Source organism: Corynebacterium nasorum (assembly GCF_022347325.1).
Classification (GTDB): domain Bacteria; phylum Actinomycetota; class Actinomycetes; order Mycobacteriales; family Mycobacteriaceae; genus Corynebacterium; species Corynebacterium kefirresidentii.
Genome location: NZ_JAKRDU010000002.1, coordinates 1 through 56,001, shown reverse-complemented (window position 1 = coordinate 56,001; position 56,001 = coordinate 1). Strand labels below are relative to the sequence as shown.

60 protein-coding genes and 2 pseudogenes are annotated in these 56,001 nt (G+C 52.6%); 47 read left to right on the top strand and 15 right to left on the bottom strand.

Features of this window, described 5'->3' with window-relative positions:
• Positions 1-194 precede the first annotated feature (194 nt).
• Positions 195-1,112: a hypothetical protein gene (locus MHK05_RS02560; protein ID WP_023020564.1), complete on the bottom strand. Its 918-nt coding sequence runs from the start codon at positions 1,110-1,112 to the stop codon at positions 195-197.
• Positions 1,113-1,641: 529 nt separating this feature from the next.
• Here MHK05_RS02560 and rplN point away from each other — a divergent pair.
• Genes rplN through rplE form a run of 3 tightly spaced genes read left to right on the top strand, consistent with a single transcriptional unit; the run spans position 1,642 to position 2,883 of the window.
• Complete coding sequence (gene rplN, locus MHK05_RS02555; RefSeq protein WP_005322812.1) at positions 1,642-2,010, top strand: 50S ribosomal protein L14; 369 nt, start codon at positions 1,642-1,644, stop codon at positions 2,008-2,010.
• A 4-nt stretch (positions 2,011-2,014) separates the two neighbouring features.
• Positions 2,015-2,329 (top strand): 50S ribosomal protein L24, encoded by a 315-nt coding sequence (rplX, locus tag MHK05_RS02550; RefSeq protein WP_023027809.1) that lies wholly within the window; start codon positions 2,015-2,017, stop codon positions 2,327-2,329.
• 2 nt (positions 2,330-2,331) lie between these two features.
• Positions 2,332-2,883 carry a 50S ribosomal protein L5 gene (gene rplE, locus MHK05_RS02545; RefSeq protein WP_023020566.1) on the top strand — a complete coding sequence of 184 codons (552 nt, stop codon included), beginning with the start codon at positions 2,332-2,334 and terminating at the stop codon, positions 2,881-2,883.
• Between the two features lie 393 nt (positions 2,884-3,276).
• Here the strand turns inward: rplE and MHK05_RS02540 are convergent, their stop codons facing one another.
• The gene (locus MHK05_RS02540; RefSeq protein ID WP_239204639.1) at positions 3,277-3,600 is read right to left on the bottom strand and encodes a hypothetical protein; all 324 of its coding nucleotides are present in this window, start codon (positions 3,598-3,600) and stop codon (positions 3,277-3,279) included.
• Positions 3,601-4,014: 414 nt separating this feature from the next.
• On the opposite strand from MHK05_RS02540, the gene MHK05_RS02535 reads away from it, so the two are divergent.
• A complete protein-coding gene (locus MHK05_RS02535) occupies positions 4,015-4,800 on the top strand; it encodes a formate/nitrite transporter family protein (protein ID WP_239204637.1) in 786 nt (261 codons plus the stop codon).
• Here the strand turns inward: MHK05_RS02535 and fdhD are convergent.
• The gene (fdhD, locus tag MHK05_RS02530) at positions 4,797-5,615 is read right to left on the bottom strand and encodes a formate dehydrogenase accessory sulfurtransferase FdhD (protein ID WP_239204635.1); all 819 of its coding nucleotides are present in this window, start codon (positions 5,613-5,615) and stop codon (positions 4,797-4,799) included. The genes MHK05_RS02535 and fdhD overlap by 4 nt on opposite strands.
• Positions 5,615-5,863, bottom strand: a complete 249-nt coding sequence (locus MHK05_RS02525) for a DUF6457 domain-containing protein (RefSeq protein ID WP_049358612.1) — start codon at positions 5,861-5,863, stop codon at positions 5,615-5,617. Before MHK05_RS02525 ends, fdhD begins: the two co-directional genes overlap by 1 nt.
• Positions 5,864-6,218: 355 nt before the next feature.
• Here MHK05_RS02525 and rpsH point away from each other — a divergent pair, with 355 nt between their 5' ends.
• The 7 genes from rpsH to MHK05_RS02490 all read left to right on the top strand — a co-directional run bounded on the left by rpsH (position 6,219) and on the right by MHK05_RS02490 (position 9,590).
• Positions 6,219-6,602 (top strand): 30S ribosomal protein S8, encoded by a 384-nt coding sequence (gene rpsH / locus MHK05_RS02520; RefSeq protein ID WP_005322799.1) that lies wholly within the window; start codon positions 6,219-6,221, stop codon positions 6,600-6,602.
• Positions 6,603-6,617: 15 nt separating this feature from the next.
• Positions 6,618-7,154, top strand: a complete 537-nt coding sequence (gene rplF / locus MHK05_RS02515) for a 50S ribosomal protein L6 (RefSeq protein ID WP_239204633.1) — start codon at positions 6,618-6,620, stop codon at positions 7,152-7,154.
• Positions 7,155-7,157: 3 nt separating this feature from the next.
• Complete coding sequence (rplR, locus tag MHK05_RS02510) at positions 7,158-7,559, top strand: 50S ribosomal protein L18 (RefSeq protein WP_005322788.1); 402 nt, start codon at positions 7,158-7,160, stop codon at positions 7,557-7,559.
• Positions 7,560-7,599: 40 nt separating this feature from the next.
• Positions 7,600-8,223, top strand: coding sequence for a 30S ribosomal protein S5 (gene rpsE / locus MHK05_RS02505; protein ID WP_023020586.1), 624 nt, complete (start codon positions 7,600-7,602; stop codon positions 8,221-8,223).
• Positions 8,224-8,226: 3 nt separating this feature from the next.
• Positions 8,227-8,412, top strand: a complete 186-nt coding sequence (gene rpmD, locus MHK05_RS02500; RefSeq protein WP_023020587.1) for a 50S ribosomal protein L30 — start codon at positions 8,227-8,229, stop codon at positions 8,410-8,412.
• Between the two features lie 3 nt (positions 8,413-8,415).
• On the top strand, positions 8,416-8,862 hold the full coding sequence (rplO, locus tag MHK05_RS02495) for a 50S ribosomal protein L15 (RefSeq protein WP_005322777.1): 447 nt from the start codon (positions 8,416-8,418) through the stop codon (positions 8,860-8,862).
• 239 nt (positions 8,863-9,101) lie between these two features.
• Entirely contained in the window at positions 9,102-9,590 is a 489-nt protein-coding gene (locus MHK05_RS02490) for a hypothetical protein (RefSeq protein ID WP_023020588.1), read from the top strand.
• 110 nt (positions 9,591-9,700) lie between these two features.
• Here MHK05_RS02490 and MHK05_RS02485 read toward each other — a convergent pair whose 3' ends face one another.
• Complete coding sequence (locus tag MHK05_RS02485; RefSeq protein ID WP_239204631.1) at positions 9,701-11,203, bottom strand: FAD-binding oxidoreductase; 1,503 nt, start codon at positions 11,201-11,203, stop codon at positions 9,701-9,703.
• Between the two features lie 11 nt (positions 11,204-11,214).
• Positions 11,215-12,522, bottom strand: a complete 1,308-nt coding sequence (locus MHK05_RS02480) for a class I SAM-dependent methyltransferase (RefSeq protein WP_239204629.1) — start codon at positions 12,520-12,522, stop codon at positions 11,215-11,217.
• Positions 12,523-12,897: 375 nt separating this feature from the next.
• Here MHK05_RS02480 and secY point away from each other — a divergent pair, with 375 nt between their 5' ends.
• The 12 genes from secY (at position 12,898) to eccB (ending at position 22,674) form a co-directional block, all read left to right on the top strand.
• Complete coding sequence (gene secY / locus MHK05_RS02475) at positions 12,898-14,223, top strand: preprotein translocase subunit SecY (protein WP_023020591.1); 1,326 nt, start codon at positions 12,898-12,900, stop codon at positions 14,221-14,223.
• Positions 14,223-14,768, top strand: a complete 546-nt coding sequence (locus tag MHK05_RS02470; protein WP_023020592.1) for an adenylate kinase — start codon at positions 14,223-14,225, stop codon at positions 14,766-14,768. Before secY ends, MHK05_RS02470 begins: the two co-directional genes overlap by 1 nt.
• 2 nt (positions 14,769-14,770) lie before the next feature.
• Entirely contained in the window at positions 14,771-15,565 is a 795-nt protein-coding gene (gene map / locus MHK05_RS02465) for a type I methionyl aminopeptidase (RefSeq protein ID WP_023020593.1), read from the top strand.
• Positions 15,566-15,630: 65 nt separating this feature from the next.
• Positions 15,631-16,482, top strand: coding sequence for a L,D-transpeptidase (locus MHK05_RS02460; protein ID WP_238800316.1), 852 nt, complete (start codon positions 15,631-15,633; stop codon positions 16,480-16,482).
• A gap of 300 nt (positions 16,483-16,782) precedes the next feature.
• Positions 16,783-17,001 (top strand): translation initiation factor IF-1, encoded by a 219-nt coding sequence (gene infA, locus MHK05_RS02455; protein ID WP_004566852.1) that lies wholly within the window; start codon positions 16,783-16,785, stop codon positions 16,999-17,001.
• Between the two features lie 183 nt (positions 17,002-17,184).
• A complete protein-coding gene (gene rpsM, locus MHK05_RS02450) occupies positions 17,185-17,553 on the top strand; it encodes a 30S ribosomal protein S13 (protein ID WP_005322765.1) in 369 nt (122 codons plus the stop codon).
• A gap of 3 nt (positions 17,554-17,556) precedes the next feature.
• Positions 17,557-17,961, top strand: coding sequence for a 30S ribosomal protein S11 (rpsK, locus tag MHK05_RS02445; RefSeq protein ID WP_005322764.1), 405 nt, complete (start codon positions 17,557-17,559; stop codon positions 17,959-17,961).
• Positions 17,962-17,982: 21 nt separating this feature from the next.
• The gene (gene rpsD, locus MHK05_RS02440; RefSeq protein WP_005322762.1) at positions 17,983-18,588 is read left to right on the top strand and encodes a 30S ribosomal protein S4; all 606 of its coding nucleotides are present in this window, start codon (positions 17,983-17,985) and stop codon (positions 18,586-18,588) included.
• A gap of 114 nt (positions 18,589-18,702) precedes the next feature.
• Positions 18,703-19,713 (top strand): DNA-directed RNA polymerase subunit alpha, encoded by a 1,011-nt coding sequence (locus MHK05_RS02435; protein ID WP_239204627.1) that lies wholly within the window; start codon positions 18,703-18,705, stop codon positions 19,711-19,713.
• 72 nt (positions 19,714-19,785) lie between these two features.
• Positions 19,786-20,283 (top strand): 50S ribosomal protein L17, encoded by a 498-nt coding sequence (gene rplQ, locus MHK05_RS02430; protein WP_023020595.1) that lies wholly within the window; start codon positions 19,786-19,788, stop codon positions 20,281-20,283.
• A gap of 147 nt (positions 20,284-20,430) precedes the next feature.
• Complete coding sequence (gene truA / locus MHK05_RS02425) at positions 20,431-21,312, top strand: tRNA pseudouridine(38-40) synthase TruA (protein ID WP_411338812.1); 882 nt, start codon at positions 20,431-20,433, stop codon at positions 21,310-21,312.
• Positions 21,313-21,387: 75 nt separating this feature from the next.
• Positions 21,388-22,674 carry a type VII secretion protein EccB gene (gene eccB / locus MHK05_RS02420; RefSeq protein WP_239204623.1) on the top strand — a complete coding sequence of 429 codons (1,287 nt, stop codon included), beginning with the start codon at positions 21,388-21,390 and terminating at the stop codon, positions 22,672-22,674.
• Here eccB and MHK05_RS02415 read toward each other — a convergent pair.
• Positions 22,664-23,803 carry a S8 family serine peptidase gene (locus MHK05_RS02415; protein WP_239204621.1) on the bottom strand — a complete coding sequence of 380 codons (1,140 nt, stop codon included), beginning with the start codon at positions 23,801-23,803 and terminating at the stop codon, positions 22,664-22,666. The two genes, eccB and MHK05_RS02415, sit on opposite strands and share 11 nt — an antisense overlap.
• Positions 23,804-23,859: 56 nt before the next feature.
• Complete coding sequence (gene eccD / locus MHK05_RS02410) at positions 23,860-25,287, bottom strand: type VII secretion integral membrane protein EccD (RefSeq protein WP_239204619.1); 1,428 nt, start codon at positions 25,285-25,287, stop codon at positions 23,860-23,862.
• Positions 25,288-25,438: 151 nt separating this feature from the next.
• On the opposite strand from eccD, the gene MHK05_RS02405 reads away from it, so the two are divergent.
• From MHK05_RS02405 to MHK05_RS02395, 3 genes are all read left to right on the top strand, one after another.
• Positions 25,439-26,812: a cell division protein FtsK gene (locus MHK05_RS02405; protein ID WP_239204617.1), complete on the top strand. Its 1,374-nt coding sequence runs from the start codon at positions 25,439-25,441 to the stop codon at positions 26,810-26,812.
• A complete protein-coding gene (locus tag MHK05_RS02400; RefSeq protein WP_411338809.1) occupies positions 26,791-28,293 on the top strand; it encodes a recombinase family protein in 1,503 nt (500 codons plus the stop codon). The genes MHK05_RS02405 and MHK05_RS02400 overlap by 22 nt, the downstream gene beginning before the upstream one ends.
• A gap of 271 nt (positions 28,294-28,564) precedes the next feature.
• Complete coding sequence (locus MHK05_RS02395; protein WP_239204613.1) at positions 28,565-29,266, top strand: CPBP family intramembrane glutamic endopeptidase; 702 nt, start codon at positions 28,565-28,567, stop codon at positions 29,264-29,266.
• Between the two features lie 951 nt (positions 29,267-30,217).
• Here MHK05_RS02395 and MHK05_RS02390 read toward each other — a convergent pair.
• The 3 genes from MHK05_RS02390 to MHK05_RS02380 form a co-directional block, all read right to left on the bottom strand.
• The gene (locus MHK05_RS02390; RefSeq protein ID WP_239204611.1) at positions 30,218-30,406 is read right to left on the bottom strand and encodes a hypothetical protein; all 189 of its coding nucleotides are present in this window, start codon (positions 30,404-30,406) and stop codon (positions 30,218-30,220) included.
• Positions 30,407-30,631: 225 nt separating this feature from the next.
• Positions 30,632-31,342, bottom strand: a complete 711-nt coding sequence (locus MHK05_RS02385; RefSeq protein WP_239204609.1) for an ASCH domain-containing protein — start codon at positions 31,340-31,342, stop codon at positions 30,632-30,634.
• A 1,137-nt stretch (positions 31,343-32,479) separates the two neighbouring features.
• Positions 32,480-33,232 (bottom strand): hypothetical protein, encoded by a 753-nt coding sequence (locus MHK05_RS02380; protein ID WP_239204607.1) that lies wholly within the window; start codon positions 33,230-33,232, stop codon positions 32,480-32,482.
• Positions 33,233-34,206: 974 nt separating this feature from the next.
• Between MHK05_RS02380 and MHK05_RS02375 the strand changes: the two genes are divergently transcribed.
• The 15 genes from MHK05_RS02375 to MHK05_RS02305 all read left to right on the top strand — a co-directional run bounded on the left by MHK05_RS02375 (position 34,207) and on the right by MHK05_RS02305 (position 47,164).
• Positions 34,207-34,884: a class I SAM-dependent methyltransferase gene (locus MHK05_RS02375; RefSeq protein ID WP_239204605.1), complete on the top strand. Its 678-nt coding sequence runs from the start codon at positions 34,207-34,209 to the stop codon at positions 34,882-34,884.
• Positions 34,885-34,980: 96 nt separating this feature from the next.
• Positions 34,981-35,799 carry an SDR family NAD(P)-dependent oxidoreductase gene (locus MHK05_RS02370; protein WP_239204603.1) on the top strand — a complete coding sequence of 273 codons (819 nt, stop codon included), beginning with the start codon at positions 34,981-34,983 and terminating at the stop codon, positions 35,797-35,799.
• Positions 35,800-35,801: 2 nt separating this feature from the next.
• A complete protein-coding gene (locus MHK05_RS02365) occupies positions 35,802-36,938 on the top strand; it encodes an acyl-CoA dehydrogenase family protein (RefSeq protein WP_239204601.1) in 1,137 nt (378 codons plus the stop codon).
• 11 nt (positions 36,939-36,949) lie between these two features.
• Positions 36,950-37,390: a PhzA/PhzB family protein gene (locus MHK05_RS02360; protein ID WP_239204599.1), complete on the top strand. Its 441-nt coding sequence runs from the start codon at positions 36,950-36,952 to the stop codon at positions 37,388-37,390.
• 4 nt (positions 37,391-37,394) lie between these two features.
• On the top strand, positions 37,395-38,027 hold the full coding sequence (locus MHK05_RS02355; RefSeq protein WP_239204597.1) for an isochorismatase family protein: 633 nt from the start codon (positions 37,395-37,397) through the stop codon (positions 38,025-38,027).
• 1 nt (position 38,028) lies between these two features.
• Entirely contained in the window at positions 38,029-39,489 is a 1,461-nt protein-coding gene (locus MHK05_RS02350; RefSeq protein WP_239204595.1) for a chorismate-binding protein, read from the top strand.
• Positions 39,438-40,244, top strand: coding sequence for a glutamine amidotransferase-related protein (locus MHK05_RS02345; RefSeq protein ID WP_239204593.1), 807 nt, complete (start codon positions 39,438-39,440; stop codon positions 40,242-40,244). Before MHK05_RS02350 ends, MHK05_RS02345 begins: the two co-directional genes overlap by 52 nt.
• On the top strand, positions 40,234-41,067 hold the full coding sequence (locus tag MHK05_RS02340; RefSeq protein ID WP_239204591.1) for a PhzF family phenazine biosynthesis protein: 834 nt from the start codon (positions 40,234-40,236) through the stop codon (positions 41,065-41,067). The genes MHK05_RS02345 and MHK05_RS02340 overlap by 11 nt, the downstream gene beginning before the upstream one ends.
• Before the next feature lie 2 nt (positions 41,068-41,069).
• Positions 41,070-41,726, top strand: a complete 657-nt coding sequence (locus tag MHK05_RS02335; RefSeq protein ID WP_239204589.1) for a pyridoxine 5'-phosphate oxidase C-terminal domain-containing protein — start codon at positions 41,070-41,072, stop codon at positions 41,724-41,726.
• Entirely contained in the window at positions 41,723-43,156 is a 1,434-nt protein-coding gene (locus MHK05_RS02330) for an AMP-binding protein (protein WP_239204587.1), read from the top strand. The genes MHK05_RS02335 and MHK05_RS02330 overlap by 4 nt, the downstream gene beginning before the upstream one ends.
• Entirely contained in the window at positions 43,143-43,355 is a 213-nt protein-coding gene (locus MHK05_RS02325) for a phosphopantetheine-binding protein (RefSeq protein ID WP_239204585.1), read from the top strand. The genes MHK05_RS02330 and MHK05_RS02325 overlap by 14 nt, the downstream gene beginning before the upstream one ends.
• On the top strand, positions 43,352-44,380 hold the full coding sequence (locus MHK05_RS02320; RefSeq protein WP_239204583.1) for a 3-oxoacyl-[acyl-carrier-protein] synthase III C-terminal domain-containing protein: 1,029 nt from the start codon (positions 43,352-43,354) through the stop codon (positions 44,378-44,380). Before MHK05_RS02325 ends, MHK05_RS02320 begins: the two co-directional genes overlap by 4 nt.
• The gene (locus MHK05_RS02315) at positions 44,373-45,398 is read left to right on the top strand and encodes a hypothetical protein (RefSeq protein WP_239204581.1); all 1,026 of its coding nucleotides are present in this window, start codon (positions 44,373-44,375) and stop codon (positions 45,396-45,398) included. The genes MHK05_RS02320 and MHK05_RS02315 overlap by 8 nt, the downstream gene beginning before the upstream one ends.
• A gap of 97 nt (positions 45,399-45,495) precedes the next feature.
• The gene (locus tag MHK05_RS02310; protein WP_239204579.1) at positions 45,496-46,758 is read left to right on the top strand and encodes an aldehyde dehydrogenase family protein; all 1,263 of its coding nucleotides are present in this window, start codon (positions 45,496-45,498) and stop codon (positions 46,756-46,758) included.
• 37 nt (positions 46,759-46,795) lie between these two features.
• Positions 46,796-47,164: a VOC family protein gene (locus MHK05_RS02305; protein ID WP_239204577.1), complete on the top strand. Its 369-nt coding sequence runs from the start codon at positions 46,796-46,798 to the stop codon at positions 47,162-47,164.
• 482 nt (positions 47,165-47,646) lie between these two features.
• Here MHK05_RS02305 and MHK05_RS02300 read toward each other — a convergent pair whose 3' ends face one another.
• Complete coding sequence (locus tag MHK05_RS02300) at positions 47,647-49,002, bottom strand: FAD-binding oxidoreductase (protein ID WP_239204575.1); 1,356 nt, start codon at positions 49,000-49,002, stop codon at positions 47,647-47,649.
• Between the two features lie 284 nt (positions 49,003-49,286).
• On the opposite strand from MHK05_RS02300, the pseudogene MHK05_RS02295 reads away from it, so the two are divergent.
• Both MHK05_RS02295 and MHK05_RS02290 read left to right on the top strand, forming a co-directional pair.
• Positions 49,287-49,835 (top strand): annotated as a pseudogene (locus MHK05_RS02295) (IS256 family transposase); the annotation flags it as partial.
• Between the two features lie 4 nt (positions 49,836-49,839).
• Positions 49,840-50,054 (top strand): annotated as a pseudogene (locus MHK05_RS02290) (hypothetical protein).
• Between the two features lie 190 nt (positions 50,055-50,244).
• On the opposite strand, the gene MHK05_RS02285 reads toward MHK05_RS02290, so the two are convergent.
• The 3 genes from MHK05_RS02285 to MHK05_RS02275 all read right to left on the bottom strand — a co-directional run bounded on the left by MHK05_RS02285 (position 50,245) and on the right by MHK05_RS02275 (position 52,410).
• Positions 50,245-50,778 (bottom strand): hypothetical protein, encoded by a 534-nt coding sequence (locus MHK05_RS02285; RefSeq protein ID WP_239204573.1) that lies wholly within the window; start codon positions 50,776-50,778, stop codon positions 50,245-50,247.
• 178 nt (positions 50,779-50,956) lie between these two features.
• Complete coding sequence (locus tag MHK05_RS02280) at positions 50,957-51,844, bottom strand: DUF8370 family protein (protein WP_239204571.1); 888 nt, start codon at positions 51,842-51,844, stop codon at positions 50,957-50,959.
• 176 nt (positions 51,845-52,020) lie between these two features.
• Positions 52,021-52,410 carry a hypothetical protein gene (locus MHK05_RS02275; protein WP_239204569.1) on the bottom strand — a complete coding sequence of 130 codons (390 nt, stop codon included), beginning with the start codon at positions 52,408-52,410 and terminating at the stop codon, positions 52,021-52,023.
• Positions 52,411-52,934: 524 nt separating this feature from the next.
• Here MHK05_RS02275 and MHK05_RS02270 point away from each other — a divergent pair.
• From MHK05_RS02270 to MHK05_RS02255, 4 genes are all read left to right on the top strand, one after another.
• Complete coding sequence (locus MHK05_RS02270) at positions 52,935-53,192, top strand: hypothetical protein (RefSeq protein WP_239204567.1); 258 nt, start codon at positions 52,935-52,937, stop codon at positions 53,190-53,192.
• A complete protein-coding gene (locus tag MHK05_RS02265; protein ID WP_239204565.1) occupies positions 53,192-53,785 on the top strand; it encodes a recombinase family protein in 594 nt (197 codons plus the stop codon). The genes MHK05_RS02270 and MHK05_RS02265 overlap by 1 nt, the downstream gene beginning before the upstream one ends.
• A 611-nt stretch (positions 53,786-54,396) precedes the next feature.
• Positions 54,397-54,924: a hypothetical protein gene (locus MHK05_RS02260; protein ID WP_239204563.1), complete on the top strand. Its 528-nt coding sequence runs from the start codon at positions 54,397-54,399 to the stop codon at positions 54,922-54,924.
• Positions 54,925-54,955: 31 nt separating this feature from the next.
• Complete coding sequence (locus tag MHK05_RS02255; RefSeq protein ID WP_239204561.1) at positions 54,956-55,270, top strand: hypothetical protein; 315 nt, start codon at positions 54,956-54,958, stop codon at positions 55,268-55,270.
• The last annotated feature ends 731 nt before the right edge of the window (positions 55,271-56,001 follow it).

Below are 56,001 nucleotides of genomic sequence, written 5' to 3'. Positions count from 1 at the left end.
AGAGATACTTCTTCCCAGTTCGGCCTTTAGTGTATTAGAAACAACTGTGCTCCCATGGCCAAAAGCTCATTTGGAGCCCAAGCGAATTGCGATGCACCAGGGAGTCCACAGCAAAAAGCTGCGCCGGCCGGACCGAAGCCCGACCGACGCAGCAAGTCTCAATTCAGTTTCCTATCTAGTAGGGAGGCTCTTGCTTAAGCGAAGAACTTGCGGCGTGCGGTGAAAGCGCCAGCAGCAACCATTGCAGCTACGGCCAGAGCAGCCAGAGCCTGTGCAACGGAGTTGGAGCCGGTCTCAGCGGACATGTCACGTGCGGAGTCTGCAGATTCGCCAGTTGCCGGGGCAGATAGTGCGGAAGGAACCTCAGCCAGGGCAGCGTCGCCCTTAGCGAGCTGACCGACCTGGGCGATAACTTCGTCCTTGTTAGCGTTCAGCATCTGCTCGGAAGCAGCCTTTTCCTCAGCGGTCGGTTCCTGGTTCTTGCGTGCCTCGTCCTTGACGTAGGTCTTGCCGTCCTGGGAAAGGTACCAGGTGATGCCACCGATGATCAGTGCAGCTGGCAGTGCCAACCAAGCCAGCTTATTCTTGTCGAATTCAGGCTTCGAATCCTCAGACAGGAACGCCTCAGCGTAAGAATTGCGCATCTCGTCGGTGATCTCTTCATTCACCAGAGCTGGGTCGTTGACGTAAACCTTCGGATCCTTCAGGCTCTGGTACCACTCGTTGCCCTCGGCGTCCTTCTTCGTAGCTGGAGCAGGGATACCTTCTTTGTTGGAGCTCTCGGAGTCAGTACCCTCGGCGTCGGCTGCGCCTTCAGTGTCAGTCTCGTTTCCAGGGGTCTCAGGATCAGCGCTTTCACCATCCTTTGACTGCTGACGCTCCCAGATGGCGCGAGCTTGATCCTCAGTGAGGGTAGGTACGGTGTCCTCGCCGGCTGGGTTCTCAAAGCGGTTGCGTGGTGCGTAGCTGCCGTCGGGCTGCTTGTCGTAGGTAATGCCATTGGTCTCGATGGAAGCCGGTAGTGGCATCTGAGCCTGGGCAATAGCTGCGCCGCCAAAGGCGAGTGCGCCGGTCAGTACAGCAGCAGTCAGGGTCTGTGGCAAACGCTTCATGTGTTTCTCCTTCGGGAAATATGGGAAAGAGCAAAGAAACGTCTTTCGCGGGCAAATACCAGTAGTCACAGAATTTGCAGTTGTTGCATGAAAATCAGAAGTTAACTGAAATTCTCATGCGTTACAGCAGTGAAAGATCAAACCATTAGAATGGCTGCGCGATGGACTTTGCACTGAGCGTTGTTAAAGTGTGGTTCATATGTGCAGATTGTGGCGATGATTTTGGAGCCTATGCGTGTCGTAGTATTCGAAATAAGAGGCCGAGGGGTAAGTGGGTGTACTGACGGAAATATATGTGGAGGTAGGGGGCGTCGGTAATCACTAAGCGGCGTTTTGGTATGGGCGCTGGCGTGTGGTTGAATGTATAGGTTGCAAAAGCTGGTCGGCCCGTAGTGGTGCGTTTCCGAACCGCCGGTCCGAGACCCTTCGGCACAGTCCGTTGTCAAGGCTTGAGCATCGCAAGTTTGTAGACCGCGTGCGGCAAGGACGGAAATCTTACCGCACATCAATCCAGGTCAGGAGACCCATAGTGATTCAGCAAGAATCGCGTCTGCGCGTCGCCGACAACTCTGGTGCACGTGAACTGCTGTGCATCCGCGTTCTCGGCGGCTCTGTCCGACGCTCCGCTGGCATCGGCGACGTCATCGTCGCGACTGTCAAGGACGCTGTCCCAGGTGGCAACGTCAAGGAAGGCGACGTAGTTAAGGCAGTTATCGTCCGTGCGAAGAAGGAAACCCGTCGTCCAGACGGCTCCTACATTCGCTTTGACGAGAACGCTGCAGTTGTTCTCAAGGGCGATAGCGAGCCTCGTGGTACCCGTATCTTCGGACCGGTTGCTCGCGAACTTCGTGACAAGCGTTTCATGAAGATCGTTTCTCTCGCACCGGAGGTGATCTAGTCTTATGAAGATCCATAAGGGAGATATGGTGATCGTCATTTCGGGCCCAGATAAGGGCGCGAAGGGCAAGGTCATCGAGGCATACCCAAAGCGTGACAAGGTCCTCGTAGAGGGCGTTAACCGCATCAAGAAGCACGTCGCAAACTCTGCTGCCGAGCGTGGCGCCGAGTCCGGCGGAATCGTTACCCAGGAAGCACCGATCCACGTGTCCAACGTTGCGATCGTTGACTCCGAAGGCAACCCGACCCGCGTGGGCTACCGTTTCGACGAGAACGGCAAGAAGGTCCGTATCGCGCGTAGCAACGGGAAGGACATCTAAAAATGAGCGAGAACTACACCCCGCGTCTGAAGACTCGCTACCGCGAGGAAATCCGCAAGACCCTGAATGACGAGTTCAAGTACGACAACGTCATGCAGATCCCTGGTGTCACCAAGGTTGTCGTCAACATGGGTGTTGGCGAAGCCGCACGTGACTCCAAGGTCATCAACGGCGCACTCGAGGATCTGACCGCTATTACCGGTCAGAAGCCGCAGCTGCGTCGCGCTAAGAAGTCCATCGCGAACTTCAAGCTTCGTGAGGGCATGCCCATTGGCGCACGCGTTACCCTGCGCGGCGACCGTATGTGGGAGTTCCTAGACCGCCTGCTGACCATCGCGCTGCCACGTATTCGTGACTTCCGCGGTCTGTCTGATCAACAGTTCGACGGCCACGGCAACTACACCTTCGGCCTGTCCGAGCAGTCCATGTTCTACGAGATCGACATCGACAAGATCGACCGCCCTCGTGGTATGGACATCACCGTCGTTACCACCGCTACTAACGACGACGAGGGCCGCAAGCTCCTGCGCGAGCTCGGCTTCCCGTTCAAGTAAATAGAGCGCTAAGACATCCCAACTCCCCGGAAAGGGGCGTTGGGATTTTCTAGTTTTACCGAGCGCTTCGAATTCCACGGGGCGAAGGCGCTGGCTCCTGCCAGTGCGGCTTAGGCGCTTTCGGTCTCGGTGTGCGTAGTGCCCTCATACTGCCAGCCGACGACCGCGTTGCGCACTCCCGGCTCCAAAGGGTTGGCAAGTTGAATGCAACTGATGGTGAGAAAACGGCCGGGCATGGGCCCTCGCCCCAAATAGAGGCGTCGTCAGAAAGCCCCTGTTTATCTGGGTCGTGTAAGTCGGTACCGGTATAGATGAGCCAGTTCTGGCCGGAATTCTGCGTGCGCACGTAGAGCTTGTCTCCCAGATGGACCTTTTGCTCGTTCGTGGAGCCATCTAGAGATTATTAAACACGCCCGGTACGCCCACACCGGTATGGCTGGCGATGACCACGATGTCTTGAGCCGTCGTGGCCGGCAGTGAATAATGGCGGTCTTCGGCAGTGTAGGTGCAGGCCTTATTCATGGAATCCGGATTGATGGCACCGTTGGCTACGGGGCAGGAGCCGTCCTGAAAATCGGCATGGGCCTCAATAGCGGGGATGAAGAGCTCGACCGCAGGTGAAGTGTCGATGGCAGGTGCCTCTTCTGCGGTGACCTCATTGGTCTCTAGACCCTCTGGTGGGTTGACCACGCGGTTGATTGTGCTGGCGAGTAACATGGTAGCAACGATGCCGATAACCACGCGAAGGATGCCGGAGGATTTCCATACCTTTTTGATTCGCTCCCACAGGGTGGGTTTGCGACGGTGGCGGGGAAGTGAGGTGTCCTCAATGAGGCGTGGTGGGCGGCGGCGCTGTTGTTGGCGGGTGCGCGTTTCGGTCTGGCGCCACTGGCGATCAGCATTTGTGCGGTCGGATCGCGATGGAACGCTCCGGCGTCCGTTAGTGGGCAGCCGATTCGGTTCCCCTCCGCGGCCGGGGTTGGGAATCCATGCGACCTCCGAAGAGAAATTACGGGTAATAGGAAAGCTCTAGCTTACAACGCAGGGGCATGCTTACCCGGAATTGACGCGGAATCAGGTGGTCAGGATAAGATTAGAAGGATTTAATTCTCTTTAATTAATGAGGTAGAAATGTCTCTCAATGATGCCGCCAAGGCGGCGGCCGTCAAGAAGGTCACCTTATTAGATGAATCCTTCGCTCGCTTTGCGGTTCGCGCTACCTTGGCGGGTGTGTACCTGTGCATCGGTACCGCCTTTGCCGGTGTGGTAGGCCAGGCCGTCAACGGCGTTGCGCCGGGAATGGGCTCCGTGGCTTTCGCCCTATTTTTCGGCGTAGGCCTCTTCGCCATTCTGCTCCTGGGAGCCGATCTGGCTACCGGCAACATGATGTACATGGTCTATGCCGCCAGCAATAAGCACGTGACGTGGGGCAAGGCCCTGTACCTGCTGCTTATCACCACCATTTTCAACCTGGTGGGCGCGATCATTTTTGCCGCCATTATGGCGATGTCTGCCAAGTTCGCTGACCTAGATCCCTCGCACCTTTTGGTGACGGTTTCTGAAGGCAAGCTCACCAAGTCCCCGCAAGGCATGGTGGTAGAGGCAATTGCCGCGAACTTCGTGGTCAATATGGGTATCGTGGGAGCCAGTTTTGCCAAGGACGCGGCTTCGAAGTTCTTCGTGATTATCCCGATTATCGGCGCCTTCGTGGCGTTGGGGCTGGAACACGTTATTGCGAACTTCTGCCTGTTTAGCATCACGCTCTTCGCTTCCGACCCAGTGCCGGCAACCCTGACTGTTGGCAACGTGGCGCTCAATTGGTTCCTGGTGTGGATCGGCAACTTCATTGGCGGCGGCCTATTGGTTGGCGGAGTGTACTCGTGGCTCAACCGCGGCCCAGAGGCCTACCGCGACTAGGCGAGCTCGCCGGAATACACATTAAAGCGGTCGCCGCGAGCAAATCCCACGAGCGCCATGCCGGTCTCGCGGGCCGTTTCCACCGCTAGGGAGGAGGCGGCGCTGACGGCAACCAGCATTCCGAAGCCGGCCATCGCCGCTTTTTGGACGAGCTCAAAGCTGGCGCGCGAGCTCATTACCAAAATGAGATCGTCAGCAGGCAGTCGATCTTCTAGCAGAAGGTGACCGATGACCTTATCGGCGGCATTGTGCCGGCCGATATCTTCGCGGATGACAACCGGTTCACCGGCCAAGGTGAAGGCACCGGCGGCGTGAATGCCGCCGGTCTTTTTAAATTGCTTCTGTTCGGCGCGAAGTGCTTCGGGCAGCTTGGATACGACATAGGGATCCACCGGCACGTGGGGAATCGGGTAACGCGTCTGCTTGGTTAATGCCTCGATAGAGGAGGTGCCGCAGACGCCGCAGGCGGAGGTTGTGGTGGTCAGGCGCAGATCACTTAGGTCCAGCACATTCTTTTTCGCTAGATCGACGTCGAGCAAATTATAAGTATTCATTCCGTCGACGGTGGAGCCGGCGCAGTAGCGGGCCTCCGTGACGTCGCCAAGCGAGGCAATATGGCCTTCCGAATGCAAGAAACCGTGCGCCAGCTCGATGTCATGGCCGGGAGTGCGCATGGTGGTAGTAATGGTCTGACCGCCCACGCGGATTTCCAGGGGCTCCTCGCCGGCGACAGTATCGGCGCGGGTATCGACCTGCAGGCTTTCTCCCAAACGGACCTTGGTGACGGCGAAGGTGGAATTCTTGCGGCCGGCCACTACTGCAGCACCTGCTTTAGGGTGTCAATATTGCTACGTGCTTCGTCTACATCGCTAGAAGCGAGGCCGACGAGGAAGGCCGTAAGCGGGGCCGCCGGGCGGGAGCGATTATGTGCAACGTCTTTGGTTAAGTCCAGGATTTCCCGGGTGAGCGCGGTTGCCTCTTGTGGATCGAGGCCAAGGTGACGGGCGGCTTCTTCCAGCCACTCGTGGGCGGATTGGAGGGGGTCCTCGTGCGTTTGGGTCATAGCCATCTCCTTATTTATGTTCGTGCTGGTCTTGACTCTAATGACTGGGCGGGACTATTTGGAAAACCCCAGGTTATGGCGTAGCATAGTACCTCGTGCTTGCGCCGAGGTTTCGGCGTGCCTCGATCATTGCGAATTTTGGCACGCTGAGCTGCAGAAAGCGCCGAGCCGTTGCAAGAACTGAACATCAACTTTGTTGTAGGCCCCTCGCCGTAGATAGCGGACCGTTGTCTGAATCAAAGGGTGGCGAGCGCCTCACGGTACTGACCGTGGGGAGCGTGAGTAGCCCGAAATCACACGGAGAACGCTTTGGTGAGCACGGGAACCGCAACGAGAAAGGTACACGGTCACTCATATGACTATGACTGATCCTATTGCCGACATGCTGTCGCGTGTGCGCAACGCAAGTAATGCGCACCATGACACCGTGTCGATGCCTACCTCCAAGCTGAAGGCAAATATTGCTGACATCTTGAAGCAGGAAGGCTACATCGCTGACTACACCGTCGAGGGCCACACCCTGTCCCTCGAGCTGAAGTACAACAACCGCGAGCGCTCCCTGTCTGGCCTGCGTCGCGTGTCTAAGCCGGGTCTGCGTGTGTACGCAAAGTCCACCGAACTGCCACAGGTCTTGGGCGGCCTGGGCGTGGCTATTATTTCCACGTCCCACGGCGTGCTGACTGACCGTCAGGCTGAGGAGAAGGGCGTAGGCGGAGAAGTTCTCGCCTACGTCTGGTAAAGGGAGGTTTGACACATGTCTCGAGTCGGTCTAGCACCAATCGCCGTACCAAACGGCGTCGAAATCAAGATCAACGGCCAAGACGTTGAGGTTAAGGGCCCAAAGGGCGCCCAGAGCGTTAACGTTCCAGAGCCTATCGCCATCAACCTGGAAGACGGCGTACTGTCCGTCTCCCGCCCTGATGACCACCGCAAGAACCGTGCTCTGCACGGTCTGTCCCGCTCCCTGCTGAACAACGCTGTTATCGGCGTGACCGAGGGCTACACCATCAAGATGGAAATCTTCGGTGTCGGCTACCGTGTCCAGCAGAAGGGCAAGGACCTGGAATTCAGCCTGGGCTACTCCCACCCGATCCTCATCGAGGCTCCGGAGGGAATTACCTTCGCAGTGGACGGCGCAACCAAGCTGTCCATTACCGGTATTGACAAGCAACTAGTCGGACAGATCGCCGCTAATATCCGTCGTCTGCGTAAGGACGATCCTTATAAGGGCAAGGGTATTCGCTACGAAGGCGAGCAGATCCGTCGCAAGGTCGGAAAGACGGGTAAGTAAGCAATGGCAAACACTGAAAACACCAAGCGCACTCCAGTCGGCAAGGACATCTCCTCCCGTCGTCGCGAAGCACGCGCACGCCGTCACTTCCGTATCCGTAAGACCCTGCGCGGCACCCCTGAGGCACCGCGTCTGGTTCTTCACCGCTCCTCCCGTCACATGCACGTCCAGGTCATTGATGACCTGGCAGGCCACACCCTGGTCTCCGCATCCTCCATGGAGGCGGACGTTCGTGCACTCGAGGGCGATAAGAAGGCCAAGGCTGCCAAGGTAGGCGAGCTGGTTGCCGAGCGCGCAAAGGCCGCTGGCATCGAGCACGTCGTATTTGACCGCGCAGGCTACAAGTACCACGGCCGCGTCGCTGCGCTGGCTGACGCCGCACGTGAAGGTGGTCTGAAGTTCTAATGATCATCGTCAACGGAAACATCAACGGAAGGAACGCCTAATGTCGGACCGTGAACAGCGTGACGGCGGACGCTCCGCCGAGAACAACAAGAACAACCGCGGTGGCAACGGCCGCCGCAACGATCGTCGTAACCACCAGGACAACGAGCGCGATAAGTACATCGAGCGCGTTGTGACCATCAACCGCGTCTCCAAGACCGTTAAGGGTGGCCGCAACATGTCCTTCACCGCTCTCGTCGTCGTTGGTGACGGCCAGGGTCAGGTTGGCGTTGGCTACGGCAAGGCCAAGGAAGTCCCGGCCGCAATCCAGAAGGGTGCTGAAGAGGCTCGCAAGAACTTCTTCCGCGTTCCGATGATTGCCGGCACCATCACCCACCCGGTTGAGGGTCGCGACGCAGCTGGCATCGTTATGATGAAGCCTGCCGCACCTGGTACCGGTGTCATCGCCGGTGGTGCTGCTCGTCCAGTGCTTGAATGCGCTGGCGTGCAGGACATCCTGTCGAAGTCCCTGGGCTCCGACAATGCACTCAACGTCGTCCGCGCTACCGTGGACGGCCTCAAGCAGCTGGTCCGCCCTGAAGAGGTTGCCGCACGTCGTGGCAAGTCCATCGAAGAGGTCACCCCGGCCCGTATGCTGCGCAAGCGCGCAGGTCAGGAGGCATAAGCAATGGCTCTGAAGATTACACAGGTAAAGGGCCTGGTGGGCACCAAGCCGAACCACCGCAAGAACATTGAGGCTCTTGGCCTCAAGCGCATCGGTCAGTCCGTAGTTAAGCAGGACACCCCGATCGTTCGCGGTATGGTTCACAAGGTTCGCCACCTGGTCACCGTCGAAGAAGTGGCAGGGGAGTAAACCATGGCTGATATCATCAAGCTGCACGACCTGCGCCCAACCGCAGGAGCAAACAAGCCTAAGACCCGCGTCGGCCGCGGTGAGGCATCCAAGGGTAAGACCGCTGGTCGCGGTACCAAGGGTACCGGTGCTCGTAAGCAGGTTTCCGCTGCTTTCGAGGGTGGCCAGATGCCGATCCACATGCGTCTGCCTAAGTTGAAGGGCTTCAAGAACCCGAACCATGTTGAGTACCAGGTAGTTAACGTTGCTGACTTGGCTGAGAAGTTCGCAGATGGCGGCGACATCACCGTTGCTGATATCGCAGCTGCTGGCCTGGTCCGCGCTAATAAGCCGGTCAAGGTTCTGGGCAACGGCGACATCAACGTTAAGTTGAACGTCACCGCTGACAAGTTCTCCAAGTCTGCTGTTGAGAAGATCGAGGCTGCTGGCGGATCTGCCAACACCAAGTAATCTCTTTCAAGTAGATTTTCGTCCCCCTCTCCGCACCAGCGGAGCAGGGGGATGATTTCGTTTGGTAAGCGCCCTGGTGCCGGTATAGAGCGCAGTACCTTGGTTATGGACACAATTGGTGCTGGAAATAGCTGACAGGAAACCTTTATTAATAAATAAGGTTGCCGGTATGGCGATATATATTCATGAGTGTTAAAGTCAATCTTAGTTGAAAATCATCTACCGTTAAGGAGACTCTTATGTCGTCTATTTCTTCGCTGCTCGCAACCGCAGTCGCTGCCATCATGCCATTTGCCGGCTCTACCGGCCCAGTCGACGCCCAGGAACAGCTCTCCCAGCCGGATCCTGCTGAGACCACTCAGACCGCGCCTGCCGAAGTTGGCGAGCAGAACGCTCAGGACCAGCAGCCCGGCGCTCACGCTGAGAAGGGCCGTATCACCGGTGACAAGGAAGACGTCATCAACGGTGACGCAGAGGGTGCCGAAGAGGTCGATCCAGGGTTCAACGGTGGCAACCTGCAGAGCGGTAAGCTGGCCGTGCAGCGTGAGCTGGCCCTAGCTACCCAGGAGGCCGGCCACGAGTTCATGAACATCGAGTTTAAGGATGACCACTCTGCTCACCTGACCTTCCCGGAGACCTATAACCCGGAGAAGGATGAGGCAGCTGTGCAGCGCGTCATGGACGCCCTGAAGATCAACGGCTACGACAACATCACCGCGGCCTACTAAAGCGCGAGTGTCCCAAGACTTCGGGACGAAAAAAGAGGGTGGAACGCTCGGGGAGGGCGTTCCACCCTTTATGCTCTTCCAACTAGGGTAGGCGCGGGGGGAGGGAAGGCCTAGGCCTCGTCTACGGTTTTTTCGTACAGGCCAGGGAAGCGGTCATCCGGATCGGTAACCGCTTTGATGGTGGCGGGAAGGTTGCCACCGTAGAGTTCTTCGAATTTTTCCCGGGAATAGAAGGCTTCGGAGTAGAGGGACTTGTGTCCGCCAAGCTCGTTGACCTTGGATTCAATGACGCGGTTGAAAGCGCCATTATTCGGGGCGGAAGGGTCGACGTGGTCGCCTTCTACGCCGGACCAAAAGCCAACATTGACCCAGGTCTGCCCGGGGTGAAGCGGGTAGAGCGGCCAGGGGTCGCTCGAGTTAGAGGCGAGGTCGCCGGTGCCTACTAGCTCTTCCACGCCATCGCGAAGTCGGATTGGACAGAGCCACACCGGCTGGATATCGGAAGCATTAAAGAACCAATGGAGGAATTCCGGCAGGTTTTCTGGAGTGACCTCGATATCTTGGACCACGCGTTCAGCACGTGGCTTGCCGTGGGGCTTTTTAATGAAGTTATATTCCAGCTCGTATTTGCGGTCGAGCCGGACCAATTTCCAATAAAAAGAACTGCGGCGCAATTCGCGCGGCCACACCTTGCGCACCTTCGGGTTCTGCGCGCCAAAGGCGCGCGAGCACCAGAACCAGTCGGTATCCCAGCGCCAGATATAGTCGCGGATGGTCAGGCGGTCGCGCCGGATGTCAGAGGCGTGCTGGAGGCTGCGGTAGTAAATCTTGTCCCGCGTGTAATCGGAGGTTGGGCCCTCCTCGTCGGTAAAGCGGGCGAAGACGAGGTAGGCCTCGTCCTCGGAGAAGACCACGCCGTCGAGGCCATGGACGGGCTCGCCGCGGTGCGTGTGGGAAGAGGCGACGTCGGCAAGCACGCGGCTCGCCTCCTCCACGGTGTGGAAACGCTCCTCGCGCAATTCCACATAGGCGGGCACGGGCTCTAACTCGATCTTCAGGCGCACCGCATAGCCCAGCGAGCCATAGGAGTTGGGGAAGAGACGGAAGAGATCCACATTCTGCTCGCGGGAGCAGGTAAGGATCTCACCCGTGCCGGTAAGCACGTCCATCTCGAGGACGGACTCGTGCGGCAAGCCATTGCGAAAGCTCGTGGATTCCACGCCCATGCCAGTAACCGCACCGCCCAAAGTAATGGTCTTAAGCTGCGGTACGACGAAGGGCATGAGGCCATGGGCCAGGGTGGCGTCCACGAGGTCCTCATAGGTGCACATGCCCTGCACATCGGCCGTGCGGGCAACTGGATCGACCTCAATGACGCCGCTAAGGCCGGATACGTCGAGGCCTTCCTGCGCCTCGCTGCGGCTACGGAAGAGATTGGAGGTCTTCTTGGCTAGGCGCACGCGCTTTCCGGCCGGGACAGCACGGAAACTCGCCAGCAGCTTGTCGACGCCCTCTTGGTGCGCCGTCCATCCCACCGGCTCAATGGGCATGGCATCCACCGGTCGCGGTTGGGCAGCGGCGAGGCGTTCGCGCAGATTATCAATGAGAGTCATGGCACCCCTCCTTAAAAGCGGCTATCTTCCCACCAGCGGCGCTCAGGCACACCGGCGCGGGAGCCGGCCTCGCCCAGCTTGACGCCGAGGAAGTGATAAAGGTTGATGATATTGCGCTCAAAGCCCCATTCGGATCCGGCCATATAAATGCCGTAGAGGCGAGCGGTGGGTAGGCCCACGGTTGCGCAGGCCTCGTCCCAATTGTCCTTCAGGTTCTCGCACCAGTCATGCAGCGTGCGCATGTAATCAAACCGGAGGGACTCGGTGTGGATGACTTCGAAGCCATTGTCTTGCATCGCCTTGGTGACATTGCCGGAGCCGGTGAGCTCGCCGTCCGGGAAGATATAGCGGTCAATGAAGCCGCCCTTGGGCGTCTTGTGGTTATCCGGGTAGGTGATGTTGTGGTTGAGCATCAGGCCGCCCACCTTCAACTTGCCATGGAGGAACTTGAAGAAGTCATCGTAATTCTTTACACCGATGTGCTCGATAATGCCGATGGCGGAGATAGCATCGAAGCCCTCTTCGGTGATATCGCGGTAATCCATGAAGCGTACTTCCGCCAAGTCTTGGAGGCCTTCCTCCTCAATCTTGCGCTGGCCCCACTCGGCCTGTTCCTTGGATAGGGTGACGCCAATGGACTTCACGCCGCGGCGCGCCGCGTAGCGCACCATGCCGCCCCAGCCACAGCCCACGTCCAAGTGGCGGTCGCCCTCCTGGAGGCGCAGCTTGTCAAAGATGAGGCGGTACTTATTCTCCTGCGCTTCCTCCAAAGTGGCGTCTGGGGAAGGGTAGTAGGCGCAGGTATAGGTCATCGAATCGCCCAAGAAGAGCTCATAAAAGTCATTGCCCACGTCGTAGTGATCAGAAATGACATCAGCATCGCGCTGCTTCGAGTGCTTGGATAGGCCGTCGTGTAGCTTGCGGCGCAGCCAAGAGGCACGCTCTACCTCGGGAACAGGCTGGATCTGGAAGGCGCCCATGGACGCCAGCGAGCGCACCACGCGCGCCAGTGTCTTCGCATCCGGCTTTTCAAACTTGTCGTACATGGCATGTAGGGCGTCGAAGATGCCATAGGGGTGGGCTGGGTGATCGCCGTGTACCGTGATGCCGTCGGTGACATAGGCGCGGGCGAATCCCACATCGCCGGGATGGGTGGCTATAAAAGACAAGCCTTCAAGGCTGTTAATAGTCACCTTGTACTGGGCATCCTCCGGTCCGGTCGCGGATCCGTCGAAGGCTTCCCAGCGGAAGGGATTGGGGCTAGGGACAAATACGTCGATGATCTCAGCAACGGTCATCGGGGTGAATTTCTTGCGCATAAGTACTTCTTTCGAAACATTTGGTTCACACCAATAACGGCCTCGAAGCGCGAAAGGCTGTGAGGTCGGAGATATTTTCGGAGAATTGCGTGTGTGCAATACCTCCTCATGGTAGACCCCGTAGGCAAAACGTGCGAAAGAACAAGCAATTATGGTCACACTATTGGGTATTAATGTGGCTATGGGGGACAAGGCTGGTAGGGTTGTGGGGTCATAAGTGTTCAACCGTCCCTGAAAGAAGCCTAAAATTCCCCTTAGCTGTCCAGCTTAAGGGGTGCGGTTTCCTAGGGGCAGATGAGTTTCCACCTCCGTGTATGAGCGCGAAACCCTCCCTAGATTTCGCGTTCGGCAGCGGTAGGCCAGGAGGATTTTGTAGTGTCCGCCATTATCCAGGCTTTTAAGGATGCCGACCTACGTAAGAAGATCATCTTCACCATCGTGATGGTCATTGCGTACCGCGTCGGCGCACAGATCCCGTCCCCGGGTGTTGACTATGCGTCAATTGCTGGCCGCTTGCGCCAGCTGACCGAGCAGTCCGGAGACCTTTACTCCGTCATTAACCTCTTCTCGGGTGGCGCGTTGCTGCAGCTGTCGATCTTCGCCATCGGCATCATGCCGTACATTACGGCCTCGATTATTGTGCAGCTGTTGACCGTGGTCATTCCCCGCTTCGAGGAATTGAAGAAGGAAGGCCAGTCCGGTCAGGCCAAGATGACCCAATACACTCGCTACCTGACCTTGGCGTTGGCGTTGCTACAATCCTCCGGCATCGTCGCACTGGCAGACCGCGAGCAGCTGCTGGGCCAGGGCGTACAGGTCTTGGCAGAAGACCGTAACTTCTTTACCCTCATCGTCTTGGTAATCACCATGACGTCGGGCGCCGTGCTGGTGATGTGGATGGGCGAGCTTATCACCGAAAAGGGCATCGGTAACGGTATGTCCCTGCTCATCTTCGCTGGTATCGCAACCCGCCTTCCAACCGATGGTGTAAGCATCCTGCAGAACAATGGTGGACTCGTCTTCGCCATGGTGGTAGCCGGCTTGGTCATCCTGGTTGTTGGCATTACCTTCATCGAACAGGGCCAGCGCCGCATTCCGGTTCAGTACGCAAAGCGTATGGTCGGTCGCCGCCAGTACGGTGGTTCCTCTACCTACCTGCCGCTGAAGGTCAACCAGGCCGGCGTTATTCCGGTCATCTTTGCCTCCTCCCTTATCTACATGCCGGTTCTCATTACCCAAATTGTGAACTCTGGCTCCGCCGGTACCCCCGATAACTGGTGGCAACGCAATGTCATCGCACACCTGCAGGCGCCATCGTCCTGGCAGTACATCGTGCTGTACTTCGTCCTGACCATCTTCTTCGCTTATTTCTACGTTTCGGTTCAGTACGATCCGGCAGAGCAGGCGGATAATATGAAGAAGTACGGCGGCTTCATCCCGGGTATTCGCCCGGGCCGCCCGACCGCGGAGTACCTTGGTTATGTGATGAACCGTCTGCTGTGCGTAGGCGCCCTGTATCTGGCAGTTATCGCCATTTTGCCGAATATCCTCTTGGACCTCGGCGTGGGCCGCGCTTCTGCCAGCGGTACCTCCGCCTTTGGCGGTACGGCCATCCTGATTATGGTCTCTGTCGCTTTGACTACGGTCAAGCAGATCGAGTCCCAGCTACTGCAATCCAACTACGAAGGACTACTTAAGTAATGCGTCTTGTACTTCTAGGACCTCCCGGTGCCGGCAAGGGCACCCAGGCAGCTATCCTCAGCGAGAAGCTGAACGTTCCGCATATCTCTACCGGCGACCTCTTCCGCGCCAATATTGGCGAGGGCACTCCGCTGGGTGTGGAAGCAAAGTCTTATATCGATGCAGGCAAGCTGGTACCTACCGACGTCACCGCTCGTATGGTCGAGGATCGCCTCAACCAGGACGATGCCAAGAATGGCTTCCTGCTGGACGGTTTCCCTCGTACTACCGAGCAAGCAGACATCCTGGAAGAGCTGCTGTCCAAGAAGGGCGAAAAGCTCGACGGCGTGCTCAACTTCGAAGTATCTGAGGACGTAGTTGTCGAGCGCATGATGGCCCGCGGCCGTGCCGACGATAACGAGGAAACCATCCGTACCCGTCTCGGCGTGTACCGTGAGGAAACCTTCCCGCTTATTGAGCACTACGGCGATGCCATTATCCCCATCAAGGCCGAAGGTACCGTGGAGGAAATCAACGCCCGTGCGATGGAAGCACTGGGTAAGTAAGCATGGCTTTTCGACGCCGCAGTAAGCGCATCCCCGCCCGCACCCCGGGTGAGCTAGACGCCATGCAGGCCGCCGGCGAGATCGTCGGCAAGGCACTGCAGGAAGTCCGCGCTGCTGCGGCGTCTGGCGTATCTACCCTCGAGCTAGATGCAGTGGCCGAGCAGACCATTCGCGATGCCGGGGCATATCCCACTTTTAAGGGCTACGAGGGCTTCCCGGGCTCCATTTGCGCTTCGGTTAATGATGTCATCGTCCACGGAATCCCAGACCAGGAAACCGTCCTCGCCGAAGGTGACCTAGTTTCCATTGATTGTGGGGCCACGCTCGACGGCTGGGTCGGCGATAGCGCATGGTCCTTCGCCGTGGGCAAGCTCGATCCAGATGTCGAGGCCCTCAATAAGGCCACCGAGTGGGTCCTTATGGAAGGCATGCAAGCTATGGTTCCGGGCAATCTGCTTACCGATGTCTCCCATGCCTTAGAGCAAGCCACCCGCCGTGCCGAGGACAAATTCGGTGTGGAGCTTTTTATCGTCGATGGCTACGGCGGACACGGAATTGGCCGCACCATGCATGAGGATCCCTACCTAGCTAACGAAGGCCGGCCCGGACGCGGCCCGCTGATTCAGGAAGGTTCCGTACTGGCCATCGAACCCATGCTAACTTTGGGCACAGAGGATTCCGCCGTCTTGGAGGATGACTGGACGGTCGTTACCCTCGATGGTTCCTTTGCCGCCCACTGGGAGCATACGGTGGCCGCCACCGCCGATGGTCCCCGTATTCTCACCCGTCGCTACTGACATATATTCCCCAATATTGCCTGTTGTACTAGGCAGATACCCCCCGAAAGGTTATACTCACAGCTATGTCTAAATTTAGCTTCCGCAAGTTCCGTGCCACGGTCGCAGCGCCCGCAGTCGCTAGCGTGATGGCCTTGAGTGCCACCGTTGCGGCTCCTGCCGCTACTGCCCAGGAGGTTCCTAACCTGGATCAGCTCCGCTCCAAGGCAAACTCTGACCTCGCACAGCTCTCTTCTCAGTCCGGCCTAGATAGGCTCACCGCTGATGCAAAGGCACAGCTGGATAATTTTTACGGCCAGACCCGCGAGCAGGCGTGGAACACCCGCAACCAGATTTTGGACCAGGCGGAGAAGTTCTCTCCTGAGCTGGCTCCTAGCGTTCAGACTGCGGTGGATGGCGCCGTTGAATTCCTCTTCCCGGGTCTGATTGCTCAGAAGAATGAGGAAGCACGCAAGGCTCGTGAGGCTGCGGCCCGCGCTAATGCCGAGCGCGTTGCCGCTGAGAAGGCTCGCTCCGAGGCTGCCGCACGTAAGGCGGAAGCGCAGCGCCGCGCCAACGAGTTTGACCGTGGTCCGTGCCCTGCGGACGCCAAGGTTTGTGTTGACTTGAACGGTCGCCGCACCTGGCTGCAGGACGGTGGCAAGGTCTCCTATGTCTCCCCGGCAATGTCGGCTGGCATGCAAGGTCAGGAAACCCCACGCGGCACCTTCCACGTCACCCGCAAGGTAGAGCACGAAATCTCCCGCGAGTTCAATAACGCGCCGATGCCGTACTCCATCTACTTCACCAACAATGGCCACGCTTTCCACTTGGATGACCCGGCCGTTGACTCCAATGGTTGCGTACACCTGCCGCCGGACGCTGCAAAGCGTTACTGGGATAACGTGCAGGTCGGCGATAAGGTATTCATTTACTAAAGCCTCCCGCCACTGCGCTTATTGATTCCCCCGCGCTGGTTCCCCGAGAAGGGGGCCGGTGTTGGGGGATTTCTTTGATCTGCAAGTCTTAAGAACTCTGACCGTGGGCACAAGGGTAGGGCAGCGGGGAAGTCCATTATGGGACGTCGGAAAGCGCAGCAGTTTGGAAAACGTGTCCCTGCAGCGTATGCTGTTAAGTCGGTGTATAGCGTCAGTGAGGCTGGCGCGGATACGCCACCGCAGTAGACAACAAACATGCAGGTGACGGCGCACTTGTCCGTCGCCAGAAAAGTAGAGGTTATGGCTAAGGAAGGCGCAATCGAGGTAGAAGGCCGCATTATCGAGCCTTTGCCCAACGCAATGTTCCGTGTCGAGCTCGACAATGGACACAAGGTTCTTGCACATATTTCTGGCAAGATGCGTCAGCACTACATTCGCATCCTCCCAGAGGACCGCGTGGTTGTAGAGCTGTCTCCTTATGACCTGACCCGTGGACGCATCGTCTACCGCTACAAGTAAAAACTGTAAGCCTCCTCACCCAAGGGTGGACCTGTAGGTTCACCCTGTCCACCTCAGGCTACGGTGGCCTGAGCCCACACTGGTAAGTAACCCAAGGATTCCCGGCACGGTCCGGGCGAAGCGTTGCATGGAGTGGGACGGATGGGGAGAAAACCGCCGTAACAACCCGAAAGGACACGCCATATGGCACGTCTAGCTGGTGTTGACCTCCCACGCAATAAGCGTATGGAGGTCGCTCTCACCTACATCTACGGCATCGGTCCAACCCGTGCCAAGGAACTGCTAGAAAAGACTGGCATTTCTCCTGACCTGCGCACTGACAACCTGGATGATGACCAGCTGTCGGCGCTCCGTGACGCAATTGAGGCTACCTGGAAGGTTGAGGGTGACCTCCGCCGTCAGGTTCAGGCTGATATCCGCCGCAAGATTGAAATCGGTAGCTACAAGGGTCTGCGCCACCGTCGTGGCCTGCCTGTACGTGGCCAGCGCACCAAGACCAATGCGCGCACTCGTAAGGGTCCGAAGAAGACGATCGCAGGAAAGAAGAAGTAATTCATGCCTCCAAAGACTCGTTCCGGCGCGCGCCGTTCCGGCCGTCGCGTCGTAAAGAAGAATGTGGCTCTCGGCCACGCATATATCAAGTCCACCTTTAATAACACCATCGTCTCGATCACCGATCAGACCGGTGCTGTTATTTCCTGGGCATCCTCCGGCCACGTTGGCTTCAAGGGTTCCCGTAAGTCCACTCCGTTCGCCGCTCAGATGGCAGCTGAGAACGCTGCACGCAAGGCAATGGATCACGGCATGAAGAAGGTTGACGTATTCGTCAAGGGTCCGGGCTCCGGCCGTGAGACCGCCATCCGTTCCCTGCAGGCCGCAGGCCTCGAGGTTTCCTCGATCACGGATGCCACCCCACAGCCGCACAACGGCTGCCGTCCGACCAAGCGCCGCAAGGTTTAAGGGAAAGGAAGAGGTAAGAAAATGGCTCGTTACACTGGCCCCGCTACCCGCGTATCCCGCCGTCTTCGCGTCGACTTGGTCGGCGGAGATATGGCATTCGAGCGCCGCCCGTACCCACCGGGACAGGCTGGCCGCAACCGCATCAAGGAATCTGAGTACCTGCTGCAGCTCCAGGAGAAGCAGAAGGCAAAGTACACCTACGGTGTGCTGGAGCGTCAGTTCCGTCGCTACTACGCAGAGGCTAACCGCCTCCCGGGCAAGACCGGCGATAACCTGGTTATCCTGCTCGAGTCCCGCCTGGACAACGTAGTTTACCGTGCAGGTCTGGCACGCACCCGCCGCCAGGCTCGCCAGCTTGTCTCCCACGGTCACTTCACCGTGAACGGCAAGAACATCAACGTTCCTTCCTACAAGGTCACTCAGTACGACATCATCGATGTCCGTGACCGCTCCAAGAAGATGGAATGGTTCGAAGATGCTCAGGACGCCCTCATCGATGCCAACGTACCGGCATGGCTGCAGGTTGTTCCTGATACCCTGCGCATCCTCGTGCACCAGCTGCCCGAGCGCGCTCAGATCGACATTCCGCTGCAGGAGCAGCTCATCGTCGAGCTTTACTCGAAGTAAACTGTTATTCCGCGAGGCCTTTAATGGCCTGGCGGAGAACCAGGAATCTTCGAACCCGAAGATTTTTACCCCTCTACCGGCGTCAAATAGCGGTCGCCGAAAAGGAGAATTGCAATGCTCATTTCCCAGCGTCCTCAACTCACCGAGGAATTCATCGCCTCGTCTCGTTCCAAGTTCGTCATCGAACCGCTCGAGCCGGGCTTTGGCTACACCCTCGGTAACTCGCTGCGTCGTACCCTGCTGTCTTCCATTCCGGGTGCAGCAGTAACCTCCATCAAGATCGATGGTGTTCTCCACGAGTTCACCACCATCAACGGTGTGAAAGAAGACGTTTCTGAGATCATCTTGAACATCAAGAGCATGGTGCTTTCTTCCGACTCTGATGAGCCGGTAGTTATGTACCTGAGCAAGGAGGGCCCGGGCGATGTCACCGCGGGCGATATCCAGCCGCCGGCTGGCGTGGAGATCCACAACCCGGATCTGCACATCGCTTCCCTGAATGACACCGCCAAGCTGGACATTGAGCTCGTCGTCGAGCGCGGCCGTGGTTACGTCCCAGCCGCTCCTACCTCCGGTGAGATCGGCCGTATCCCGGTCGACCAGATTTACTCCCCGGTTCTGAAGGTCTCTTATAAGGTCGAGGCAACTCGTGTTGAGCAGCGCACCGACTTTGACAAGCTGACCATCGACGTCGAAACCAAGAACTCGATCTCCGCACGCGATGCACTGGCTTCCGCCGGTGGCACCCTGGTTGAGCTTTTCGGCCTGGCTCGCGAGCTGAACAACGCTGCCGAAGGCATCGAGATCGGACCCTCCCCGCAGGAGACCGAGTACATCGCTGCTTATGGCATGCCGATCGAGGACCTGAACTTCTCCGTCCGCTCTTATAACTGCCTGAAGCGTCAGGAGATCCACACCGTGGGCGAGCTCGCTGAATGCACCGAGTCCGACCTGCTGGATATCCGCAACTTCGGCCAGAAGTCGATCAATGAGGTAAAGATCAAGCTGGCTAACCTGGGCCTGGCTCTCAAGGACACCCCTGAGGACTTTGACCCGACCCAGCTCGAGGGCTACGACGCAGAAACCGGTGACTTCAAGGACCCGGCTGCTGAGGATTCCGAGTAAAGAACCCCGCTGACTTGCGGCAATTACCTAATTGCCGCGCGCTCAACTTTTACCGCATACGAGGAGTACACAATGCCAACCCCTAAGAAGGGTGCCCGTCTCGGCGGCTCCGCCAAGCAGCAGGCTCACATGCTGAGCAACCTGGCAGCCAGCCTGATCGAGCACGGCGCTATCAAGACCACCGATGCTAAGGCGAAGGTTCTTCGCCCGTACATCGAAAAGATCATCACCAAGGCTAAGTCCGGCACCGTTGCTGACCGCCGCGCAGTGCTGAAGCTCATCCCACGCAAGGATGTCGTTTCCTACCTGTTCGACGAGGTCGCACCGAAGTTTGAGAACCGTGAGGGTGGCTACACCCGCACCATCAAGCTGGACAACCGCACCGGTGACAATGCCCCGATGTCCCAGATCTCCCTCGTTCTTGAGGAGACCGTGACCTCCGAGGCTAACCGCGCTACCCGCGCTGCCGCTTCTAAGGCCGCCGAGGCTGAGGAAGCTAAGGCAGACGAGGCTGCAGAAACCGAGGCACCTGCTGAGGAGACCGCAGCTGAGGAGTCCGAGGAGAAGTAGTTCCCCTTCGGCCTTAGCGCTTTGCCGCCGCCTTTCCCACTTGTGGGAGGGCGGCGGCTTTTTATTTCTGGACTCTTCCGAACGGTGCACGGGGAGCTGGGCCCGGCTCTGGTCGAGGGAAGTGCCTCCGGTAGCATGAGTCCCACCATGACTGTTGCAGCATCTACCACCGCAGAAGGGCCGGCAGACGGGTTCGTGCGCCTGCGCTTGGACTTGGCCTATGACGGAACGGATTTCCACGGCTGGGCTCAGCAAAAAGGCGGTCTGCGCACCGTGCAAGGCGTGCTGGAAGAAACACTCGCGATGATTGCCCGCGCAAAGGTACCGCTAACGGTCGCCGGCCGGACGGACGCCGGGGTCCATGCGCGTGGCCAGGTTGCCCACGTGGACGTTCCCAAAGAGATGCTGGAGCAGCGCTCAGTGGCGGGGGAACCGGGGAAGCTGGTGCGTCGGTTAGCAAAGCTTTTGCCTGAAGACGTGCGGGTACATAGCTGCGAGTTTGCGCCCGCGGGCTTTGATGCGCGTTTCTCGGCGTTGCGCAGGCATTATGTATACCGGATTACTACCAGCCCGCGGGGCGCTTTGCCGACGCGTGCGCGGGATACCGCCGAGTGGATAAAGCCAGTGGATATCGATGCCATGCAGGAGGCCGCCACCGCGTTGGTAGGACTGCATGACTTCGCGGCCTTCTGCAAAGCTAAGCCGAATGCCACGACCATTCGTGAGCTGCAAGAGTTCTCCTGGCGGGATATTTCAACGCCTGAGGAACCAGAGCTCTTCGAGGCCCGCGTGAGCGCCGATGCGTTTTGCTGGTCGATGGTTAGGTCCTTGGTGGGGTGCTGCCTGCGTGTAGGGGAGGGGCGCCGCGATGCCGACTTCGCCGCAGCGCTGCTCCACGAGACCAAACGCTCCTCCAGCATCCCCGTGGCTCCGGCGAAAGGGCTTTCTCTGGTGGCCGTAGATTACCCGGCGGCGGATCAGATGGCCGCCCGCGCCGAGGCTACTCGGGAACGGCGCAGCGCCGACTAGCTTTCCAGGTGGCGGTGGGAGCCCACCTGGGATAGCCTGTGTGCTGGGTGTACACAGACTTTTCGGGGGAAAATCATGGCACGTCCGCTGCCTACTACTAAGGCCCAAGTTTCGGGGCATAAATTTCTGCGCCGCCGCGTCGAGCACGGGCTCGTATTGGGCGATATCAGGATGATTCATGATCCTTTGGCAAGGCGGCGCAAGGCCCTGCTTTTCGGCGGAGTGGGCATAGCCTTCCTCGCGGTGGGCTCTGGCATGCTCGCATGGCTGCAACCGAGCCCGCAACCGGGCGATGCGCCCATAGTGCGCTCGGAGCAGGGCCAGCTATTTGTGGATGTCAATGATACCTACCACCCAGTCTTTAACCTGGCGTCTGCGCGCATTATCGCTGGTCAGGCTGCCGAGGCTCAGGCGATAGGGGATGAACACCTGCACGACGCGCTTCTGGGGTCCCCGGTAGGGATCGCGGATGCCCCGGGGTACCTTGCGGCTGCCAGCGAGACTCCGCAGCAGCGCTGGGCGGCCTGTTTGGCAGGTAAAGAGGAGTACTCAGGGGCGGAAAACCCGACTAGCATCGGCGGCCACCAGGTTGCTGCACAAGAGGTCATCGTGCTTGCCGAGCCCGACCAGGAAGGCCTGGGGCCGGAGCGCGCCGCATTGGTGGAGACCGAAGGCACGCAGTGGCTTATTACTCAGGACGGCCGGGTGGCGTTGCCTGATCCCTCTAGCACCCAGGGGCGAGTGGTGCGTCGCGCGATTGGTGTGGACGACGGCACCCACGCCTGGCCCATGCCGCCTGAGCTGCTCAATGCTTTTGCGGAGTTGCCTCCGCTGAATTTTCCGGCGCAGCCGCCGGAGGTCGTAGACACAGGCCAGGGCCTATGGGCGCGCACACCCGATGGCGTCGCCGAGCTTACGCCCACGCAGGCGCAGATGCTTATTGGATTAGGCGCCAAGACGGCGACATCCACGGCCCAGGAGATTGCTGCGCTTGCCGACGTCCCCTTAAACCTCAACCTTCCCTCCACCACTTTCCGCTTTGTGAGCCCAGACGATGGTTGGATGTGTGCGAGTAATGAGGGCGGCGGGGAAGTGGTACCTGCCCAAGCGGGTACCGTAGCCTTGGCTGGTGAGGCGGTGGCGCAGCGCTTTGGTGGTCTCAACGGCGGAGGCGTAGGAGTAGATAGCGGTCATGGCTACCACGTGGTTGCACCGACGGGTCAGCGGCACGAGGTCAAGGATAAAGAGACCTTAGAGGCGCTGGGCACTGGTGTAGGCGCGCGGGTGCCCTGGGAGATTCTGCGTTTACTGCCGGAAGGCTCGGCGCTTAGCCGGGAGCAGGCGCTGCAGGTCAGCTCTTAGACCACAGCCCGCGCCACGTTGCCCACGCGGCTAGCGCCAACGCCAACCCGCCGAGTACCCATGCACTGTGCATAGGTGCGCGTGATGTGCTCTTTTCGGCGGGGCGGATAGCCATTGCTCGGGTATCTCCGAGCGTGGATGATTCCACGTGGGTGAGCACCGTGAGCGGGTCGACGAATCCGTGTCCCGGCTCCGCGGCGTCTTCTAAGCGTTTACGCAGGGCGGCCGGGCTGTCATCGGGGAAACGCTGCGCCAGTAGGGCCGCCGTGCCGCTGACTACCGGCGCGGCAAAGGAGGTGCCGTGAAATTGTGACGTGCCGTCCGTACCCTCTTTGCCGTCGGCCCATCCGCCGGCGGGATTGAGCGCGAGTGGTACAAATCCTTGCGCGGCCAGTTGTGGGCCATCCGCCGAAGTCAGAGAGTAGTCAGCGAGCTCGTGCGAATCCGCTTGGGCGCTTACTGAGAGCACTGTGGGCGAATCCGCTGGAAATACTCGGTCACCCATCTCGCAGCTACCGGAAGAAGCGTTGCCGGATGCGGCAATTACCACGGATCCAGATTCTTCCGCATGTGCTAAAGCACCGTCCAACCGGGAAGTATCCACCTGGGCGGCCACATCCGGCGGGACGCAAGAAACAACGGAGATATTGATGATGCGGGCGCCGGCATCGGCGGCGTCATCAATCGCTTGGGCCAAGGTATCTAGCGAGCCGGTGGTATTGTCTTCTCGCTCTTGGCGATAATGCGCGCTGGTTTGGCGCACAGCGTAGATTTCCGCCCGTGGTGCGATACCGATATCGTGGCCGGCGATGATACCGGCTACGACGGTGCCGTGCAGGTCGCAGTCGCGGTGCGGCTCCGGTTCCTCCGGCGCGATAAGGTCCGCGCCACCGCTGAGGTGCCGCAGCTGATAGTGGGTAGCCACGCCGGTATCGATAACGGCAACCTTTACGCCCTCCCCGGTGGCAAAGGAGTGCAGACGGGCGCGGTAGGTGAGCTGATCCTCGCTAGGTTGGGGCGAAAGCGGTGAGGAATGCGCGATTGCGCATTCGCGGTCCGGTTCACGCGCGGTCGCATCGGGAGCGGTTACTAATGCCGCAGCACCTAAGGTAACGGGAAGTATTGCCACAGCTACGCAAGCAAGAAGCGCCGGGCTTATCCACAATGTAGTAGGTAGACTGCGCATCATCCGATACCCCTGATGAGCATGAAAACGCCGGTTAGGTGGGCGGCGAGTGGCAAGCTGGCGGCAATAGCTAGGGATTCGATGCGCTCAAACCAAGCGATGGTGGTGGGCTCTAGCCCCGCCACCTTGGACGCCCACAGCGGGGCGCTAATCATAGCGATGAGAACGAGACCGGAAATCAAGGCCGGTGCCCAAGCATGTGCAAGCCCGGAATCTACTATCGCGTGGGTGGCACAGAGACAAGTAGCCAGGCACGCGGCAATTGCCAAAACCATGAGTGCCCAACTGGCTAGCGCACGACCGTGCCGGGAGGCGTGCATCATTACGGCACCCGCGGAAGTAACACAGAGTGCTTGGACGAAGCCCGCGCCGGAGCCCTCTGTTCCAAAAAGCACCGAAATGTACTCGGTGAGAGAATCAGGCGCGCCATGGGTCGGTGATAGAGCCGGACCACTGCCTGTAAACGAGAGAGCGATGAGCGCCGGAATAAGACAGAGTGACAGGCCGCAGCACATTCCCTCGTAGGCGCTGCTGGCGCGGCACGCGCGGCTATCGACATCCGGCTGGCTAGCATCGGATACCGCAAGATCTTGGCCGGCCGTGGGCAGCTGCGGAACCTTGAGGCCAGCAGTAGCAATGCTCAATGCAGGGGCAGTGGCCAGCATAATAATGCCGGCGATGATGACACAGGCAGCGGCCGCCGTACCGTGGCTGGCGTGTAGCCCTGCCCTTGGTCCGGGCAGCAGATACCCCAATGCCGCGATGAAGATGAGAGCCGAGACAGTGAGTGCCGCAGAGCTGGTGCGAACCGTGCTTAACCCGGTGACGTGGCAAGCAAGTAGCACGATGAGCAGGGTGAAACAGGCGGTAAATGCGGCAAACGGCGCCTCATCCAGCGAGGGCGAAATTATCACCCAGCCGCACGCCATGCTGGCCACCAAGCTAAGGTGCACCAGCGACAGGACACGGATCCACAGGGCGAGCAAAAGCGCTCCTGCGGCCAGCGCCGCCCACGCCGCAAGGGGAAGGGTGCTAACCCAGAGCAAAGCGAAGGCGGCAAGTAGCCCTCCCCACGCCCAAACAACAGGAAGGGCAGCGGTAGTATCCTCCTCGGCCGCGGCGGCAAGCGATTCTGCTGCATCTCGAATCACCGGCGCAGGGCGGCGCTCGCGCGGCCTAATAACCAGGATGGCGCCTTCGGTAAGTGGAGTGGCGGCCAGCGGGGCGGTGAGATCGATAGCGCGGCCAGAAACAGTACTGGCGCGCCAGGGCTCGGAAATCGTGGGCGCATCCACTAAGTCCGTGATTTCAGCCAAAAGCTCGCCCACGCTGGAACTCAACGGTAGTGCCACGTCCGCCTCTTTGTGGAATGTACCGGCGTGAATGCGGATGGTAAGGCGCAGGTGGTGCGCTGTAGCAGTAGTCATTATTCCCCCGAAAGTCAATGGATTGTGGGCGTCCCCCTTGCCCAATGCCACATATTGTGGCTTACTAGTGGCGACGTGTCCACCGCAGCGCGGGGAATCTTGGCAGGGGGCTAAGGGCGCTGGCGCGTGGCTCGGGGGAGGTTACCTAAGCATGCTTGGGATCGGGGATACCCGTGTAATTGAGCCGTTGACCATGCCATTGCGGGATGCTGCACCGCCGCTGCCCGCCGGGAGCATTGAGGCCGAGGAGGTCCCAGAGGCAGTACGCCCACAACCGGTACCGCTGGTGCGGCTGTTTCTTCCGGTGGTGATGATTGCGGCGATGCTTGGCATGGTCGCCCTTATGGTGCTTGGTGCGGGAGATTCCCGGCAGATAAGCCCGATGGCCTTGATGTTTCCGCTGATGATGCTGGCGAGCATGGCCATGATGTTTGGGCCCAATAACAGCGGGCAGGATCCTGATGAAACCCGACGCACCTACCTGCGCCACATCAAAGCCTTACGGGAAAAGGCCCTATGCAACGCTTCTGCGCAGCGCGCACATGAGAACTATCGCCACCCCGCACCGGAAGAGCTAAGTGCGCTGATAGGCTCGCGTCGCATGTGGGAGCGCGGCCCCGATGACTCAGACGCCCTCGAGGTACGCGTAGGAACTGGGCCTACCACGCTGTGCACTCCCATCAACGTGCCGGATTCTGGAGCCACCGAGGACTTAGACCCAGTGTGCGCAGTGAGCATGCGCCAGACCATCAAAGCGGTGGGTACCGTGCCCGATATGCCGGTGGTTATTCAATTGCAGGCTTTTCGCTTTCTTTCTGTTTCCGGTACGGCGTCGACGCGAGGTGAAGAGCCTGCGGATCCCGCCCGCGATATGGTGCGCGCTATGGTCCTCCAGATGGCATTGGCGCATGGCCCAGAAGCTTGCGGCATTGAAGCTCGTGGTGGGCAGTGGGAATGGCTAAAGTGGCTGCCCCACGCTCGCACGCCGGAGAAGGCACGCTTTCGCATTCTCATTGTCGACGGCGTGCTGACAACGGGAACCGAGGATTTTTTCCACGATGATTCCTACACCACCATCATCGAGGTCGCAGGGGCGCCGTCTTCGGCGCTGGGGGTACGTGCCGAGCACGAAGGCCTAAGCCTGGTGGCAGGGGAGCACTTGCAGGTAGTCACCGCAGCCGGGGTGGAAGAACTAGGGGCTCCCGATGGAATGAGCGTGGCCGCTGCGACATTGCTTGCGCGCAGCATGGCTTCCTTTCGCCGGCCCGATAGCACCTCTGGCCGCCATGGAAGTGACCTCATGGGCCTTTTAGGCTATCGCGATGTGGAGGAGCTAGCGGCCAGCGGCATGTGGCATGGCCGAGAAGGCTCGGCGCGCCTCATGGTGCCCATCGGCATCGATACGGTCGGCCAACCCGTCACGGTGGATCTTAAGGAATCTGCGCACGGCGGCATGGGCCCGCATGGCTTGTGCATTGGGGCTACCGGCAGCGGCAATAAGGAATGTGGGTTTGGGGTACGATAGGGCGTATGACAGCGACTACAGCACAGCGTGCGGCGATTTACGCACGTATTTCGTTGGATAAGCAGGAAGAAGCCGGTGTGAAACGGCAAATTCACCTCGCCACTAAGCACGCTGAGGCTGACGAGGCTAAGGTGGTCGCCACCTACGTGGACAACAACATCTCCGCCTTCTCTGGCGACCCTCGCCCTGATTACAACAAGCTTATTCACGCCATCGAGAACCGCGAGATTGACGTTGTTTACGTCTACGCACTCGACAGGCTGACCCGTCGCACCAAAGACACACTGGCGCTCTTTGAGTTGTGCGAGAAGCACAACGTCACCGTCAAAGCGAACCGTGGCTACAACATTGACCCTTCAGACCCTGCGTCGCGGCTCACTATCGTGATTCTTGGTCTGATTGCTGAGCAGGAGTCTATTGATCGTGCTGCACGTGTCCGAGCTGCCTACGAAGACCGGGCCCGGACAGGGCGGCCTAAGACAGGCGGGCGGCGTATGTTCGGCTACGAGGCTGACGCTGAGACCATCATCGACGAAGAGGCCAAGGCTATTCTCGACGCCGCCGCGATGGTCATTGCTGGAAAGACTCTGCGCGAAACCGTGCGCGAGGTCTTTCATGCACGCAGTCTTACTGCGACTTCAGGCAGGCCTATGTCGGCGCCAACGCTGCGAGACATTTTACTCAACCCACGCGTGCGCGGCTTGAGTACGTTCAACCCAACTGACCCGGATACGGGGAAACGTCTTGTTAAAGATCGCAAAATCATTGGTAAAGGCAACTGGTCTGCGATTATCGACGAGGTTACAGGTGAAAAGCTCGATGCAATCTTGCGCGACCCGTCGCGGCGGCTCTCACATAGCGGTAACGCACCGCGCTATTTCCTCGCTTCTGTCCTGACCTGCACCTGCGGAGAACCGATGTATTCGCGTAGTCGGCGGAACAAGGATGGTAAACCTCGTCGTTTCTATACCTGCAAGCGCTCTGAGCCGGGCGGTACCCATGTCTCTATCGGTGCTGAGGTTGATGATCTTATCGAAGCTGTCATTCTTAAACGTATGGAGCAACCTGACGCCGTGGATGCGTTGCGTAAGGCCTTGGCGCCAGAGAACAACACCCTTACCGAACGACTCCAAGAACTTTCAGGAAGGCGAAACGCGCTGTTGGCCAAGCGTGAGCAGATTGAAAATTCTGCTATCGATGAAGAGATTGACATGCCAACATTCGTGCGAATGTCAAAGAAAATTGAAGCTCAGATTGCAGGTCTTGATGGAAAAATGCGTGAACTAACGACCAGTCATGCTGCTGACCCCCTTGCTGTAGAACTTGTCGACGTGCCGGACTTTGCCAAGTGGTGGGGCGGTGCCTCTGTTGAGGATAAGCGACGGCTGACTCGGCTGCTAATGGAAATTCGCATCCTGCCTGGCAAGCCTGGCGCTAAGAAATTCGACCCGCACCGCGTGAAGATCACCTGGCTACAGTAGCTGTCTGTGAAGTGCTTCTCTGAGGGAGTGCTGCGAGAGCTGGCAACCAATCTGTCCACGTTCCTCGGGGGCGACACCGCTCAACCGTAGCGTATTGGGAAAAATTAGACACAACTCTCGCAGCCTCGCATGTCGAGCGCTGGAAAGAATATCTTAACTGTCTGATATCGTTAATTTTTTTAATTGGATTACTATACAGAATTCCCTTCTACTTAAACGGAATGGGATTTTTACTCTTCATGCCGTAGTACGTTCTTGTATATTTATCGGTATGATGAACGAACTGAAAAGCTCGCAGATCGCTCCTGCTGTTCGTGCAGTTCATCTGGGGTGGGCCCTGGCTAGTGTTGTTGCTACATTTGCCGGAGCGGCAGTTGTTGGCATCGCTTGTGGTCTTCTGGGCGGAGGCGGTACTTGGGTCACTTTCGGCATCACTATTGGTGGCGCCGTGTTCGGTTTAGGAACGCTTTGGTACGGATTTTCTCAGCGTTTAGGTTGGTCATGGCGCGATGCAGGTTTCGTATCAAGTGCTCATTCCTTGTGGCACCTTTTATGGTGGATACCTGTCACTATCTTGGGCTGTGGCGCAGCCACAGGGGCAATAAACGTTTTATTGAGTAATGAACCAGCTGGCAATAATCTTTCCGACGGCTTAAAAATAAGCCCCGCCGCTACCTTTGTAGCCGTACTCAGCACTGCTTTAGTTATTCCCTTGGTAGAAGAAATCGCTTTTCGGCGCGTCCTTCTGGACTGGCTACAAAATTCGATGCCTACTTGGGCGGCAGCGCTCACCACTATCGCCGTCTTCGCTGTCGCACACGGCATACCGGCTGTGATGCTTTATATTGCATTCTTCGGGACCTGCTTGGTGCTAGCGCGTCTGTGGTTTAAGACTCTAACTGCGCCTTTGTGTATTCACATTGCAAATAATGCGGTCGTAGCATTCACGACTCTGGGGGGACTATCCGGCTAAGAAGGCCGATCGTTGCCTCGTAACTCATACTCTCTTTCATCCGATCATTATGCTAGTCTCTGAGTCGCAGCACAGATCGGTCTAACTGTATTTGGCCATGTCACTGTCTTTCTCTGCATTGTTGAGACGCTAGGAGATCAACGAACCGGATACGTTACCGAAGCTGCCTGAACAGAGAACACGGAGATCTTCCGCTAACCCTTAAAGGCCTAATCTAGCCCTAGCTAGAGGACAGGAAACGAGAAAGGGCGAGGCATCGGCAGAGGATTGAGAACAGTGCTGTCACCGTTAGTAGTCCTTGCCAAGTGAAACAAAAATCAGTAATCCAGTGTAGGAATATTGCGAAATGCTTGCACATACATTAACCCGAAACGTGGAAGCATATAAAGAGAGCATACTTATATATGCAAGGTCCTTCTTTATGAATTCCTAGCTGGCATCCCGCTTTTGTATGAACTGTAGATCTAGCACTTAATCTTCATTAGGCTCAAAGCCTTCTTCTATCCAGTGCTTCGTCCTAGGGAGCAGTAGGAACATAACGGCTACTAGCGCAGGCAAAAGTAAACCGGCATAGTCCTGCGAAAGCACAGCTGTAGAAGCATAAAGAAATGACAATGAAGCACTTGAAACCAAAAAGCACTGTACCAGCTGGTTCTTATTTATTAAATACACCGATATTGACGCTGTTAGCACAACAAAGGTAAACAGAACAAGGTAAAAGTATTCTTGAGGTGCACGAGAGTCCAACCACTGACTAGCACTGTAACAACCAGTAATAGCAGTGTATACAACGGCGAAAGCTAGGACGAATATTTTTCGGGACCTCATGCATCCTCTCTTAAAGACGGCCATATGTGTGCATTCATTTTAGATGAGCAGAGTTCACACTGACTATGTCTAGTAGTAACCAGTATGTTCCCAACCGGCTCACGTGACAGGCTGGGGAAATGGCTAATGCTTGTTATCCAAGACTTTCTTTTCAAATACAGGGCCGGACGAGACGAAAGAAGAAATCAGAAGAACAACTCCAATTCCAAATGCAAGCAAAGGAATACTAGCGCTTTCTGCCCCCTGCCCAGTACCCGCATCAGCGGCAGATATTCCCGCACTGAACAAATAGAACCCCACAGAAATCATCATTAGCCCTGAAGCTCCTATCAGCAACACAAACCATACTGTGCGACTCATAAGTACACGTCCTCTGATTGTGGATTACAGAACACAAGAAAAGTGTATTACACCCAGCCCTCTAGACGTCAGCTCTTTAGATTCCAAGGATCTTGAATCCGGCATGGAAGATTTTGAATGAAAACCAGAGCTATGCACTTTCTGGGTATAGGGAAACCACCTCACAATCTGATTGAGCTAGCGGAGTTTGAATTCTACGACGTCTACTTCGTCATCGGCAGCTAATCCGGGATAGTGAGTATCTAGCGCTTTCTGAAGCTCGGTGAGAAAGCCAAAGCCGTCATTTCGAGCTTGCTTTTCCGATAATTTACTTCGCTGGGTAGAGGAAACGGCCGTGACCTGTGCAGGAATGGTGACGACCTCTCCGGATTCTTTCTCGAAGACTATTTGGGCATTTCCTTCATGGAAAGGATCATCTACCCGGATGGTTTGTTGCTTTTCTCCGCTACGAATTGATTCCTCGTAGCCTTCCCACATGTAGATGCGTTGCTTTTGTTCCATATCTCGCCAGTTGAATGCGAATGGCAAGAGTTCTTCTACGGTAGGTGCTTCAAGTCCATTGCTTCCGCGCACGATGCGCCGAATGGACGGATCAACATCAAAAAGCACCTGGCGGCATTTACCGCAGGGAGGAATAACTTGACCAGTAGGTCCGTATACGGCGACTACTGCTTGGATTGGGTCCTCTGGATAACTAGCAGCATGGTTGGCTAAAGCCGAGATCTCCCCGCAAGGACTACCGAGGAAGTGGTGCGCGTTCAAACCGAGTACGTGTTTTCCTGATTTTGTAAGGAGTGCTGCGGCTACAGTGTGATCTCCTCCGTCTTGAAAACGCTGTGCATGGGTGGTTGCTTTGGCCAGTAGATTTCGAAGTTCGTTGGTACTCACTCTTTAAGGGTAATAATTGCCAACGTGACTCATTCATACCTGGGGCCTCTACTTGTGAGACTATCTTTTGGCTAAGAACTACTTGAAGGGTGTGAAATACAGGGAAGTGGAGGAGAAGTATGAACCTAGCTATCCCTAACCATCTTGAAAGTTGTGCAGCTATACCGCTTCTTATCTTTTAAAGTTTGTAAAGAGCGTGCTACTCATACATGAGTAGCACTCGCTTTCTATGGGTGGTGTTTTCGCTCCCACATTGCTTTTATTAGTTCTGGAATCACCGTGAAAAGCAATATAACACCTATGATCGACAGTGCGAGCTTTGCGTCAGAAACGATAACTCCAAGAATCACAGCCAATATGGAGCATATTAATGCCGGAAGCTGTTTTCTTATTTTAGGATTCATTAATGGTGGTCCTCCTGCAGTATTTTATCGAAATCGCAACCAGCCAAGATCGCTAGGCTGGCAGCGCCAGTAGCCTTAGTAAGTCCTTTAAGGATAGAACCACCCTTTGCTGGAGGGCGCCTGCCAAGAGTATGCTGGCCCAAGCTTTCCTTGATTCAAGGTTGGGTGGACCAAGCGTGACTCGCTGCGCGCGATAACATAGTTCGCATTGAAACTCTAGAGAGTTATTGTGTATATCTAACGAATTAAAATTTCTATTTCCACTTTGATGCCAAGCCTTGGAGAATAGATGCAGGGAATGGATTTCCCGTCGAGAAACTCGAGATTCCACCAAAGGAACACCTTATTTGCATCACCTGCAGCTAGCTGTGACCGTTATTAGCGGTATTAATTTTTTGGCGCTTTAGAATGACGGTTATAGCCACTATCAAAAAAACAACTACTGTAACGCATCGAGTAAAGGTGCTTGGATGCCAGACTGCTGCGCCAAAGGAGAAGAAGCTAAGCAGAATCCCGTAGGCGTAGGAAGTTACGACCTTGTGTTTTATGGCGCAATATATCAGCCCTAATCCCCCAAGGATGGAAGGTGCCGCCCATATAACGAAATTCTCTGAAGAAAGAGCCGAACTTTCTTCATGAAACTTCGACAACAGGACGGATCCGCTTAAGATTAGCGCAAGTGAAAGGATACTGGGCCAAGTAATGTTTTGCTTTATCAAGATTCCCTCTTTCGTTAACAGTAGTCTGCGTATACTGGTGGATAATCCGCATGTACACCAATTTTCAAGCCTTGCCCTGATACTGCTGCCTTAGCTGCTCGTCCTCCAATCTCAATTAGAGAAGGGGCGCTAGCGGCAGTGAGAATTATGCCGATAACTGAGCCGACTGGACCTCCAAAGGCTGTCGCAGCTGCTTCAAGTGCTGCAGCTATTCCCGCTGGTCCAGCTTCAGATGCCCCTACAATAGCTGCACCAGCTCCCACTGCTAGATCTTCATTACTGAAGCAGACGGACTTTCCTTGTACGGAAGCGTAACTCGTAAAGTTTCTCGAGTTTAATGCTTTGCGCTCTTCAGAGGTTTCACTCATCGGCTTTCCGAGGACCTTCTCATGAAGGCGAACTACCTGTTGGTCGGTGAAGCCGAAGTCGTCTTTTAATTGTTGGTCAGTGGCAGACGTTGCGATTTTTCCATCGCGCTCGACAAAGCTGTTTCCGGCGTCTGCGACTTTTTGGATGAAGGAAAGGTCTTCTTCAGAGATTGACTGATCGGAAACCTGAATAGGCTCATCGGCATTCATATCCGCTAGGGAAGACGATAAGTGATTGGCGCTAGACAAGCCGGACGAATCTTGGAAAGTATGTGGAGTTTTTGCTTCAGCAGAGGAAGTGTTAATGAGAATTGAGGAACAAACCAGGACTGTAAACGGGGCAGCAATTATCTTCTTCAAAGTAGGACTCCAGACAATAGGAATAACCTTTTCTTGCATTCGCATAATAAGTTAATGAGACTGAACTGTCATTCTGGAAGAAGAAAAAGAGGTCGACAAAAGAACAAGTGGCGCTTCGTCTGACCATTCCGATGGGTCCCCTCTCAAATCCAAAAGAGAACCGTCCCCGGGAGAGCGTCGATGGCCCCGTGATATTGGGGCACACACCAACGTCGATGACATTCCTAATTTCCTACCTCAGTGTTGCGGCAGACGGCTAAGGTCGTTGCACTCGTACAGTGGGGACCCGGGAATTGCCCTTGATCCATGTCGCGGCGCGAGGATCAATGAAGTTCGCCACCGTATGGATGGCGTTGTCAACGGCGTTGAGATGTGCGACTTCACGGGGGATATTGTGTTGGTGGACGATTGATTCGTGGTGAGAGCACCTGTTTCTCATGTTGTAGACAATGACTACAAGAGCTTCGAACTGTTGTCTGCTGGTGGGCTTTTTCTCCAAGGCCTTCTCTACCTGGGGCCAGATACTTGCCTGATAGTGGCGACTTAAGAGGAAGCGCCAGAAGTCGAAGCTGAGCTCAGCGATGATTTTTCCTGGTGGAGCCCCTCTTCCTCCGGCTCGTCGCTTCGCTTTGCGAATGCTCTTCCCCGCTTCATTGCTGAAAGCTATTCGACCGTTGTCAAACCATCTTTGGCCATACCTGCCGGTCAGAGCATCGTGGATGCAATTTCGGAGGAGTACTTCGAGATGCTCAATGTCGGTGAGATAGGTCTTCGTAAGGTGAGTGTTCCAGATTTCCTATCGATGCAAACGAAACTTGGGACACTTCACTACTGTCTAACCTTTCTTTGGTTGATTAGTTTCCAGTAAAAGGGCAGAAACATTTTCTGTAAAATTGCAGCGTATGGGTGGCAATTAGTTAAACTGCATTCACTATTTGTCGAGATAATTTCAAAAGCTAAGTATATAATGGTCTCCGTATAAAGAACTTCAACGAAGAGAGGTGGGAGATTTCATGAATGAATTTGATGAAGTAGATTTTCCCGGCGTTTATTCCGGCGCGACATTGATGAAAAACATCGACATAAAAAGAGTTCCGTGGGATGTAGGGCATAGTCAGGCAGTAGTTGAAGGGGCGCTTGATGGAATGCGGATGAAAGAGCTTCTTGATGTCGGCTGTGGAATTGGGGAAAATGCGGAGCACGTTGCTTCTCGAGGAGTTCAAGTTACAGCCGTTGATTTTTCTGAAGATGCTATCAATGAAGCTCGTCAAAGACACCCCCAAACATCTGTCCTGTATAAGCATCACGATATTTTTCAGGTTGAGAATTTTTGGCATGAGAAATTCGATGTAGTTCTCGATTCAGCGACGTACCATGCGATACGATCTATGGATAGACTTCGGTATTTAAAGATCCTTTATGGTTATCTCAAGCCGGGGGGGCAGTTAGTGACTATTACTTTCGCGGAGCATCCAAAAGGAATGCCGAAAAAGTTAGCTGTCGATAAAGATGTCCTTTGTGAAAATCTTTACGACGCTGGTTTTAGCGATGTAACTGTTGCTCCAGGGGTCTATAACGGTGTTTACTCATCCATTGAGAACCTGATTAAAGAGTACAGGCTCAATATTGACAGAAATCAGGTTGGAGAGTCGGTGCTCCCAGTATGGGTGGCTAAATCTTCTAAAAAATAGACGTTTAATCTGCGAGGGAATCGAACGTAGTGAGGGAAGTATTACCTTCTTTTGCTGGAATGTTCACCCATCAGTAATGGGAATGAAGGAGTCAAAATGTCTGTTGATGAGTGTCGACGTAATACATGGTTATTTTCTGGAGTGAGTAGCGGTTTGGGGAAAGAGTGGGCGCTTTTCCTACTTGAGCGAGGCGATCGGATTGTTGGCATTACGCGAAATGCGGATTCGGTAGAGGAGCTAACGCTTAAATATGGTCAACAGTTTATACCTGTAGAGGCTGACATTACAGATATGGGTGCGCTCGAAAAGGCTTTGAATTCGGCGTTGAACGAAAGTAGTGTCCACTCTATATCTCATGTGGTGTGCGCTGCTGCTTTTGCTCATTTTGGTACGATTGAGGATGTATCTCCCTTAGATCTTGAAGAGATTTTTCGTGTGAATGTTGTTGGATCTAGGAATGTATCTATCGCCGGTCTAAGAAAAATGGAAAGCTCAGGCGATAGAAGAATTCTATTTGTTTCAAGTATGGCAGGTTTGCATTGTTGGCCTAACTTGGGAAGTTATCAGATCTCAAAGTTTGCCGTTCGTGCGTTAAGCGATACTCTCCGAGTAGAATTGGCGCAACAGGGTATTCAAGTGGGATGTTTGTATCCTGGTCCGCATGTAGGTACTGGGTGGGCTACAGATAATGCAGTGCATACTGATGTTTCCGATCGTTATGATGCTGATTGGTTGAGTGAGAACTGTAGATGTGGGTTTGAACTATCCAATGCAAAAGGTTCGCTAAGCAGTTTCAAGAAGATGATTAGTTCGGACCCCATGCCTGCGGCCGCAACTACACACAAAGAAGTTGCAAAAATGTTCGCTTTAGACGCCGAAAAAATGTCCAGCCAATTAGACGCGGTAGAGGAATGAGTATGTTTTTATTTGAAGATAGGTCAGATGGTTTTTCCCAGATGATTAAGGATTGGGAAGAGAATAAATTCAGTAGATATGAATTAACGAACGATAATTGTGACTATCTGCCAGTGTTTTCGATGTTGTCAGAACAGCGGGAGAACGGCCCCGGGACGCTGGCTGACGTTTATCGTACCTGCACTTCGTTGGGAAAGGTTGACGCTTCTTTAGCCTGGATAGTGGGGGTATCTAATTCAGCTTGGTCAATGTTGGGTAACTTTCCAGAGAGTACCGTTCGTGCAATTGACTATCCGGTTGCTTCGATGGTTTTGGGACGTCCTGGGATTGTTGAGTTAAACAAAAAGGAAGATGTAGCGGTCATAAATGGGGAGTGGAGATATTGTTCTGGGTTTGAACAGGCAGGTGGTTTTCTTGGTTTGGTTAGGGAAGACAAGCCAGGTGGTGAAGTATACGTTGCTCTTCTCCCTATTGAAGAACTGGAATTGGTCGATCCGTGGAATGCAATTGGACTGAAGAGAACTGGAAGTCATACGATTCGGGCGAATAATGTTTCCATTGATCGTGACTCGATGGTTCCATATGCAGAAATTCTATCGGGGACATTGTCTGAAGACCGCCTTCCCTCATATAGGAGTCTGTTTACAGGTGTTCTCATGAACTGTTTGACGGGATCTATCGTCGGAGCAACCCTTCATTTGCTTGATAAAGCTGTAGAACAACTTGAAAACAATGGTATCAGCGGTTCTTGTTACTCTTTTGGTAAAGATTCTGGGGCAGTTAGGACAGTAATTGGAGGTTTGTCCTCCCGTTTAGAAGAGATTTATGAGTTCGGTTTGGGGGGTGCTGCTTTTGTCGATGAGGTAGCTAGCGGAAATGAAGATATATGGACTATCGGCAATCGTGCATTACTGCGAGCAAGGGCTTCCAGTGTAATGAAACAATGTCGAGAAGTGGCAGACGAAGTTCTTTGGATAATGGGCTCCTCAGTTCTAACAGAAGATAATCCAACGGCATCTATATGGAAAGACATTCATGTTGGGGCTCTTCATGGAGGATTTTCTAAATACACTCCGCAAGAAGCAGTGGGGCTTAGTATTTTTAATGAAAACCCGCTCAACCTAACAAAAATGCTGTAAAGGGGAATGCTATGAGTAGCAACGTAGAAAGTGTCAAGCAATATTTGTCAAGCAGTCATACTGATCGACGCAAGCGGCCATATCTTTTCGCTGAAGATGGCAGTGCAGGGCTCTACACCACCGATGCGGAACCTGTAGTTACTACAGGCCGAGAAAAACTCTTGGAACATGCAGAGTGGTCCATTAAATCTTTTCCTGATTGGGAATGGTTCAACATTCGAATCATTGAAACTGCAGATCCGGATGAGATCTGGGCTGAATGTGACGGTAAAGGGACCATCAACTACCCCGCCTACGGTCCTCGACAGTACGAAAACCATTTTCTGCATTCCTTCAAATTCAAAGATGGCCTCATAGTTGAACAGCGTGAGTTCATGAACCCAATCAATCAATTTCGTGCGCTAGGGATTAAAGTGCCACGGATTGATCGTGGCGCTATTCCGAAAGATTAGTAAAGTGCGCGAAATTCCGAAAATATCCTATTCACTCCGGCAATTGCCCGTAAAGAACTGCCCAAAAAGGTGGGAGCTCGATTCTGACCGTGCTGTTCTTTTACTTCATGACTATCAAGAATTCTTTTTTAGATTTCTATCGAACGACTTACGGAAAGAAATTATAGAAAGCACTAACTTAGTAATCGACTGGGCTATTAAGCATCAAGTTCCAACGGTGCTCAGTGGTCAGGCGGGTTATCGGGAACGACTAGAGCGCGGGATTTTACGAGATCTTTGGGGGCTGGGAATGTCTAACGAGGCAAATGACACAGATTTTGTCAAAGGTCTACGGACGATCCCGAATTTTCATAAAATACTAAAACAGCGATACTCAGCTTTCGCTTCTACCAACCTCGAGAATATTATGCGTGCTGATAGACGTGATCAAATGGTCATTTGCGGTGTGTACGGAGCTGTTGGTATAACCGCTACGGCTTTTGATTGCGTAAATAAGGATATTCAATCCTTTATAGTCCCAGACGCGATGGTGGATTTTAGTGCTGAAACGCACGAGAATACGGTTAATTTTCTCTGCGACTACTCATCTGATCTAGTGTACTCGAGATATTTCCTACAGGGTGATGGGAGTAACTAAAGTGAGCTTATCTGCGGTAGATCTTTTGGAACAAACATGGGTGAAGAAAACATCAGAAAAAACTCCCTTTTTAATGAAGATAGAGGCTGCAAATCCCAATGTTCTTGAGATTTTTGAAGGCGATAGCTTAAATGAAGTTTCTTCGGCCAGGGAGCTGGAGCGGCAATGCGAGCAATTAGGAACTCAATGTTTCATTTTGCCCTACTCTGCGGTAAAGCAGGCGGGAGGCTGTGCGGTCGACGATGAATTATATCCATCTTTCTTTACGGTTAATAGTCAACTTTCTATAGAAATTACTGATCAAGACCGCTATAGGGCGCTTCAGATCTCTCAAACTTCTAATTCCAAGGTTAAGTTCGCGTCCCGGGAATCCGACGAAGATTATGCTGAATTGATTCATTACGCAAAGGAAACTCTTATCCAATCTGGTGAAGGATGCAACTTTGTTTTTCGTCGTGACTATGACGCCGTTTTTCCGCAGGACAGGGCGATTTCAGAAGCAGCTTTTACTTGTTTCTTAAGTGTCTTTGCATCTAATAGTGTGCCGTATTGGAACTTTGCTTGGTTCGACGGTGAAATGTTTGTTATTGGATCTAGCCCCGAATCAGTTATTTCTCTTTCGGGAGGAATAGTAAAGATGACCCCCATATCGGGGACGTTTAGGAAGGAAGATGATAGACGAACTCTTGAAGATTTCTTGAATGATGAAAAAGAAATCTTCGAACTCGACATGGTTCTAGATGAAGAGTTAAAAATCATGTCGAAGCTTTGTGAGTCTGAAATCACTGTAGAAGGGCCCAACCTAATTGATTCGGGCCGTGTATTACATACCGGATTTACGGTTAACGGAAAGCTGTCTACAAGTGTTGGACGGGCGCTGTTGTCTTCGCTTGGGCCGCCGACCGTTGTGGGTAGCCCACTATCGACTGCTCAAAAGCATGTAATTTTAAGAGAAAAAGATAGTAGGGGTTTTTATGCAGGTACGTGCGGAATTATTCACAACTCACGGGAGTCTGAAACACGATTAGAAAGCGCTCTCATAATACGATGCCTTGAGCTTGGAATAAGTAGCAATATTGGAAAAATTAGAGCAGGTGCAACGATTGTTCGTGATTCTAACACTGTAGAGGAGCTATCCGAAGTTGCTGCTAAGGCGGTGTCCACCGCTGAGAGTGTAGGTATTTCTTCGTCTAATACTTGCGATATAGAAACAGTACAGCGAGTATCGGAGACTGGTGAACTTATTAACCAAAGACCAGTGGTGTATTCCGCTGAAGTAAAGAGCATTCTATCAAAACGATCGAAGCGGCTTCCTTCGATCTGGAGAGGGAAGCCAACCTGTAGTTTCCGGCACGATCTATCAGCCGAGGGGCAGAATATCATCTTGGTAGAGTGCGGCGATGATTTTATTTGGATGATTGCGTACATCTTGAGAAAAATGGTTATAACACATCTGTCGTAAATTGGAAATCCAATATTTCGTTGTTGCAAGGGAAAGATTGCTTAGTTTTAGGGCCTGGCCCCGGAGATCCGAGACTGAATGATGAACGTGCTGAGGCAATTCGTATGTGGGAGTCTGGCGCTAGGGAACTGAACATAGGTACTATCGCGGTCTGTCTGAGTCATCAAATTTTATCTAAATCACTTGGCTACTCACTGAAACAAATCCCAGGCTCTGTATCTCAAGGAAAACAACGCGAGTTTCAATTGGGAGTTAATCGAAAGCAGAAGTTCGCAGCTTACAATAGTTATCAAGTAGTTTGCGATGGGTTTTTGAAACCACTTGATTACATTAAAGGTTTGGGGTTTCGCTCTTTTCAATTTCATCCCGAATCAATATTAAGCGAATCGGGAGAAGAGTTCCTATTGAAAGAAGTCGCAGAAGTAATAAGAGAGGCTTCGGATTTTTCTCAAATAGAGCGCGCCTTGAGAATTACTCTTTGGAAAGTGACCGAAGACGAACTTCCAAAATTAGATCACCAAACACGAATGCAGGCGCGGTTGTGGTGGTTTGTTGAAGGATTATTTCGAAAAACGTGGATCATCTCCGATGATAAAAAATATTGGGGTGCTATTACTGAAACGTCTAGACGAGCGAAAATCGATTACTCGCTTCTTATTAACGTAGGTAAACAAATTATTGGACGTAATCCTGATATTGACACCACGTTTGAGGTCAGTCAGTACGTTGAACCAAAGGGGAGTTATGTCTCGTAGTGCTTATGTGCACATGGTTGGAGCTTTCTCCACCCATGAAGGCCAGGGGAATCCCGTTTACGTGGTATATGACATGGGAAATTGGGAAGCTGATGAGCGACAGAAATTTACTTCTTTTGCGAATTTGTCGGAATGCGTTTTTGTGCAGTCTGTCAAACGGACGAGCATAGATGAACCAACCGTTGAGATTCAAATTTTTAATCCAAACGGGGCAATGAAATTCGCTGGACATCCGATTATCGGCGCAATCCGATCGCTATACGACAAACTGGGTATCGATTCTGGGGTGATAAACACCGGCTCGGTAACCGCTGCGTTTCGCTCAAAAGATTCGGTTGATGGTCGAATATCAGAGTTAGAAGTCCCTGATCCTCAATCAAGTATCTATGACCGGAGCTTTGATCTTTGCGATCTATATGGTGTTGCTGCTCGAGCTTTACCAATTTATAATTGTGGACCTCGCCATGTTTTGCTGCGTATGCCCGACAACCGAAGTCTTGCCTCTTTCGATCCTCAGTGGGAGCGTCTAAAAACGTTTAACGATATAGCTCTTAACGTTTATTCTGTGGGAGCCACAGGCGTAGAAAATAGGATGTTTAGCCCCTCCTATGGAGTGTATGAAGATCGGGCTACCGGATCAGCAGTTATTCCCCTTCTGAAAGAAATTAGAAAGACTAACTCATCAATTGAAACTATTCGGGTTACACAAGGGACAAACAGAAAAGCAGGTGTGCTGATGTACGGGAGATACCTTCCTCAACAAGAAAAGTATATTCTTTCTGGTTTAACCAATTCTGTGATGGCAGGAGAGGCTCTACCATAAACATGAATAAAATGAATAATGGTGAAGCGGTAGACTTTAGTGAAAAAGTCTCATTGATTTCAGAAATGGAAAGTATTCCTGACGATCCTTGGTCTATCATCGACAGTTGGGTTCCTGTTAAAGAAAACTCTACTGAGAGATCGTGCGTTGGAACACTAGCGACAGCTGACAGTAAAAATACTGTCTCATCGAGGTCAATGAACATTAGGTTTCTTAAAAAACAGATTTTTTTGGCAACCCACCGCGGAAGTAAAAAATGGCGGGGCGATCTGAACAAACAATCTGCTTCATGGCACGTCTATTGGCCCAAAAAGCGTAGACAAATAGACATTCGCGGACAGCTTATCGAAGCCGCTCCCTCATTGGCGGAAAAATGGTGGAATGAACGGCCCGCTAAAATGGATCTCGTTTCTACTTTGTCTTTTCAGAGTCAAGTTGCTTCATATGCTGATATCAAGGAGATTAAAAGACAGACGCGCATCGCCATTAATGACTCTGCACTGGGTGAAAAGCTTCCTAAACCAAAAGCTTTTATTGTTCTCCAGTTGATTCCATCCGAAATTGAATTTTGGGAAGGGTCTTTTGATCGTGTGCACAATCGCTATATCTTCGAAAATGACAAAGGAACGGAATGGAAAAGGAGCTTGCTTTTCCCATGAGTGAACCAAGAGATTTCATCGACGAGCTTTTTTCAAATTATCTCTGTACTTCCCGGGAAAAACCCACCATATTTTCTGAAACTGGGGAACTAACCAGATCACAGCTAGAGGAACTCGTTGTAAGATGCGAAGACGTGGTTCAGGCTGTGGGACTTACTTCAAGAGGATTTATTGTTCTACATGGAGAAAATTCTCCAACTCAGCTCGCATGGGTATTTGCCGCTATTTTGACTCGAATTCCTTTCTGTTTTGAGTCAGACGAAAATTGTAGCCTTTCGTCCACTCTTTTGTCTTATGGTGATGTATTAAAAGTCGATACCGATTCGTTTACTTACACTGTTTCCCGAGCAAGAGATGAAGCAAAAGAGTTCCCTTCCCAATCACAATTGGCGTACATCGTAAGTACATCTGGTTCAACTGGAAAGCCCAAAATAATTCCGATTTCTCGCTCCAACATGCAGGCTTTCCTTGAAGCAATCAAAGGTTTTTGGTCATTTTCTTCGGAGGAAACTTGGCTATGGGAACATCGATTATCTTTCGACGCAGCTCTCCTTGAGATTTTTGGGGCAATCGCATTTGGCGCTAATCTAAACATAGCTCCTTATTCTGTAGCGGATTGGGGGGACCGTGAAATTTGTTTTTTAAAAGATCACCCGTCACAGATAATCATGCTTACCCCCTCTGAGCTGAAAAGCCTTGCTCGTTTAGGGGAAAATGCAACTCAAGAGGTATTGACTGATGTAAAGTCATTAATTTTTTGTGGTGAAAGACTCGGATGGGATTCACTGCGTTGCCTTCCCGAGCGGGTTTCTCCTAGCCGAGTTCGCTTGTATAACGTGTACGGACCCTCAGAGACAACAATTATCGTTTCCATTTATCAGCTAAGTGAGCAAGATTGCCGACTTGCATCAGTTCCGTTGGGTGAGCCTATCGGTGAAGCTTCTTTTCGTATCGACGAACAAACCGGAGAGTTATTTATATCCGGACCTTCAGTTTTTGCAGGCTATTTAGGGGTGGAGAAAGAGTGGGACCAAGAATATGCTACTGGAGACATCGTAGAAAGGGAGGAAGACGGGTGTCTTATCTTTAAGGGTCGAATTTCAGGATACCTAAATGTAAATGGCAAACGAGTTGATCCCCATCCCACCATAGAGGCGCTTTGTAGTTTACCAGAAGTATTAGACGCCTATATATGGGCGAGAAACGTTCCCCCTTTTGACCAGATTATTGCCGCTGTTAAGGTAGACGAAAAAAATCCAATATCCAAACGAAGCCTTCGCTCAGCTATTAAAGAATCTGACTCAAAAGCGGTTCCCACGAAGTTTTGCTTAGTTTCTGCAGGTGAATGGCCTATCACAAAGCGTGGAAAATTGGACTCTCAAGCACTGATTCAAAAAATAGAAAAGGACATTGATCATGAGCGAAATTGACGAAGGTAAACAGTTCATTTTGTCCACCCTTTCTCGAATGTTTGACGAAGAAGTAAGTACTGATGATATGTTCATTGATTTGGGAGGAAATTCCATTATGGCTCTTTCCTTGAGGGATGAGCTCTTAAAAAATGGCATGAGCGTTTCGGTCAATGAAATACTGGGGGAACCAGTAGGAAGTTGGGGGGAGAATTTATGATTGATTTAGTAGATGCTTCGTATTTGACAGGTGAAGAGCATTATTTAGAAGATGTAAACCACCCCCTACCTGGACAGATTAAGGCTGTCCGGTCAGCAGGATACTCACGTTTCTATGTCTACGAGAACTCCCTTCGTGAAATGGGAGGAGAAGTCGCCCGCCAGGCTCTTATGAAAACAGGACTAGACGCGAGCGATATTGATTTTATTGTTGCTGCTCATACTAGTGTTGCCGATTATCCGAGCATCGACTTCGCTTGCCAGGTCGGAGCTGAATTAGGAATACACAAGGTAAAAACGCGAAACGTTCTCGAAGGGTGTGGAACCGCGATTACAGCATTTGATGCTGCAGAGCAATTTATTTCTGCAAACCCTGAGTCGATGGGAATAGTTGTTCAAGCGCAACGTGTTTCAGATGTACATCACGATAGATTTTCACTCTTGAATGGGATATTGAGTGACGCGGCGGTTGCCACGATCGTGACCGCGGCCCGTCCTGGAAACCGCTATCTTCTAAGGACTGGTGCATTTGAGGAGATATCTGTTCCTTACTTCGTCGATATGATGCGTATGGAGTTCGGAGGTGCACTCCACCCAGAGATTCCTTCTAACGACGATCCTCAATACTATAAACCGGGAAGAGAACGTTTACAGGATATATACAAAATGTCCTCTGCGGAGTTATTAGATTTTCTAGCACTACGAAACTCCACTATGACAGAAGTTATTGAGTCTGTCTCTCTTAAGACGGGCTGGAAAGAGCCGGCAAATTGGCTGTTGCATACGCTAGAAGGGGAGCAATCGGTTCAAGCAATTGCTAGCGCGGCGAAGATCAAAAACAGCAATTCTGGGTTAGTTTCAAATCACGGTCATTGCGGCTGTGCGGATCCAATATTATCTCTTATTGATCTTGCTGGCACAGGTTCCCTCAAGAAGGGAGATCGAGTTATTCTTTCGACCATTTCCAGTGGCATGAAGTGGGCCGCTTTAAGTGGCGTAGCAGGGGAACATTTAAAAAATGGGTAGCAGTTACGAGAACCATATTCACCAGCTTATTGAGTGGCACCTATCAGATACTACGGGATCGAAATATTGGATCAACCGTAGAGAATCCGGGTGGACCAAAGAAGTCGTAGAAAGATGGTTTTTAGAAGGAATCCCTCCTCACAACCATCGTCTCTTAGAGCATGATCTGCGCAACTTGTCTGTCGAACTTTTTATCCCTAAAGGGGTGAATAAAGAAGAGATCGTCGGTGTATTCGAATCGGGTGGAACGACTGGGGAACCCAAACGGGTAGTTTTGGGCTTCCCTTGGATGCATGAACTCTTAGAGTGGTCCGCGGTAAAAATGATTGAGTGGGGCCATACTCCAGGAAGGAACTGGTTGGTTGCTGTCCCTACGGGCCCTCATGTGGTCGGCGAACTCTCCGTGAATGCCGCACGCAAGGAAGGGGCGTTTGCTTTTCGAATTGACGTCGATCCTCGGTGGGCAAAAAATACCGATAATAATAGCGAGATAGCTCATAGGTACTCAATGCATCTTGTGGAACAAATGCGTAGTGTTTTACTCACCCAAAATATTGGGTGTCTAGTTTCCACACCCCCGATTTTGCTAGCGCTGACAAGAGATAGTTCACTAGTAGATTTAATAAATGAAAACAATATAACTATACGGTGGGGAGGTCTCCCATTCGATCGTCAATCCGAAAAGTTCTTGAAGGAAAGAGTATTTCCCCACGTACCGTTCTTTGGTGTTCTGGGAAATACTATGACCCTAGGGTTTGGTATTGAAACTGACCGGTTAGCCGACAAGAGCAACCCATTCACGCTTTGCTCACCAGTCAACAAAGCGTTTATTTATGATACAAAAAAGGACCTCTTCGCCACTTCGGGGGTCGGAGAGATTGCCTATTCGCACGCGTCGAAAACACACCTTTACCCCCCCTCTTTAGATAGAGACTCAGGTCGGGTAACTGCGGGTAAAGATGTATATTTGAAGCAGAAATTTTTACAGAAAGAGGGGGTCTACGATGGAGTGTACTAATTTTTTTAAATCGCCTGTCCCCCCTTTAATCCATGGAAAATTTGATAGTGACGACACTCGAGAAACGCAATATTTGGATGAAGAAAAAAATATATGCGTGCAAAAAGTCTCTACCGCGGAGCTAAATTTCCGAAGAGACATATTTTCCGGAAACCGAGGTTCGAACTTCCGGATCAGTGATGAAGTGTTAGCAAAAGCTGCTGAGAACTTTTTATACGGATCAATACTAGGACAAAGTTTTGAAGAGTACTGTGAGGCAGTCTCGAAAACATCTCGAATATCTATAAACACTGCAAAATCTGCCGCCAAAAATCTGGTAGAGTCTCTTAAGTATATTTCAAAACGAGCGCAAAGCAGCCGACGGAAAAACAGTTTCTTTTTTGATGACTTAAACGCGGTATGTCCACCTAAATACGGAACTATCCAGGTCTGCAGAGGAAAAAACTTATCAGTTTCGCTTCCTGGAAACAGTCCCGGTCCGAATAGCGTTTGGTTAGAGGCTCTGCTCTATGGCTACGAGGTGATTATTCGACCTTCATTTCGCGACATATTTACTCCAATACGACTTGCAATGTCTCTGATTAACTCAGGACTTCCACATTCGTTGATATCAGTAGTATGTTGCGACTATTTAGCCCATGATACTTTAATTGAAAACGCCGACCTATCGCTCGTTTTTGGAGGACAGAAGCTGGAGCTTAAATACCAAAACGATCCCAATGTGAAAGTGTACGGTCCAGGAAGATCCGTCACAGTACTCGATCCTTATATTTATAACTTGAAAGTACGGCGTGAAATTATTGATTCTGTCATCGGATCTGGGGGTGTAGCTTGCTTCAATACATCGCTTTTACTCCTAACGCGTCCTTTTGATGATTTCGAGAAAATATTTGTATGCGACCTGGTATCTGCGACGAAGCAAAGACAATTTATCGGCCAAGATGATAGGCCTATTTTCTCCAGGGAAGGCTATCAGCAACTGAAAAACCGCTTATTGACTGAAGCTGGAATCGAAATAGTTTACGACGGTAGCAGCCCGGTGAACGAAACAAAAATTCAGGCGGGCCCACTCGTTTATAAGAGGACGGATACCCCGAACGGAAAGGATATATTCGAATTTCCATTTCCTGCTGTAGAAATTTCGTCTCTTCATAAAACCAATATTGAGAATGTGGTTAATAGATCGCTTTCCACCGCTGTCTATTCGGATGATTCGGACCTGCTCTATCAGGTTTTCCATTCGCGCTCAGGTGGTCGCGTTTTGATAAACACCAATAGTGCTACTAAGTTTGATAGACTTCCTCATGATGGCCATTTGAGCGACTTTTTGTTGACAGAGAGACCATTCGTCAAAATGTAGGATTGATTTGAATTTCCGCTTTAGAAAGGATAGAGCTATGGAAAATAGGCAAATTGTATTCATTGTCTACGTATCAGACGTTGAATCATCGGTGAAATTCTATACTGAGTTACTGGATCTAAAGGTTGCTTTTGAATCGCCCCGTTATGTCGCCATGAATCTCGGAGCAGGTGCGTACTTGGCGCTCTGGACAGGAAAGAAAGAGGAATTAGAAAAGGCTACTGGTCGAACCTCTGAGGTCTGTCTGAACCTTGCGGGAGGGGAAGAAGATATTCTCGCTACCTACGATTTGTGGCGCAGTAAGGGTGTATCTATCGCAGAAGAACCTCACCAAGATGTATTTGGAACAACCTTTATCGCTCTAGATCCAGATGGAAATCGAATTCGTGTTGCTCCGGTCGACTAGGTTTAAAAAGTGCATTTCTCGTTTCTAGAACCTACTGTAATGGTTTACAGTAGGTTCTAGAGAGACAGTTCCCCAGCGATATATTAGATTTATAGACTGGGGAACTTTTTACGATTACAAGCACGCTGGAGATAGTGGATTCGCCCTATGAAAGGCTTTCTAAACCTAGCGCTACACAAAATACATATTAGCTCACCCGCTTCAGTTTATTGGTCAAATCGGTAACAATTGCCGACAGTCTACGCTAATGGTGTAGCGCATTGCTTATTACTGCAAACAGAGACATCAGAGGTTTTGCGTTGGCGGACCCATTCAAAACAATATTTGAATAATTAGCAGGCAACCGACGCAGGAGCTTAGCAGCATAATTCATCTCTTTACTAGCCCCAAAGAGAGCCAATTCAAACACGTTACTTTAGCTACTCGCCAAGTACAATTATTTACACATAAGAACAGATAATGAAGCCATGAAACACTTTCGGTTAGGAAACTGAAGGGGATATAGGGAATAGCCCGCTAGGATCCCACTTTTTTCGTAACCGCACAAGGCGATTAAATGTGCTCTCTGGCCAGCACCTTTCGAAATCTTCGATCCTACGTCCAGACCACCAATTAATAAAATTCTCGGTACAAAGATAGGAATCAATTGCCTCCCGCAGGCTATCGAATGCCTGCGGGAGAGCCTTTTCAAAAAGACAGGGATCCGGCTTACCTACTACACAAAGAGAATACTCGCCGCTGCGACCACTAACCGCAGATCCCTCTGGCACATCGATGTGGGTGGCTGCACCCAAATGACGAATCTCTACCATTAAGAATGGTGACTTCCGGCCACTTCCCACTTGCTTGAGGAGCTCAGTAGCAAAAGTATCATCAACCGCATCAAGCAACATTCCATCAGTCCAACACATGGTAGGAGCAGTTGGATCGTTGTGGACAAGGTCCAGCCTACTTCCTGGCAGTTCCTTTAATTCGCCAAACACCGGCTCAGCAACTTTGAAAAAGGGGGCCGCAAAAACCCGGCCCATCTCAGCCCCTCCAGGATAAGCAAACCGAAGCATCAATAAGGTCTTCCCGCGGGTAGCTTCTGGCAATCTGCAATCCGCGGGGAAGCGCATTATTGCTACACTCGTAGTCACTGTTTTAGGTGCATCATGGGTCCAATCCACCCATTTGCGCAATGCCATATTAATATCTTCCTCCGCAAAGGCAATACACCCACCGTAGAAGGTATTAAGATTAATTAGCTTTACCCTCGTCTCAACAATGACACCAAGTCCCCCCTTACCCCCACGTAATGCCCAGAATAGTTCAGAGTTGTTCTCTTTGCTAGCACTGACCTCTTCACCATTGAACAAAACCATACGAAAACTGATAACATAATCACTACAAAAGCCATGACTACGGGCTAGGGGGCCGATACCTCCCCCCAAAACTAACCCTGTAAACCCAACACTGCTAGACCCGCCAGCCACAGGCGCAAGGCCGAACGGTGCCGCCGCACGCGCTACATCACCTGCTCGGGCACCCCCACCCACAATGGCCGTACAGGTAGATTCGTCTACTGCAACTGAGTTAAGTCGAGTAACGGTGATAACCATTCCTTCATTAATCGGTTGTTGAGCTTCGTGCCCAGTAGCCAGCACGGTGACCGGAAGGTGATGTTTAAATGCATATCGAACAGCAATTTGCACATCTTCGACCGAGGTAGCACCAATTACAAGTTCAGGATTGTGCTTAACTGCCAGATTGTATCCTTGTAACTCTTTGAAAAAACCAGGGTCATCCCGCCGCATAACTGGTCCATCGATAGCGGCGCAAAGTTCAGCAATGGTCATAGGCTCCCTTTCTATTAATGCATATACAGGTTATTTAATCGGCAGTATTTCCATTTAAGGTTGGCGGAAATTAGAATGACACTTATTATAGTTGGTCGAAGAGATAAATCCCTTTTGTATACAAGAGCTAATTCACAAGTTACATACCGTTGAACGCGAGATCACCAAGGTGCAGTCTGATCAGGAGAACGGTGAGGGTGTCAGGTCCTTTGTGATTGAGAGTTACACCCTCAATCACAAAGGAGCGTGCGCAACAATGACTGCCTAAGTCCCAGAAGAAGCATGACGACGCTAATGAGCTGGAGCGTGGTTCGCTGCAGGCTACGATCAATTCGGGCTTGAATGCGGAAATGGATGCCCGTCTAGGCTACGAGCATGGTGACCGGGCAACAAAGAATGCCGCTGGCCAAGCTAATAGTCGCAATGGTTCCTATCCCAATACCGTGGATTCGGCCTACGGCCCGGTTGATATCACTGTTCCGCGTGATAGGGCTGGCATGTATATGCCGTGCATGGTTCCTAAAGGAAGCCGGCGGCTGACTGATCTTGATGACATGATCATTAGCTTGTATGCCGGCGGAATGACTGTGCGCGATATCGAGCACCATCTGGCTACGACCATTGGGGTCAACCTGTCACCAGATACCATCAGCGCGGCTACTGATGCGGTTCTTGATGAAGCCATTGCCTGGCAGACCAGGCAACTCGATGAGTTCTACCCAGTAGTCTTCCTGGATGCACTGCGCCTGAAAATCCGCGACAACGGGCGCGTGGTCAACAAGGCGGTCTACATGACCGTTGGAGTAGACATGGAAGGCATCAAACACATTCTCTGAAGTGTCCCAGGTTTTGTTCCGTTTGAGTAGATGGGAAAATTTGGAACATGCCGAAGAAGTTTGATCAGGAGGCGAAGGACCGTGTGGTCCGCCTTGTTGAAGATCGCTTTTTGGCGGAGAGCATTTCGACGCAGGAAGCGCGCAGGATCGTGGTGCCCAAAGCTGGGTGTGTCGTGGCATACGGCGAGGCAATGGACACAAGCCCGCTCGACGTGAGGGAGGCGTTAGTGAACGGTTGCCTCAGGACCTTGCTGCAGAAAACGCACGGTTGCGTCGATAAAATCACCAGCTGCGGGACGCCAATGAGTTGTTGAAGGCTGCTTCGGCTTTTTGCGTCGGAACCAGGCCCGAACGTTAAGAAATGATCCGGTTTATCGATGAGTCCCGGAGTATTTTTCTGTCGAGTTTATCTGCCAGACGTTAAACACCCACCGTGAAGGCGGCTTTTTACTTCGCGTGGGTACCGCCAGTCTAAAGCCCGGGGCTTAAGTGCCCGCAGTCTTCGCGACGCTGCTCTCGTGGCTTCTCCAAGAAGATTCGACCAATTACCTAATGTGAGTTGGGCTATTACATCATCATGGCTGAGCGGAGCGTTCTTGCGCGCGTGTCCATTGCGGCGACGCTGAGATTCTTTCCGAGCCCATTTTCTAGCCTGTCCCATTGGCCCTTTGAACATGTCGTATAAAAGCTGTGCTGATTGGTGTTCAAGGGACCAGTCTCTGGAGCCTTTTTCCTTATCGTTCCAATCTTGAAGTGCGTTGTTCATAGCGTTGCGTGTTAGAACCTCAAAGTAAGACAGCTGAGAGTGTAAAGCCCCCGCCAGTCGAGTATTCCAGCGGTACAGTGCTACGGCCTTTTCTATATCTTTTCCTGCGGCCATGTAGTACGTTTCGAAACGAGCAGCTCCAAGCATTGTGTCCAGTTCACTTTTGGTCTTCATGAGGTTAATGCTATACTCAGAATCGTGAGCGTCTATGTAGATTGGCGCACCATACCCCACGACCCCAAGCGCAAGGCTTGGGGTCGTTGTTTTACCCCTCGGTAAACCCAGGCTCTGCTATGACGCCTAACAGCCGAGAGCAGCTATCCTCAACTCGAGACCGCGGAGCCAGCTATAGTTAAGCCTGTTTATTTTTTGCTTTTTTATCAACGTAGGCAATGAACTTTTTGAGTAGGTCTTCCCCTTTCTCATAGGCTTCAAGGGTTGTTTTACGGTTGATTGGATAGATTTCCGGATACTGCTTTTCCAGTGTTTTCTTTGCTACCTTACCGGAGCGAGGATTGTTTACCTGCAGCTTTTGCTGGATGTATCCTAACGCTTGACAGTTGTAATAGCGGCGACCATACAGTTCGAGACCTTTTCCAGTCCATTCTTTCGGCACGAGTAGGATTGGATGCCCACCGGCAGAGGGAAGATTCGCCGTACGCTCTACCCACTGGCTGGCCGTTAGATCCCATACTTGCAGTGTATGAGTTTCAAGGTGGTGACCGTTTGTAGAAAATTGGGAGTATTGCTGCATCATTTCTTCAGTGAAGTCGATGAGGTGGCCTCGGATGATCCCTGTGGTCATATCGGACATTCTGTCAGCGCCAAAGCCTTCAACAAATAGTGGAAGTGCTCCTAGCCATTGGAAGATGCCGACTGTTACCAGAGCTTTGAGGTCTCCGGTGATAGCTTTATCGATTTCATCTCGGAAATGGTTATGAACTCCATGCCCGTTATATCCGGGGTTAGCCATCCCCAATCGGGTTTCCCGAGGTTCATTAAGGTTGTCAAGCATACGGAGGCCAAGTTCCCGCTCTGCCCGATCATTACCGATTAGCCGTTGGCATAGCTGGGTTGAAAACCGACGAATCGTGTAATCGGTGGCCTGGGACAATGGGTCCCCTGCATTGGCTACGCGTGCTATTCGTTGTGGATCGAGAAAAAGCCGTGTGTCTTGGTTGATGTCTATATCGACAAAGGGAACGGGGGAGGGGAGATTAAAGTACTGGGTAAGACGCATGGTGCGCCCTCCTTTCGGATTATTAACGAAAGGACTATGGACCCCTTATTCACACATTAATGTTGTGGAACTACTAGACTCGTTAGTGCTTTCCCAAAGCGAGTCGGCCTAGTTAAAGGTCATAATCCTTATAGGTCGTAGGACCTTTCCTGTTGGTAGCAGGAAAGGTCCTTTACTTATCCTTCTTTCTCCTTGTCTTTAGACCTGTTACCGCGAATAGGGACAGCGGTCTTGAGATCAAGTAAGAGCATGCCATCGTCAGCTACCGGTTTTAGGCGACGACTGACGTCGGTATCAATGTTGTAAAACTCCGTAAATGCCGTTAAAGAGACGATGACTTGCCCGGTATTCTTGTTCGCCACACGAAATGCATAAGCGTGAAACTCTGAAGAAGGACGAAGCGCAATGATTTTCTCATCACTATCGTAAAGCAGCTCAACACTATCAGCGGAGTCAATAAGCGCATGCGCAGAAGCGTTTAGGGATAGAATCCCCTTTTTCTGCAAAGTTGCAGAGGGGGCGTGACCTAATGCCGATTTGCGCTTATCGAAGACTTCGAAAGCCATTTTACACTCCTTAAAACATTAAACTGCCTTACCGTCAATCGAGTATAGCACGAAACGGATAGTGGAACGGTTGAAAGTTTTCCCCATACTACGGATAGACGTTTCAACACTCTCATGACCGAAGGTAGGAAGTTTCCCGCGCGCTGCGACTCACATCTACAGGGAATAAAGAACGCGCCTTGACCACCCTCCCTATGCCCCCACAGGTGCCATAGGGCTGTATCAAAAAGGTCTTCTGAAATCCCGCCACTGCGCCAGAAAAGTGTTCCATCGACACATACTTCTAAAGCGGTAGGTTGATTGACCCGCCCATCTATTCAAGCATTCTCAATGCTGTAGAACCGACGGCCAGCCACAAACCTCATCGCCAACTAACCGTGCTTTACCGAAATGCCCCGTACGGGTACACCCTATTGTTACACCGGTGTGCGGCAGAATGTTTCCTGTAAAATAGGGCCACTCCTAGAATTGTTTTACACGTGTCTAGCGGGGTCTAGGCCTTATGTTTACAGAAAGTGGTGAGTGTGGTGTTATCGTCTGACGGTTTCCATATTGAAAGTCATATTGACTCTGTGCCCGCGTTGGCGCGGGTGAAAGATCTGCATGGTGGGTTGTCGTCGGGGCAGCAGGCGTTGGGCAGGATTGTACAAGCCTTGCTTGCTGACGCTGATGGTCTCGACGGTATTCAACTTTATGCCCTCTCGGACGCGATCGAGTCGTATCGTGATGCGGTCATAGAACAAGAGACTGTTTCCTTTAAACCTTCGCGGGGCGAAGACTAATGGTCAATGACTCCGGTTCGCGTGGGCAGCGGGTAGGCTATATCCGTGTCTCCACGGTGGAGCAAAATAATCAGCGCCAGAAAGAACTACTCAATGCTTCCGGCAGGATTGACCGGTTCTTTGAAGATAAGATTTCCGGCCGCACCAAGACTACCCGCCCAGGGCTTGTCGAATGCATGGCGTATGTGCGCGACGGTGACGAACTCGTCGTCTCGTCGATTGACCGCCTCGCCCGATCCCTAACGGATCTTCGCGGGATTGTTGATGAACTTACCGGCAAAGGTGTGACTGTTACTTTCCTGCATGAGAATCTCGCGTTTGCGAAAGACACCACAGATCCACGCGCGGATTTAATGCTCGGCATTTTAGGTTCGTTCGCGGAGTTTGAGCGAGCCATTATCCGCGAACGCCAAGCAGAGGGGATTGCATTGGCGAAAAAGGCCGGCAAGTACAAAGGCCGCAAACCCGCCCTACGCCCAGACCAGGTAGCGGAGATTAAGCGGCGCACACTGGCAGGGGAGTCAAAAGCAGCCTTGGCGCGAGAATTCGGAGTTACCCGCCCTACGGTGTATCGGGCGTTGAAAAACGCCTAGGATGACGCAGCCGTGAGGGCAAATATGCGCCCCCACAGTGCCTGCCGTATGGCAGGTCATATGCCTAAGCATATGACAAGGTATAAACTATAACATATGCTTTCGCATATGTCCTCATTTATGTAGTGCCACCTGCACGGTCGCGTACTTATCTCCAAGATATAGGCGCGGAAATTGATGAACCCAAGTACGGCCACGGGTAGCTCTGTGCGTGTTTGGGCTCGACCCCAAGCAATAATAGAAATCAAGGCAAATGCCTAGGAACAAAACTCGGGGCACTTCAGAAAGGTTACCGACGGTGGCCGTCCCGCTTCCCCAGGGCCCACAATCAGCAAGCGTTACACCACATTAAGGGACGCAACTTTAGAGTGTATCTAATTGGGGGTGAGTTAGGGCTACGTGGATAGTGGAAACAATCGGTTTTCTCGATTATTGCAGCTCAATGTTGATTTTTTCTATTAATGGAAGGTGAGGGTTCCCCTCATTTAGGAGTACTTAACTAGATACTTTTGAATGCGTTCATAACCATCGGGCTTTTCTTGTTAGTCTTTAGCTGGTTGTCCGTAAGAGCTTGAAATTTTATCTTCTTTTATGAAAGGTGGATTAGTCCGTTGAAATCTCTTGTTTCTCGATTCGTACCCGCCGCGACTATGGCGGCAGCTGCTCTCGTTGGGGTGGTTGCTGTAAACGGTCCAGCGTATGCTGCGGAATCGGTTTCTACCGAAGCTCCCGCATCTTCTGACCAGAAGGAGCGAGGTGATTTTTGGTTTGAATCAGTGGATGGGATTCGCAGCTTTAACGTTGATGGCAATGTCCTCGTTCCTAAAGTTCTTGATGGTGATCAAATCAAGATCGAAGGGGATATTATTAATACTTATGACGCACAGGGGAACCTCGTGGCGAGTATCAAAGCAGATCTTCCCGAGGGTGTTGTTCTGAAATACACCGACGGAGTAATTTACGCGGGTAGCGAGAGTGGACAAGCTGCGCGGTGCATCAGCAACAAGTGGGTAAGCTTGGGTATTAATGTCACTGCCGATGCATTGGTTTGTGCCCCGTTCGGCGCCGCTACTGGTACTCTCGGCGGTTGGGGATGCGGTGCTGCTGTAGCTTCAGGTATTACTGCAGCCAGCTGCTAGCGTATCGGTTCTGAGACACAGGATTAAAAGTATGGATAGAATATCTGGTAGGACTGTTGTAAAGACCCCGACGGGATTGCGGGTTCCTCTGTTTCTCTACGCAGTATCAATTGCGGTTTCAATTGCTGCTGGATCTGCTACTGCAATGTATAAATTGAGCTTCCCATGGTGGGTTTGGGCTGCAGAGACTTTGATCCTTCTACCTATCGTTTATGTGATTTCTCGGGATCTGACTACCGCTGATGGTTCCGAAGGCTATGTGGTCGTCAGCAAACCGAAGGTTATTGGATTCGCTACAATTTCAGCGATCGTGATTGTCCTGTTGATTATGCTTGCCGTACTATAAGGATATGCGACAGAAGGGGATGCGGAAAACTCTTCAAGATTTCGTCCGCATCCCCTTTTTGCTACTTAATTCCGCAAGTCCAAGGAAGTGCGACTCCAGCCACAGGTGGACACATTCCTATCTTGGCTATTGCGGGATCATTCAACGGAGATGTGAACGAACTCGAATTCGGGAATGTATCAGCTAACGCCGTAGGAGCAATAGCGGCTGATGCCAAGATGGTGGTTATCGCTACACCTAGACGATTGACTTTCTTCAAAATTTCTCTTTTCACTTTGAAAGTGACGTTGGTGGAAGTCGTGAATGCGCTATTAGGGAGAAATCATACCCTTAAGCACTGATCTTTAGAGTACAGAATTTTTTAAACGTCGACATTTAATGTGCCACAGTCTATTTACCTTGCAATGTAAAAGAACTGAAGGAATTTTTAATTTTAATTGCGAGGTTTTGGTGGCAACCAAATCTATTGATTTGGGCGGCAGCCCAACGAGCCGCAAGGCGAGGCGGGAGCATAAACCGTAACCCGTAGTGAACGGTTTTGTTGGTTGATCGGCTGGGGATATAGATCTACAGGGATATAGTTATAAGCCACCTGGGAAAACAGGTAAACTGAAGTGTCCCGGGTTTTGTTCCTAGGCATTTGCCTTGATTTCCATTATTTCTTGGGCCGGGTTGGTTTCCCAAAACTCTGACTCAACCTCAGCTGGCGTGCGATAGCCGAGACTTTGGTG

Excerpts from the sequence above, each read along its gene's own strand:
- MHK05_RS02560 (WP_023020564.1), bottom strand. The coding sequence starts at position 1,112 with ATGAAGCGTTTGCCACAGACCCTGACTGCTGCTGTACTGACCGGCGCA.
- rplX (WP_023027809.1), top strand. The coding sequence starts at position 2,015 with ATGAAGATCCATAAGGGAGATATGGTGATCGTCATTTCGGGCCCAGAT.
- rplE (WP_023020566.1), top strand. The coding sequence starts at position 2,332 with ATGAGCGAGAACTACACCCCGCGTCTGAAGACTCGCTACCGCGAGGAA.
- MHK05_RS02540 (WP_239204639.1), bottom strand. The coding sequence starts at position 3,600 with ATGTTACTCGCCAGCACAATCAACCGCGTGGTCAACCCACCAGAGGGT.
- MHK05_RS02535 (WP_239204637.1), top strand. The coding sequence starts at position 4,015 with ATGTCTCTCAATGATGCCGCCAAGGCGGCGGCCGTCAAGAAGGTCACC.
- MHK05_RS02525 (WP_049358612.1), bottom strand. The coding sequence starts at position 5,863 with ATGACCCAAACGCACGAGGACCCCCTCCAATCCGCCCACGAGTGGCTG.
- rpsH (WP_005322799.1), top strand. The coding sequence starts at position 6,219 with ATGACTATGACTGATCCTATTGCCGACATGCTGTCGCGTGTGCGCAAC.
- rplF (WP_239204633.1), top strand. The coding sequence starts at position 6,618 with ATGTCTCGAGTCGGTCTAGCACCAATCGCCGTACCAAACGGCGTCGAA.
- rplR (WP_005322788.1), top strand. The coding sequence starts at position 7,158 with ATGGCAAACACTGAAAACACCAAGCGCACTCCAGTCGGCAAGGACATC.
- rpsE (WP_023020586.1), top strand. The coding sequence starts at position 7,600 with ATGTCGGACCGTGAACAGCGTGACGGCGGACGCTCCGCCGAGAACAAC.
- rpmD (WP_023020587.1), top strand. The coding sequence starts at position 8,227 with ATGGCTCTGAAGATTACACAGGTAAAGGGCCTGGTGGGCACCAAGCCG.
- rplO (WP_005322777.1), top strand. The coding sequence starts at position 8,416 with ATGGCTGATATCATCAAGCTGCACGACCTGCGCCCAACCGCAGGAGCA.
- MHK05_RS02490 (WP_023020588.1), top strand. The coding sequence starts at position 9,102 with ATGTCGTCTATTTCTTCGCTGCTCGCAACCGCAGTCGCTGCCATCATG.
- MHK05_RS02485 (WP_239204631.1), bottom strand. The coding sequence starts at position 11,203 with ATGACTCTCATTGATAATCTGCGCGAACGCCTCGCCGCTGCCCAACCG.
- MHK05_RS02480 (WP_239204629.1), bottom strand. The coding sequence starts at position 12,522 with ATGCGCAAGAAATTCACCCCGATGACCGTTGCTGAGATCATCGACGTA.
- MHK05_RS02470 (WP_023020592.1), top strand. The coding sequence starts at position 14,223 with ATGCGTCTTGTACTTCTAGGACCTCCCGGTGCCGGCAAGGGCACCCAG.
- map (WP_023020593.1), top strand. The coding sequence starts at position 14,771 with ATGGCTTTTCGACGCCGCAGTAAGCGCATCCCCGCCCGCACCCCGGGT.
- MHK05_RS02460 (WP_238800316.1), top strand. The coding sequence starts at position 15,631 with ATGTCTAAATTTAGCTTCCGCAAGTTCCGTGCCACGGTCGCAGCGCCC.
- infA (WP_004566852.1), top strand. The coding sequence starts at position 16,783 with ATGGCTAAGGAAGGCGCAATCGAGGTAGAAGGCCGCATTATCGAGCCT.
- rpsM (WP_005322765.1), top strand. The coding sequence starts at position 17,185 with ATGGCACGTCTAGCTGGTGTTGACCTCCCACGCAATAAGCGTATGGAG.
- rpsK (WP_005322764.1), top strand. The coding sequence starts at position 17,557 with ATGCCTCCAAAGACTCGTTCCGGCGCGCGCCGTTCCGGCCGTCGCGTC.
- rpsD (WP_005322762.1), top strand. The coding sequence starts at position 17,983 with ATGGCTCGTTACACTGGCCCCGCTACCCGCGTATCCCGCCGTCTTCGC.
- MHK05_RS02435 (WP_239204627.1), top strand. The coding sequence starts at position 18,703 with ATGCTCATTTCCCAGCGTCCTCAACTCACCGAGGAATTCATCGCCTCG.
- rplQ (WP_023020595.1), top strand. The coding sequence starts at position 19,786 with ATGCCAACCCCTAAGAAGGGTGCCCGTCTCGGCGGCTCCGCCAAGCAG.
- truA (WP_411338812.1), top strand. The coding sequence starts at position 20,431 with ATGACTGTTGCAGCATCTACCACCGCAGAAGGGCCGGCAGACGGGTTC.
- eccB (WP_239204623.1), top strand. The coding sequence starts at position 21,388 with ATGGCACGTCCGCTGCCTACTACTAAGGCCCAAGTTTCGGGGCATAAA.
- eccD (WP_239204619.1), bottom strand. The coding sequence starts at position 25,287 with ATGACTACTGCTACAGCGCACCACCTGCGCCTTACCATCCGCATTCAC.
- MHK05_RS02405 (WP_239204617.1), top strand. The coding sequence starts at position 25,439 with ATGCTTGGGATCGGGGATACCCGTGTAATTGAGCCGTTGACCATGCCA.
- MHK05_RS02400 (WP_411338809.1), top strand. The coding sequence starts at position 26,791 with ATGTGGGTTTGGGGTACGATAGGGCGTATGACAGCGACTACAGCACAG.
- MHK05_RS02395 (WP_239204613.1), top strand. The coding sequence starts at position 28,565 with ATGATGAACGAACTGAAAAGCTCGCAGATCGCTCCTGCTGTTCGTGCA.
- MHK05_RS02390 (WP_239204611.1), bottom strand. The coding sequence starts at position 30,406 with ATGATGATTTCTGTGGGGTTCTATTTGTTCAGTGCGGGAATATCTGCC.
- MHK05_RS02380 (WP_239204607.1), bottom strand. The coding sequence starts at position 33,232 with ATGCAAGAAAAGGTTATTCCTATTGTCTGGAGTCCTACTTTGAAGAAG.
- MHK05_RS02375 (WP_239204605.1), top strand. The coding sequence starts at position 34,207 with ATGAATGAATTTGATGAAGTAGATTTTCCCGGCGTTTATTCCGGCGCG.
- MHK05_RS02370 (WP_239204603.1), top strand. The coding sequence starts at position 34,981 with ATGTCTGTTGATGAGTGTCGACGTAATACATGGTTATTTTCTGGAGTG.
- MHK05_RS02365 (WP_239204601.1), top strand. The coding sequence starts at position 35,802 with ATGTTTTTATTTGAAGATAGGTCAGATGGTTTTTCCCAGATGATTAAG.
- MHK05_RS02360 (WP_239204599.1), top strand. The coding sequence starts at position 36,950 with ATGAGTAGCAACGTAGAAAGTGTCAAGCAATATTTGTCAAGCAGTCAT.
- MHK05_RS02340 (WP_239204591.1), top strand. The coding sequence starts at position 40,234 with ATGTCTCGTAGTGCTTATGTGCACATGGTTGGAGCTTTCTCCACCCAT.
- MHK05_RS02335 (WP_239204589.1), top strand. The coding sequence starts at position 41,070 with ATGAATAAAATGAATAATGGTGAAGCGGTAGACTTTAGTGAAAAAGTC.
- MHK05_RS02330 (WP_239204587.1), top strand. The coding sequence starts at position 41,723 with ATGAGTGAACCAAGAGATTTCATCGACGAGCTTTTTTCAAATTATCTC.
- MHK05_RS02325 (WP_239204585.1), top strand. The coding sequence starts at position 43,143 with ATGAGCGAAATTGACGAAGGTAAACAGTTCATTTTGTCCACCCTTTCT.
- MHK05_RS02320 (WP_239204583.1), top strand. The coding sequence starts at position 43,352 with ATGATTGATTTAGTAGATGCTTCGTATTTGACAGGTGAAGAGCATTAT.
- MHK05_RS02315 (WP_239204581.1), top strand. The coding sequence starts at position 44,373 with ATGGGTAGCAGTTACGAGAACCATATTCACCAGCTTATTGAGTGGCAC.
- MHK05_RS02305 (WP_239204577.1), top strand. The coding sequence starts at position 46,796 with ATGGAAAATAGGCAAATTGTATTCATTGTCTACGTATCAGACGTTGAA.
- MHK05_RS02300 (WP_239204575.1), bottom strand. The coding sequence starts at position 49,002 with ATGACCATTGCTGAACTTTGCGCCGCTATCGATGGACCAGTTATGCGG.
- MHK05_RS02285 (WP_239204573.1), bottom strand. The coding sequence starts at position 50,778 with ATGAAGACCAAAAGTGAACTGGACACAATGCTTGGAGCTGCTCGTTTC.
- MHK05_RS02280 (WP_239204571.1), bottom strand. The coding sequence starts at position 51,844 with ATGCGTCTTACCCAGTACTTTAATCTCCCCTCCCCCGTTCCCTTTGTC.
- MHK05_RS02275 (WP_239204569.1), bottom strand. The coding sequence starts at position 52,410 with ATGGCTTTCGAAGTCTTCGATAAGCGCAAATCGGCATTAGGTCACGCC.
- MHK05_RS02265 (WP_239204565.1), top strand. The coding sequence starts at position 53,192 with ATGGTCAATGACTCCGGTTCGCGTGGGCAGCGGGTAGGCTATATCCGT.
- MHK05_RS02255 (WP_239204561.1), top strand. The coding sequence starts at position 54,956 with ATGGATAGAATATCTGGTAGGACTGTTGTAAAGACCCCGACGGGATTG.